Here is a 57671-nt window from a genome sequence, read left to right as displayed (position 1 = left end):
TTCGACGGTGTTGGACGCCGACTGAATCCCGAACGACGAGAGGACCACCGAGATGACGACCAGACCGAGGTAGAACACGACGAACCCGCCGACGGTCCAGCCGACGTCGCGGAGCGTCGGCACGCGCGCTCGAACGAAGTCGAGGCCGCGACCGGTTCGGCGGAGGTACCACAGTGCGAACCCGCCGAACGAGACGCCCTGACCCAGGACGACCGACAGGCCGAGCAACAGCGTCGGACGCTCGGTCAGCGGAACGCCCGCGACGACCAACAGGAGCGAGACGACCGAGACGACCACGATTGCCACGACGTAGCCGCCGAGCCCGAGCGCGGCCGCGCCGAGGACTACGCGGAGTTTCGAGTCCGAATCCGGAAGCATCGTCGACACTTCGGTCGCCCGGGGCGAACCGTTTTCGGTCCCGGAACGTCTCGGAGCGACTTCGGCGAGCGGCCGCGTGGCGCGGCGCTCGCTATCCGACGTCCGCCTCTCGCTCTACCGACACGAGTCCGTACGTCTCGTAGTACCTCTCGCCGTCCTTCTCGACGGTCAAGACGACCGACGTCAGATAGCCGAAGTCGACGTCGACGACCGTCCCGTCGACCGGTGTCGGCCGGACGAGTCGTCCGGAAACGGGAACCGCCTCGTCGCGGGTCACGCGGGACCACCCGACCGACGGTCCGTCGTGCGTTTCATGTGGGACACGAGACGTGTACGATTTATAACGAGTGGAGTTCGTTCAGTTGGACTTACGACACGCTGGCCGACCCTCGACCGCGTGAACCGTTTGAACGGTCGTAAATCACCCCCTCGAAACCGCCCGCTCCCGAGCAAGCATTCGGCGCTCGGACGAGCGTTCGGCATTCCGAACGAGTGTTCGGCGCTCGGACGAGCGTTCGGCATTCCGAACGAGTGTTCGGCGCTCGGAGAGCGTTCGGCCGGGCCGGCGCGGTCGACCGCGCCGGCCCGACTCGGCGGAAAGCTTTCTTGTGTTCGATTCCGACAGTTCGGGTATGCACAGGGCGTTGCGCGCGATAGCCGGCGGCGTGGCCGGGACCGCGGTGCTGTCGCTCGGACTGATACTGACCGACGTGGAGACGGGCTACCGAATCGGCATCTTCGGCGCCATCGCCGACTTCGTGGGAACGCCCCAGCGCCTCGCGCTGGGGTTCGCCCTCTTCGTACTCGCCGGCGTGTTCGCCTGGCCGCTCGTCTTCCTCGCGGTCGAACCCCGGATTCCGGGCGACCGCGACCCCGCGATGACCGGGATGGCGTTCGCGGTCCTGCTGTGGGTCGCGTTCGTCGTCGCCGGGTCGGCGGGCATCACGGGCCCGCTACTCATCCCCTACTACGCGTTCACGCTCGTCGCCCACCTCGCGTACGGCTACATCCTCGGCGCCGTCTACGACCAGTTGGCCGACGCCGACGTCGCCGCCGAACCGAATCCGAGCGCGAGGGTGTAGTCTCCGGTCGTACCCTCCTCAGTCGTCCTCGCCGGTCGTGCTCGTGGTCGGGCCCGTGCGCGAACGGCCCCGGACGCGCTCGCGTTCGCGTTCGAACCGCTCCTCGAACCACCGCCACTCCCGCGAATAGAAGCCGGTCTCCTTGAGGTTCCACGGGTCGGGGTCGGTGAGTTTCTCGCCCTCGCGGTAGGAGTGGACCATGTTCCACACCCACAGCAACTGGGCGGCCGCGATGCCGTAGGCGCCCACGGTGGCGGCCTGCTGGAGGAGCGCGAACTGTTCGGGGAAGGCGGCGACCCGGCGCGGCAGACCCTCCATCCCCAGCATGAGCATCAGAACGAACGTGGGGACGGTGAACGCGAACGTGAGCCAGAAGTGGGCCTTCGCCGCGCGCCGGTTGTACATCCGGCCGGTGATGAGCGGGTACCAGTAGTAGTTAGCCGCGAACATCGCGAACAGTATCATCCCGACGAGGATGAGGTGGAAGTGGCCGACGACGTAGTAGGTGTCGTGGAGCAGGATGTCGACGGGGATGGACGCGAGGAACACGCCGGTCACGCCGCCGACGATGAAGTTCGCGATGGCGCCGACGCAGAACAGCATCGGCGTCGTGAGCCGGATGCTGCCGTTGTACATCGTCGTGATCCAGTTGAACGTCTTGACCGCACTCGGCACCGCGATGGCGATGGAGACGGCCATGAAACTGGCGCGAATTCGCGGGTCGATGCCCGTGGTGAACATGTGGTGGGCCCAGACGCCGAAAGAGAGGACGCCGATGGCCAGCGTCGAGTAGACGACGAACTTGAACCCGAACAGCTTCCGGCCGGAGAACCGCGGCAGGATGAGGCTGATGAGTCCCATCGGGGGTAAGACGAGGATGTAGACCTCGGGGTGGCCGAAGAACCAGAAGAGGTGCTGCCAGAGCAGGGGGCCGCCGCCCTGGGTCGCGAAGAAGGTGGTGCCGAAGTTACGGTCGAGCAGGAGCATCACGAGCGCACTGCCGAGCAGGGGAAACGCGAACAGCACCAGCCCCGAGGTGGTCAGCATCGTCCACGAGAAGATGTCGAGTTCGGGCCACGATATCTCGCGTTCGGTGAAGATGGTGGCGATGAAGTTGATCGCGCCCATCGTCGTGCTGATGCCCGAGAGGTGGAGGCCGAGCAGCATCACGTCTATCTGGCGGTTCTGGAGTTCGGCGGTCATCGGGACGTACATCGTCCACCCCGTCTCGGGGGGTTGGAGGACCTCGATGCCCACCAGGTCGGAGATGAGGCCGAACCGAATCAGCAACAGCGCGGGCGGCAACAGCCAGAACGCGATGGCGTTGATGCGCGGAAACGCCATGTCGTCGGCGCCGACCAGCGGCGGCAGGAAGTAATTCCCGAGGCCGAAGAGGACGGGCGTGGCGAACAGGAACAGCATCGTCAGCCCGTGCATTGTGAACAGGGCGTTGTACATCCCGACGCTGACGACGTTGGCCTCAGGGGTGAGCAGTTCCGTCCGGAGCATGATGGCGTCGGTGGCGCCCCACAGGCCCGCGGTCGTCCCGAAGACGACGTAGAGGACGCCGATGTCCTTATGGTCGACGGTCGTGAGCCACCGCGTGAGGCCGGGCGGCTTGTTCCGCAGTTCGTCGGGGAGGCCGACGTACTGGTCGATGATACCGTCGACGGAGGGGAGTCGGCCGCCGAACCGCAGGACGCCGGCACCGAGCAGGCCAACGCAGAGGACCGCCGTGAGGACAGTTAACACGTACATGGCTGTTTGACGACGCGCTAGTCGAAGTTTCACCGTTCCCCCCGAAAACGCTTATCGCCGTTTCGGTCCATGTAATTACGTCATCGTAATTCGGTACGAATCGGCGCGCTACCTCATCGAAGTCGGGCGCGGACCGCCGCGTCCTGCGTCCTCGCGGCCCGGACGTAGCGCGGCGGTCCGACGTTCCCGCCGCGTTCGACCGCGAAGACCTCGAACGCGACGACGAGTCGCCCGGCCGAGACGGTCGCCCGGAGCAGCGGTCCCTCGCTCGTCACGGCGACGTACGGGGGGCCAGCGACGGGCGTCGCCGGCAGGGAGAATCCCGCCGCTTCGACCACGCCCGCGAGCACGTCGGGCAGGCGCGCGAGGACGCCCGCCGCGGTGAGCGCATCGCGGAGCGGCGGCGCGACGTCTCGCCGAGACGTCGCGGCGTCGCCGTCCCACTCGGCGGCGACGGCGTCGGCGCAGTTCAGTACCGCCTCGACGGTTTCGGCGTGGGCGTCGAGGACGTGTTCTCGGGCGAGCGCGGCGGGGTCGGACACGTCCGGGCGTTCGCGGGCGAAGACGAAATCGCTGGCGGAGTTCCGCTCGCCACTCTCGTCGTCGGGAGAGCGGTCGCTCGTAGGTTCACCGGGGCAATTCGTTCGCACCGAAGACGCGGTGAGGGAAGCCGAACGTAGCCTCGCGAGGACGCGCCCCTATTTGAAGACTGGGGAAAAGCCTACAAGTGAGGGGCCGATGGTTCGAAGTACGATGGCGCTCGAAATGATTCCACTGTTCGGACCCGTGCCCGGCGGGATGGAGATGATGGTTATACTCCTCATCGCCGTCCTGCTGTTCGGCGCGAACAAGATCCCGAAGCTCGCACGCTCGACCGGCGAGGCGATGGGCGAGTTCAAGAAAGGACGACAAGAGGTCGAAGAGGAGCTTAGCGAGATGACCGAGAGCGACGTGGCCGCGACCGACTCCAACGTCGACGCGAACGTCGACACCGACGCGTAACGCACGACGCCTCTTCTGCCGCTTTCGTCCCCGTTCACACCCGACGCCCGAGCGACCGCGTCGCGGTCGCTCGCGCGTAACCACTTCCGGTTGCCTCGACCCCCGCGTCGACCCCGAGGTTAAGGAGCTTCGGCACCGAGTGTCGAGTACATGAGTACCGACGAAGAACTCCAAGAAACCGACACCGAGGAGCGTTTCGCGTTCAAGAAGGAGGAGAGCGCGGCGCTGAAATCGGACAAGGGCCTCACCGAGGAAGTGGTGCGGCTCATCAGCGAGGACAAAGGCGAACCGGAATGGATGCTCCAGCGGCGCCTCCGCGCGCTCGAGCACTACCAGAACATGCCGCTGCCGACCGACTGGCCGGGCCAACCCGACCTCACCCAGTTGGACGTCGAGGAGATCGTCCCGTACATCCGGCCCGACGTCGACAAGCGCGAGGGCGCCGATAGCTGGGACGACCTCCCCGAGGAGATTCAGGACACCTTCGAGAAACTCGGCATCCCCGAGGCAGAGCGGAAAGCGCTGTCGGGCGTGGGCGCCCAGTACGAGTCCGAAGTCGTCTACCAGAACATGCAGGAGCAGTGGGAGGAGAAGGGCGTCGTGTTCTGTAACATGGACGAAGCGGTGCAGGAACACGAGGACCTGGTGAAAGAGCACTTCATGACCTCCTGCGTCCCGCCGAGCGACAACAAGTTCGCCGCGCTCCACGGTGCAGTGTGGTCCGGCGGCTCGTTCGTCTACGTCCCCGAGGACGTCACGGTCGAGATGCCCGTCCAGGCGTACTTCCGGATGAACTCGGAAGGGATGGGCCAGTTCGAACACACCCTCATCATCGCCGAGGAAGGTTCGGAGGTCCACTACATCGAGGGCTGTTCCGCGCCCAAGTACGGCAGCCACAACCTCCACAGCGGCGGTGTGGAAGTGTTCGTCAGGGAGGACGCTCACGTCCAGTACTCGACGGTGCAGAACTGGTCGAAGAACACGTTCAACCTCAACACCAAGCGCGCCTTGGTCGACTCGGGCGGCCGCATGGAGTGGGTTTCGGGCTCGATGGGCTCGAAGGCCACCATGCTGTATCCGTGTTCCATCCTCAAAGGTCGCGGCGCATCTGCGAACCACATCAGCATCGCGTTCGCGGGCGAGGGTCAAGACATCGACACCGGCGCAAAGGTCTACCACAACGCGCCCCGCACCAACTCCACCATCGAGTCCAAGAGCATCTCGAAGGACGGCGGCCGCACCAACTACCGCGGCCTCGTCCACATCGCCGAGGGCGCAGAACACTCTAGCACGAGCGTCGAGTGCGACGCGCTGATGTTCGACAACGAGTCGACGTCCGATACCATGCCGTACATGGAGATCGACGAGAGCCGCGTCGACGTCGCCCACGAGGCCACCGTCGGCAAGATCGGCGACGAGGACGTCTTCTACCTCCAGAGTCGCGGACTTGACGACGACGACGCCAAGCAGATGATCGTCTCCGGGTTCATCGAACCCATCACCGAAGAGCTACCCATCGAGTACGCCGTCGAACTCAACCGACTCATCGAACTCGAAATGGAAGGCAGTCTCGGATAGCCGAGCGTTCGAGACGCCGAACCTCGACGCGCGTCGGGGCCTTGACGCTCGCCGGGACGGCCGGCGATGCCGGCCGTCCCGGCGAGCACTCAGCCGGTCGGTTTCGTCGGAGTTCGCCGTTCGGGGGGTGAACCGCGTCCGCGACTTTTGTACTGCATTAATAGTAATGCGATAGCCGTTTACTCGGCAAAGAGCATACGGTACGTATGGCCGAGGACTCGGTCGCGGACGCGAACGCGACCCGCGACGAAACGAGTCTCAGAGTCGACGAAACCTTCTCGCTTTTGAGCGACCGTTACAGGCGCCACGTTCTCGCCTGCCTCGACGGTCAGCCGGAACCGGTCCCGCTCGAACGCCTCACCGACGAGGTGGCCGGCCGGGAGTTCCAACAGCCTCCGGACCAGGTGTCGATGCTGAAGCGGACCGAGATCGCGACCACGCTCCACCACAACCACCTGCCAAAACTCGAGGCGGCCGGGACGCTCACCTACGACTCCGAGGAGGGGAAGGTGACCGAAATCACCATCGAGGACCCGCTCCGTCGGTTCCTCGACCAGGTGCGTCGCGACGAGGGGTGACCGAAACCGCCGCGGGATTCGCGCCACCGCAACCGAAAAGTCGCCGACGCTCGTCTGCTAGTTCGTGACGCTCCAGACAGACGCCGCCGGAGACGGTTCGCCGTCGTTTCGACTCGCCCTGCTGGCGCTCCTGTTCGCTATCGGCTACGTCCTCGGGTCCCGACGCGCCAAACGGAGCCGCCGGGAGCGACCGGAACGCGAACCGACCAAGATAACCATCGACGACGGCGGGGAAGTCGACGAGTAGGCGCGAACGAGCGGCCGCCGACCCGCGCTCAGAACCCCGCGGCGGTGCCGTCCTTCCGGGGTTCGGTCGCGCCCGAGATGACGTCCTCGCGCTCGTCGAGTCGCGTCACCTGCGCGCCGCCGAACATCACCGGCGGGAGGACGCGGACGTCGTGGCCCATCCGGGCGAGCTTCGACTGTACCGCGCCGTCGACCCGGCCCTCGACGGCCAGCGTACCGTCTTCGCGGTAGCGCCAGCGCGGGTGGTCGAGCGCGGCCTGCAGCGGCATATCGTAGTCGACGAGATTCGATATCACCTGCACGTGACCCTGCGGTTGCATGTAGCCGCCCATCACGCCGAAGGCCGCCCAGTCGTCCTCGGCGAACTTCGCCACGGCGGGAATCAGGGTGTGGAACGGGCGCTTGCCGGGTTCGAGGCTGTTGGGGTGGTCGGGGTCGAGCGAGAACGACGCCCCGCGGTTCTGCAGGGCGATGCCGGTGTCGCCGGCGACCAGCCCCGACCCGAAGCCCGCGAATCGGGAGTTGATGTAGGAGACGACGTTGCCCTCGGCGTCGGCCGCGGTCAGCAGGACGGTGTCTGCGTCCTCGGCGTTGGCATCCGGCACGCCGAACGAGACGTCGGAGGCGGTCTCGCCGACTTCCGCGGCCCGCTCGCGCGCGTACTGCTTCGAGGACAGCGGCGGAATCTCCTCGTACTCGGGGTCGGTGATGTAGCGGTGCCCGTCGTGGAACGCCCGCTTGGTCGCCTCCGCGAAGTAGTGGATGCGCTCGGACGAGTCGAGCGGGTGGTCGCCCGCGCCGAGTTCCTCGGCGATGTTGAGCGCCTCCAGGGCGACCAGTCCCTGGTTGTTCGGCGGGAGTTCGTATATCTCCGCGCCGTTGTAGGTGGTCGAGACAGGGTCCACGAACTCGGGTTCGAAGTCGGCGAGGTCGTCGACGGTCATGAACCCGCCGTGGCGCTGGACCTCTCCGGCTATCTGCTCGGCGATGTCGCCCTCGTAGACGACGTCGGCGCCCTCCTCGGCGACGGTCCGCATCGTCTCGCCGAGTTGCGGCAGGCGCATCCGCTCGCCGACGCGGGGCGCGCGACCGTCCTTGAGGTAGGCCTCGCGGGCGTGCGCCTCGGAGAAGAGGTCCTCGGCGCCGGTCCAGTGGGAGGCGATGACCTCCGAGACGGGATACCCCTCCGTGGCGTACTCGATGGCGGGTGCGAGCGCGTCGGCGAGCGTCAGTCGGCCGAGTTCCCGCACCGTGGCCTCCCACCCGCGGGCGGTTCCGGGCACCGTCACGGCGTGCGGGCCGAGGAACGGCATCCCGGCGTCCTCGACGTCGTCGGTCGCGTACCCCCGCGACTCGGGGTAGTACGCCGAGACGTCGTCTGCCTCCCGGAGCGCCCGCCGGACGTTCTCGACGGTCGCGTCGGCGGGCGCGCCCCCGCAGGAACGCATCGCGCCGACCTCTCCGTCGGCGGTCCGGTAGAGCGCGAACACGTCGCCGCCCAAGCCCGTGCTCGTTGGTTCGACGACGTTGAGCGCCGCGGCGGTGGCAACGGCGGCGTCGAAGGCGTTGCCGCCCTCGCGCATGATTTGGACGCCCGCCTCGGCGGCGAGCGGTTGGCTCGTGGCGACCAGTCCGTTCGGGGCGTGGACGGTCGAGCGTCGGGAGGTGAATCTGTCGAGGTCCGGGTCGGTCATGGGTGGGGCTACCGTGGGAGGTGTTAAAAGGTACGGGAAAGGGGCAGGCCGCAGAAGGGGGTCACGCGCCGCCGAACGTCATCACGAGGCCGAACAGCATCATTCCGACGCTCACGAGGCGGGTCAGCGCGACGTTCCAGCCGGCCGGTTCGACTTCGGAGGACTTCCGGGTACTGCCGATGGCGTCCATCGCTTCTCCGAACTTGGCGATCTTGTAGGGCCAGACGGCGCCCGGGAGGCCGAAGAGGACGAGGAGGAGTCCGAAGGGTTCCATGCTGTCGAGATTCTAACCACTCCGATAAGTACTTTCTGGACGGAGCGGCGGGGCCGGTCCGACTCGGGCACCATCTCGTCGGGAAGTAACCCTAACTGCCGGAGAATCGCGGGATGCTCGGAATCGACGCGGCCGCGTCGAGTCGTCGAAATCCGGGCGAAAAGCTTCCGATCGGGGGTGACGGGCCGTGTCCGCCAGTTACTCGGCGGTCACGCGCCGCGGCGGAGGTTCGAGCGGTTCCGACGGGGGCGACCGGGGCGGTTCACTCGGGCTTCAGGCCGCCGTCCTCGACACGCATGACCGCTTCGCCGTCGGCGAGGTTCGGCGAGTCGACCAGTCGGACGATGCGCATGGTCCCCTTGGACTTCCGGAGGTACATCCGGAACGTCGAGGTGTGTCCAAGGATGTTACCGCCGATGGGCTTGGTCGGGTCGCCGAAGAACGCGTCGGGGTTCGACTGGACCTGGTTGGTCACCAGCACCGCGACGTTGTGGAGGCTCCCGACTCGCACCAGGTCGTGGAGGTGCTTGTTGAGCTTCTGCTGGCGCTCGGCGAGTTTCCCGCGGCCGACGTACTCGGCCCGGAAGTGGGCGGTGAGCGAGTCGACGCAGACCAGCCGAACCGGCCACTCCGAGTCGGCTTGCTCCTTGACGAGTTCGTCGGCCTTCTCCGCCAGCAGCATCTGGTGGTTGGAGTTGAACGCCTTCGCGACGTGGATGTTCTCCAAGACCGATTCCAGCAGTTCGTCCTCGTCTCGGACCTGGTGGAGGGCCATCGCGTCGTGCTTGACCTCCTCGGGGAGGCCGCGGACCATGTCGTCGATGCGCTCGGGCCGGAAGGTGTCCTCGCTGTCGACGAAGATGGCGCTTCCCTCCGCCCCGCCGTGTTCGCGGGGAAGCTGGACGTTGACCGCGAGCTGGTGGGTGACCTGGGACTTGCCGGCACCGAACTCGCCGTACACCTCGGTGATCGACTGGGTTTCGACGCCACCCCCCAGGAGGTCGTCGACCTCGGGGACGCCCCAGCTGAGTTTGCCGATTTCGCCGCGGCGCCGGAGGACCTCCGTGCCGGTCTCGAACTTCCCGACGTCGGCCTCCTTGCGGGCGGCCTGGACGATGTCGGCGGCGGTCGATTCGCCGACGTCGGCGGTGTTGGAGAGTTCGCCGGGGCTGGCGACCGCGAGCGAGGCGTACGAGTCGTAGCCGGCTTCTCTGAGTTTCTCTTCGGTGGCGGGTCCGACTCCTGGGAGCACGTCGAGTTTCTCTGTTGCTGCCATCGACCGTCCTTGGAGGTGCGAGGAGATAAGGGGGCGTATACTGGAGAGTGAAAGTGAAAGTAGGCGCGGAGACGGCGGTTCGTACCGCCGGTTCTGCCCGCAGTCAACGGACGCGCCGCCCGGCCGTCAGGGGAGCAGTAGCCGCCGAACGTCGGCGGTGTGGCGGACGTTCTCCGACGCGAGGAGGTACATCGCGTAGGCCTCCGCGGCGGGGTACTCCGAGTCGAACGTCGGCGAGAGCCCGAGCGGCCAGTCGCCGATGACTATCTCCTCGCGGGGTCGGGCCAGCAGTTCCCGGGTGAGGGGGTCGTTCGACCCGTCGAGGCGGGTCCGCAGTCGCCTCACCGCGGTTCGCTTGGTCCGCTCCGCGCGCGCTAGATTCACCGAATTGTCCGAGAAAGCCCGGTAGAGCGCGTCCATCGCCGACCGGAACCCGCGGGCGTGCTGGAGGGCTTTGGCGTGTTCGACCGCCGCGAGCGCGAGCAGGCCCCTGCGGAGGGTTCGGGTCGGCGGGGAGGCGTCGTCGGCCCCGGAGTAGCCGTTGTTGAACAGTTCGTTCGCCGCCCTGTCGCGCGCCCCCTCGCCGTCGGTGAGGTACCGTTCGACGACCGTCTCTCGGTCGGGGAGCAGGCCGTCGATGCGCTCGGCGAAGTCCCGCCACGTCCGGTCGAGGTGCGCTCGGAGGTCGGTCGTGTTCTCCGCGTCGGCGAGGTTCGACCGGTGGGCGTCGTAGACGGCCCTCGCGTCGCCGAGCCAGCGTCGGCCCTCTATCGCGCCGCGGATAGCTTCGACGGCCTCGCGGTGGTCGTACTCGGACTCGCCGACCGACTCGCCCGAGAAGTAGGTGCCGCCGTGGGCGCTCATCCGGGCGAAGTGGACCGCCCGCTCGGTCCGGTAGAGGTACGCCAGACCTCGGCGCGGGTCGGCGACGTCGTAGGACGTGGCGTCGACGAAGTCGTTCGCGTCGCGGAAGAGCGCCTCCGACCGCTCGCGGAGGGCGTCGGCCTCGTAGTCCTCCGAGATGGCCTTCGCGGCGGCGAGCGACCACGTCCCACGGTTGACGCCGTACCGGACTTCCTTCAGCGCCTCCGTGGTCGGTTCGGCGTCCTTCGTCGCCGAGAGCTTCTTCCTGGCGCCGTCGAGGGTGCTCTCGAGCGAGCGGTCGAACTCCTCGGTTTCGCCGGAGACGTCCGAGTCGTCGACGTTCGCCCACGCCGACTCCGCGCGGTCGACGACGTCGCGGAGGTGGTCGCGCGCCGACGCGAGCGCGTCGGGCGCGACCGCCAGCGAGGTGTCGACCGCCGGGACGTCGATTCGTTCGATACGGACGCCGAGAACCGAGTCCGGCAGGGCCGTCGCGGGGAGGAACCGGTAGCCGGAGTAACTCGCGGCGCCGACGCCGGCGAAGCCGCCGAGGAACCGTCTGCGGGGGAGTCTGGAGGGCACGGGGTGTCACGCGCCACTGCGAGTCCGACCGAGAAATATTTTGTGAATCGGTTGGCGAACTGAACGGACGAGGTTAGCGGGCGGCGGTTGGGCTGTCGGCGAGAGCGGAGAGGCGGCGGTTGGTGAAAGCAGAGCGGCGAGACGCGGGCGACGCCGCGGCGGAACCCGCCGACCGTCCACGTCTCGTTCTCGTGGCCGCCCACGCCTCGTACTCTCGGCCGTCTACGCCTCGGTCTCCCGGCCGTCGGTGCTGGCCGCCGACCGGTCGGCGGCCAGCGCCGACTCGAACGCCGCCGAGAAGCCCTCGGTGTCGGCCGGGAACACCGACAGCGGCTTTGCGCGTCCGGCCACCTTGATGCGGACCTTCCCGCGCTTGCGGTAGGTCCAGTAGAGGCTCGCGGTGCCGAACGCCGCGAACGCGACGCCGAGCGGGACGCTCCGCGGAATCGAGTAGAGGCCGTAACCCACGAGCAGTGCGCTCAGCACGGCGAGGAACCAGTCGAGGTCCTCGACCGTGACCTCCGCCACGTCGTCCAGCGCCACCGCGGTGACGGACCCCTCGGCGTCCACGAGCACGCGGTCGTCGGTCAGCGCGACCGTCCCGCCGGTTCGGAGCGCCAGTCGCTCCCGGATTCGTTCGTCGCCGTCCAGCGCGTCGGCCACGTCTGTCATCGTCACAGCGTTGGGAGGCCACCGTATAAAAGGGCGGTCGTTGTGAAACGAGCGGCCGGTCGAACGCGCGAAGCGCCCGAGCGCGCCGCTCAGTCGGCCCGCGGCGCGGGTTCTTCCGGTTCGGACCCGCCGAAGCGGTCCCAGAACGACTGGAAGTCGCTGTCGTCCTCGGACATCTCCTTCATGGCGACGAGACCGCGCTCCTCGCGGGTCCCGTCGATGGTGTTGTCGAGGAAGAACGCGACGATGCCGCCGACCGCCATCCCGGTTCCGCCGATGACGAACAGCGTCGTCGAGACGAGTTCGGAGCCGAGGATCGGCCCGAGGACGGCGACGTTGCTCATCCCCTGCTGGAACGCGTCGGCGCCGCCGACCGCGCCCATGTAGCCGGGGATGGCGAGGCCGGCGAACAGTGCGAAGCCCACGATGAACACGTTCCGGTTGCTGTCGAGGTCCACGAACTGCAGTTGCGAGAGGCCCACTGCGACGATCTGGCCGAACATCGCGAGGTAGAGTCCGCCGACGATGGGTTCGGGGATGGTCGCGAACAGTTGGCCGACGTAGCCGACGTACCCCGCGACGACCATCACGACGGCGCCGATCTGGACGACGTGACGGCTGGCGACGCCGGTGATGCCGATGGCGCCGACGTTCTCGGTGTAGGATGTCGAGCCGTTACCTGTGCCCATGATACCGGCGAAGGCGTTTCCGAGGCCCTCCATACCGATGCCGTGGTCGATGCGCTTCTTGCTCGGCGCGCCCCGCCCGGCCATCCGCGCGACCGAGTGGTAGTCGCCGAAGCTCTCGATTGCCGACGCTAGCATCCCGGCGACCATCCCGATGATGAACGAGAGCCGGAAGTCGGGCATCCCCCACTGGAAGGGGTAGATGGGCTGAATGAGCGACGCGCTGGCGACCGACGAGAGGTCGACGTAGCTGACCGACCCCGAGGCGTACACGCCGGCGACCGACAGGACGGCCGCGATAATCCACGCGGTGCTGATGCCGAGTAGTACCGGGAACAGCCGGAAGGCGCGGTTGTAGGTGTCGAGATACTGCGAGAAGGCGACGATGAGCACGAGCGTCAGCCCGACCAGCCACCAGTTCTGGCCGGTCCCCGGAGCCGAGAGGTTCGGGTCCGTAATCTGGGGCGCGCTGAACAGCGCCAGGCCGATGAGTGCGATGGTCGGCGCGATGACGATGGGGCTCATGTACCGCTTCAACGCACCCATCACGCCGAAGTAGCCGATGAGCACCTCGACGAGGCCGGCCACGATGACCGCGCCCATCAGGTGTTGTAACATCCCCTGCCAGCCGACGCCCTGCGTCGAGAGCACGCCGATGATGGCGAGCGCGGGCGCGAGCATCGAGAAGGTGCCACCCTGCACGATGGGGTAGCGGTTCCCGATGGTCGTCTGAGCGAGTGTTGCGATACCCGAGACGACGAAGAACGTCCCGATGAGCCGTCCGACCTGGCCGGGCGCGGCCTCGAACATCCCGAGTGCGCCCGCGAGCGCGAGCGGGATGGCGACCGTCGCGCCAATCATCGTCAGGTAGTGCTGGAACCCCAGCAGAACGGACTCGCCGAGCGGTGGCTTGTCGTCGATGCCGTACTCGACGAAGTCCGACTGCTCGGAGTCGGGGTCGAGCGTCGGCCCCTCCGGTGCGATGTCGCCCTCGACGGGGTCGTCGCCGGCCGTCATGGTCGGCCACCCGTCGCCGCCGTGCTCACGATGCGTGCCGCCCGTTCTATGGTAATATTTCTCATGACGTCTCACCTACCAGTCGACAAACAGCATCTATAAATCCACCGGTGATTATTACCGGTGATATTCGAAGACGGAAAGGGGATGGTCCGTTCGATCGGTGTTCGAATGGACGTGTAACTAAGGCGAGAGTCGTACCGGGTCCGGCCAGGAGCTAATGCGTGACGCGAGACGGTGACGGTGTCGACGCTCGCGTATGAGAACACCGACGAGATCACCGACGCCCGGAAGACCGCGAGGAAGGCCAACAGGAGCACGAAAGCAATCTACGCGACCCGGTGCACGTCGTCGAATTCGTGTACTCTGTGGCCGTAATCGCTTCTGCAACCGCCTTCGAAACCGCGACAGCCACAACTACAGCAACCGCACCAGCGACCGCTACTTGCACTCCATAACGCACCAGCGACCGCTACTTACACTCGACAAATGAGTACCGCACAGCAACCGCCACCGCAAACCACATTCCTCCCCAACCGATTCGCTCGTTCGCTCCGCTCACTCACTCATCCCTCGCGCGACGAAGGCGCGGTCCCAAACCGCGGGACCGCGCCAGCACGCGCCGTGGCGGCGGTTCTCCCTCGAAACCCCCGGACGGTCCGGCACCCCGAAAGACTCGAAGGCGGATACTCGCACGAGACGTTTGCCCCGACGCGGCGATTTAAGCGTCTCACCGCGAACTACCGAACATGAAAGCGGCAGTGCTGCGCGACTACGGCGACCTCGCAGTCGAGGACGTCCCCGAACCCGACCTCGCTGACCATGGCGTCGTGATCGAAACCGAAGCCTGCGGCGTCTGCCGGTCCGACTGGCACGCCTGGAAGGGCCACGGCGAGTGGGCCGACGACCAGGTGCCCGCGGGCCAGATTCTCGGCCACGAACCCGCCGGCCGAGTTGTCGCGGTCGGGTCGGCCGTCGACCGGTTCCGCGAGGGCGACCGGGTCGCGGTCCCGTTCAACCTCGGGCGCGGCGACTGCGAGTACTGCCGGAACGGCCACGGCAACGTCTGTACGGACGGCATCGCGCTCGGCTTCGAGGCCGACGCCCCCGGCGCGTTCGCCGAGCGCGTCCACATCCCCTACGCCGACTACAACGCGGTCGCGCTCCCCCGGGGCGTCTCGGCGACCGAGATGGCCGCGCTGGGCTGTCGGTTCTCGACGGCCTACCACGCGCTGGCCCACCGCGCCGACCTCACCTCCGGCGACTGGGTGGCGGTCCACGGCTGCGGCGGGGTCGGCCTGTCCGCGGTACATATCGCCGACGCGCTCGGCGCGAACGTCGTCGCGGTCGACATCACCGAGGAGAAACTGGCGAAAGCCCGCGAACTCGGCGCCGACGAGACGGTCAACGCCGCCGAACCCGGCGGCGTCCCCGACGCGATTCGCCTGCTGACCGGAACCGACGGCGAGGGCGCCCGGAGCGGAAGCCGAGCGCCGTCGACCGACTCGGGCGGCGCGCACGTCTCCGTCGACGCGCTCGGGACGGCCGAGACGTGCCGCAACTCCGTCGACTGCCTCCGACCGCGGGGCCAGCACGTCCAGTTGGGCCTGACGACCGACGAGGAGCGCGGGGAGGTGTCGCTCCCGACCGACGCGATGACCCGCTGGGAGATCACCTTCCACGGCTCGCGCGGGATGCCGCCGACCCGCTACGACGAACTCCTCCGGATGGTCGAGCGCGGCACCGTCTCGCCCGCCGACCTGGTGACCCGGGAGGTCGCGCTCGCCGACGTGCCCGACCGCCTCGCCGCGATGGACGACTACGGCACGGTCGGGGTCGAGGTCGTCACCGAGTTCTGAGGCCCGGCACGCCGGCCGCTACCGGGACCGCGACTGTGAATGCGACCCGACCGCGACTGCGCCGTCTCGGAGTAGAGCGGGTCGCGGAGTTGGACCGTCGGTCCGACTCCGCGGCCGGTAGTCGGTAGTAGTCGCCGGTTAGCCTCGATAAGCAGAGTATACCTTAGTGGCATTCTAGAATACTGCGTCGCATGGGGAGAGAGAACGACCGACGAACGTTCCTCCGAGGACTCGCGGCGACGGGGGCCGCGACGCTGGCCGGCGGTCCGGTCGCGGCCGGCGGGACCGCCCAAGGCACGAACACCGTCGAGATAGTGAGCGAGGGCGGCGGGGTGGCGGCCTACGAGTTCACGGTCAGCGGGTCGCTCCAACAGAAAGACAGCGGCGACGAGGTTTCGGGCAACCGGGCGCGCGGCCACGTCGGCCCCGACCGCGGCGCCGACGCCTTCTCGTACTCTGGCGAACTGACGAGTTTCGCGCTCGCAGGCCCCGCGCGCGTGCTGCGGAACGACTACCGGGTCCTCCCGTCGCTGTATCCGGCACCCGACAGCGACCTCACGGCCGAGGACGTGCCGTCGCGTTCCGGGACGAACGTCCTCCGAATCGAGAGCGAGGGCGGCGGCTTCGCCGCCTATGAGTTCGAGGTGACCGGGTCGGTCCGACAGCGCGACGGCGGCGACCGGGTGTCGAGCGACCGGGCCGCCGGTCACGTCGGCCCCGACCGGGGCGCCGACGAGTTCGAGTACACCGGCGACGTGACGGAGTTCGCGCTCGTCGGTCCCGCGACCGCCTCCCTCGACGGCGACCGACTGACCCCGGGCAACGCGCCGCGAGGAGTCGCCCGCGTGGGCCCGAAGCGGGAGTTCACCGCGAGGCCCGGCACGACGGTCCTGTTCGAGGCGCTCGCCCGCGGCTATCGCGGCGACTACCCCGACGCCGTCTGGTACGTCGACGGGAGCCGCGACTACGGCCCCGATGCGTTCTACGGGCAGTTGGGTTCGAACGGTCGCCGCACCCACACGCAGACGTTCGACTCGACGGGAACCCACCGCGTCCAGGCCGCGCTGTACGACGACGGTCGGGCCGACGAGGAGGGCGCAGACCCCATCGGAACCGTCGAGTGGACGGTCCGGGTGACCGCGGACGGGAACCGACCGCCGACGGTCGAGAAGGTCGAACCGACCGGCGACGCCGTCACCGGCTCGCGCGACTCGACCGAACCGGTCGAGTTCGTCGCGCGGGCCGAGGATCCCGACGGCGACCTCGACCGCATCGTCTGGTGGATCGGCCAGTGCGACGAGGTGATCGAGGTTTCGGAACTCGACGGGTCGAGCGACACCGCGCGACTCACCTACGCGCCGAATTTGGGATGTCCGCTGGTCGCCCGCGCCGTCGACGAGCGCGGCGCGATGGCACAGTCGGAGGCGTGGCTCTTCGAATCGGACGACGGCTGAAGCTCGCGCGGAACGCGAACCTGCAACGGAGTCGACCGAGACGCGCCGGTCGGCGCGTCTCGGCCGACCGCGTCTCACCCGACCGCGTCCTTCTCTGTCGTTTACGTTTACGTTATCGAAAACGGAGAGCTAGGAGCTGATTCCGTCCTGCGTCTTCGACCCCGCGTTCCCCGTCAGTCTCCGCCACGCACAGAACTATGGGCGACGACGGCGACACCGCGAGCATGGAGTACGTCCGACTCGGTTCGACCGGCACGAAGGTCAGCGAAATCTGTTTCGGCACGTGGCGCTTCGGCAAGGAATCCGACGGCACCGTCGAAACCGACCGCGACACCGCTCACGACCTGCTCGACGCCGCCTGGGACCGCGGCGTGAACTTCCTCGACACCGCGAACGTCTACGGCGACCCCAACGGCACCGCCGAGGAGTGGATCGGCGACTGGCTCTCCCAGCACGACCGGGAGGACTTCGTGCTCGCCTCGAAGGTGTACTTCGGCTTCGCCGACGGGCCGAACGACCGCGGCCTCTCGCGCAAGCACATCCGGGCCCAGATAGAGGGCACCCTGGAACGACTCGGCACGAGCTACCTCGACGTCTACTACATCCACCGTTGGGACGAGGAGGCGCCCATCGAGGAGACGCTGAAGACGCTGAACGACCTCGTCCGGGAGGGGAAGGTCAACTACCTCGCCGCGAGTTCGATGGCCGCCTGGCAGTTGACCAAGGCGCTCTGGACCAGCGACGTCGAGGGCCTCGAACGCTTCGAGGTCACCCAGCCCCGGTTCAACGCCGCGTACCGGGACCCGGTGGCCGACTACCTCGACGTCTGCGCCGACCAGGACCTCGCGGTCTGTCCGTACTCGCCGCTCGAAGGCGGCTTCCTCACCGGGAAGTACGACCGCGAGGGCGACAACCCCGCAGGGTCGCGGGGCGACCTCTACGAGTGGAGAGAGCGGTTCGACGACTCCCAGTGGGACGTGCTGGAGGCGATAGAAGCGGTCGCCGACGAGGAGGGCGCGACGCCCGCGCAGGTGTCGCTGCGGTGGCTGGCCGACCAGCGGGAGTTCCAGTGCATCCCCATCGTCGGCGCGCGCACGGTCGACCAACTGGAGGAGAACCTGGGCGCCACCGACGTGTCGCTGTCCGACGAGCAGTTCGAGCGTATCCGCGAGGCCTACGAGTAAACCGTGAGAGCGACGGGTGATTCCCGTCACGACCGGACGCCAGGTTTCCCGGCCGCCTTCGAAGAACCGGAAAGCGCGTTCGAGCGTGTAGTTCGTAGTTGTATCGAACCAGGAGAAATAATTTCTTCTTAAGGTTTTTTGTTAATCCGTAGCTATTCCGAACACTTTCCGCCTAATCTTGAACTTCTTTCGGGAATTGCACCCTCTGGTTAGTAACTGTGGCTCTGTAATTGTTATTATTATTATTCTAGTTGAGAACCAATCCGGATCCATTTTCCGGTTTGTTTGATATCTATCCCCAAGGCCACCAAAATGTTCGAAACTACGCCAATCGACAGAGGCATAACTATCGAGGGAGTATCCGTCCGAAGAACGCCGACATGATGGACGCAGCCGAGAGTCCGTGGAGTGCCACCAGTACCGACATCCATCGGACGATACGCCGATACCGAGAGGACGACATCGACGCCGCGCTCGCGACCGTCGTCGACGTCGAAGGGTCGGGCTATCGACGGCCGGGCGCGAAGATGGTCGTCGAGTCCGGCGGCGACAGCAGAGGGGCGGTCACCGCGGGGTGTCTGGAGGGGCCGCTCATCGAGGTCGCCAAATCCGTCATCGAGAGCGGCGCCCCGTCCACGACGACCTACGACCTGACCGACGACGAGGGCGCGTGGGGACTCGGTCTGGGCTGTAACGGGGTCATCGACGTGCTGGTCGAACCGGTCGACGCGAGCATCGACCCGGCGCTCGACGAACTCGCCGCGAAACGAAGCGCTACGGTGCTGACCGCGGTCACGTCGACCGACCCCAATGTCGAGGTCGGCGACCGGTGCGTCGTCACCGAGTCCGGGCGCGTCCACGAAGGAAGACCCTCGCTCCCGGCGGGCGTCGTCCGGCAGAGTCTGGGCCGCTCGGACGGCGAGGCCGAGAGTCGCCAGTCGGGGTACGCCTCCGTCGAGACGGACGAGGGAACGGTACGGGTGTTCGTCGACGGCGTGGAACCGACGCCGGACCTCCTGCTGTTCGGCGGGCAGGAGGACATCAATCCGGTCGCGTCGCTCGCCCGGCGGGCGGGGTTCCGCGTCCGCGTCGCGACCGCGCGGGGCGGTCACGCCGACGCCGACCGATTCCCGGCCGCCGACGAGGTGACCGTGGTCCGTCCCGCCGACCTCCGCGACCTGGTGGACGCGCCCGCGCACACGTACGCCGTCCTGATGTCGCACAACCTCCTCGACGACAGTCTCGCCCTCGACAGTCTCCTGGACGCGGGCGTTCCCTACGTCGGACTGATGGGTCCCAGAAAGCGGTTCCGCGAGGTTCGCAAGCGCCTCCGAGCCGACGGACGGGAACTCGACGAGGCGGCGCTCGACCGAATCGCGACCCCCGTCGGACTCGACATCGGCGGCGACGAGCCGATCGCCGTCGGTTTCAGCATCGTGAGCGAACTCATCGCCGTTCGTAACGGGCGCGACGGCGGCCGACTGGCGAACCGAGCGGGGCCGATTCACGAGCGGACCGACGCGTTCGACTGACCCGCCGGTCCGGTCGACTGGGTCGCCGGGGTCCGCCCGCAGGTCCGGTCAGACGTCGACTTCTGCGTGGACCTCCACGTCGAGGTCGTCGAGGACGAGTTCCCGGCGCAGAATCTTCCCGACGTTGCTCTTGACGATCTCGTCGACGAAGACATACTTTCGCGGCCGCTTGAAGTTCGCGAGGTCGTCGCTCTCCCGGCAGTGGCCGTCGAGGTAGTCGGCGAGCGCGGCGAAGTCGACCGCGTCGGTGGACTCGGTCGGCGTCACGAACGCCGTGACCACCTGGTTCCAGCGCTCGTCGTCGAGGCCGACGATGGCGACCTCCTCGACCTCCTCGCAGTCGTCGAGGGTGTTCTCGACCTCGACGGGATAGATGTTCTCGCCGCCGCTGATTATCATGTCGTCGACGCGCCCCGAGACGAAGAGGTCGCCGTCCTCGTCGCGGTAGCCCAGGTCGCCGGTGAAGTACCAGCCTTCGTTGAACGACTTCTCGTCGGCCTCGGGTCGGTCGAGGTAGCCGTCGAACGCCTCCGGAGAGGAGGCGTCGACGATGATCTCGCCGAGCTCGCCCTGTTGGACCGTCTCCGTCGGCGAGACGGTACCGTCGCGGTCTGGCTTGACGACCCGGACACGGGTGTTGATTCCGGCACGGCCGGCACACCCCGGCTTCTCGTCGATCCAGGAGCACGTGCTGTAGGTGTACACCTCCGTGCTCCCGTAGTGGTTGACGAAGACACTGGGTTCGAACGTCTCGCGGACGGTCCGCTGGACCGAGGCGGTCATCGGCGTCCCCGCGTAGCCGAGGCGTTCGACGCTAGAGAAGTCGGTGCGGTCGGCGACGTCGGACTTCACCAGGTCGTGGAACACGGTCGGCACCAGATAGAGACCGGTGACGTCCTCGGACTCGATGAGTTCGGCCGTCTGTCTCGGGGAGAACGACCGCTGGGCGACCCAGGTGCCGCTCAGGATGGTCGTCGTCGCCAGCGACCGAAGCCCCATCGTGTGGTAGATGGGCATGAGGCCGAGCGTCACTTCGCCCTCGGTCCACTGCGACTGAATCGCGTGGGCCGTCGACGCCGCGTAGGTGTTCGTGTGGCTTCGCGGAACGCCCTTGGGCCGTCCGGTGGTACCGCTGGTGTGGAGGATGACGCTGGTCGCGTCGGAGTCAGCGTCGGCGACGGCGAACTCATGGGAACCGTCGGCGAGAAAATCGTCGAAGCGCTCGGCGTACTCGGGAGCGTCCTCGTCGACGTACACCAGTCGGTCGGTCGTCTCGAAGTTCTCACGGGCCCTGTCGACCGCCCGGCGCGCGACCGACGAGTAGAACAGGAACTCCGGTTCAGTGTTCCCGACGAGGAACTCGATCTCGTCGGCGGCGGCGCGGATGTTGTACGGCGTGAACACCGCCCCGACCTTCTGGAGCGCCCAGTAGACGGTTCCGGCCTGAACTCGCGGTTGCATCACCACCCCGACCCGATCACCGGGTCTGACGCCGCGGTCGGCCAGCGCAGACGCGAGCCGATTCACCCGGTCGTTCCACTCTTCGTACGTGTATCTCACCCCCTCGTCTCGGTCCACGACCGCGGTTCGTTCCGGAAACCGTTCCACAGTTCGATGAAATACTCTGCCCATGTGCATAGCTAACTCGTCCTACCGTGTCGGTATAGCAAATGCTCGAACCATCTAAAAAGTTTGTGTTCGATAACTGCGACGACCGGCGTTCCGGGAATTGCGTTACATCCGTACGTTTGTAATATAGCGGGGAATGGAGGATTGGCAGATAAGGCAACAACGATGGACCAGTTCGCGTTCGGAGTGACACACCCGACGTTTATTCGAGAAAGAAGGGCGGTGACTACGACTCCGAGTCGGCCGAGTCGGCGTCCCGCAGGAGCGACCAAATCTTCTGGGGCCGGAGCGGGAGGCTCGTTATCTCGACCCCAGCGGGGTCGAGCGCGTCGTCGACGGCGTTGGCGATGACCGCGGGCGCCGCCTCGGTCCCAGCCTCGCCGGTGCCCTTCGAGCCGAGCGGCGTCTTCGGCGACGGCGTTTCGAGGTGGTCGGTGTCTATCTCCGGCACCTCCTTCGCGGTCGGAACCGCGTAGTCCATGAACGTGTCGGCCTGTAGCGTGCCGGTGTCGTCGTACTCGAGTTCCTCGTAGAGCGCGCCGGCGAACCCGTGGAAGATGCCGCCCTCGATCTGTCCCTCGACGATCTGGGGGTTGACGATGGTGCCGCTGTCGTGGACCGCGACGTAGTCGAGGACCTCTATCTCTCCGGTGACGGCGTCGACCTCCACCGCCACGAGCTGGATGCCGTAGCCGTAGGTCCCCGAGGAGTTGATGGTGTCGTCATCGCCGATGGGCTTCGAGTCGGCGACGCTGTAGGTGTGGTGCTCGTAGATTCCGGGTTGTTCGCCCTCCGGCAGGTGGTCGGGGTTCCAGTGGGCCGTCCCGGCGACACGCTTGACCGAAACCGAGTCGTCGTCCGGGGCGTGGACGCGGCCGTCCCGGAGTTCGAGGGTCGACGGGTCGACATCCAGGAGGTAGCCCGCGATGCGCTTCATCTTCCGGCCCACCTTCTCGCTGGTCTTCTGGACGGCACTGTGGCCGGCGGTTCCGAAGCGCGACGAGTACGACCCCGAGGAGATGCTCCAAGCTTTTTCGGTCGTGTCCATGCCGGCGATGACGTTCACGTCCTCCGGTTCGACGCCGAGTTCGTCGGCGACGATTTGGGACGCGGTCGTCTCGTGGCCCTGGCCGCTCGGCGCGGAGTCGAGTTCGACCACGAGGCTGGCGTCGGGTTGCATCTGGATGGTGACCGTGCTGGCGGCCCCCGACTTGAGGTGGGACTTCGAGCGGTCTTCGGGCGAGAGCGCCACCGAGACGTACCCCATGTTGGACGCGGAGGGGTCGACGATGCCCGCACAGCCGATGCCGACGTACCGGCCGTCCTCCCGGGCCTCCTCCCGGCGGTCAAGGTACGCCTCGTAGTCGAACAACTCCTTCGCGCGTTCGAGCGCCTCGGCGTAGCGTCCGCTGTCGTACTCGCCGCCGGTCGGCGTCTCGTAGGGGAACTCGTCGGCGTCGATGAAGTTCCGGGACCGGAACTCGGTCGGGTCCATGTCGACCGCCTCGGCCATCTGGTCGACGAGGCGTTCGAGGCCGAAGTAGTACTGGTGACAGCCGTAGCCGCGGTTCAGGCCGGCCGGACACTTGTTGGTCTGGACGGCGTAGAAGTCGCCGCCGAACGCGTCGAAGTCGTAGGTGTTGACGAAGTTCGCGAGCGGCCGGAACGTGTTGCCCGGTTCGGGCGCCCGGACGTACGCGCCGAAGTTGTCGTACAGTTCGACCCAGACGCCGAGGATGTCGCCGTCGTCGGTCACCGCCCCGCGCATCCGTTGGACCCGGTCGGTGTGACAGGCGCTCGCGCGGAGGTGCTCTCGCCGGCTCTCGATCCACTTGACGGGGACCTTCGCGAGTTCGGACGCGACGACGGTCGCCGCGATGTAGGGGTAGATGTGGGCCTTGATGCCGAAACTTCCGCCGCTGTCGGCCGGGACCTTGAACTGGAGGTCGCTCTCGGCCATCCCCAGCGCGCCGGCGACGACGGGGTGCATCGTGAACGGACCCTGGAAGTTCGACCAGACGGTCGCGGTGTCGCGCCCGCGGTCGTAGTCGGCGATGACGCCGTAGGTTTCCAGCGGGGCGCTCGTGTATCGGGGGAACTCGAACTCCGACTCGACGACGTGGTCGGCCTCCTCGAACGCCTCCTCGACCGGGCCGTACTTGAGCGTCCGCTCGTTCGCGAGGTTACCGTCCTCGTGGAGCTGCGGCGCGTCGCTCTGGAGGGCCTCCATCTCGTCCGTGACCGGGTCGAGTCGGCCGTACTCGACTTCGACGTCCTCCAGGGCGTCCTTGGCCGCGTACTTGCTGGTCGCCACCACCGCGGCGACGGGTTCGCCGTCGTACCGGACCTTGTCGACGGCCATCGGGTAGTACTCCGGCGGGTTCTGGACGCCGACGGCGAACGGATCCATCCGCTCGGCGACGTCTGCGCCGGTCAGGACGCACCGCACGTCGTCGCGGGCCTCCGCCGCCTCGGTGTCGATCGACTCGATCGTCCCGTGTGCGAGCGGCGAGCGCAGGAACGCGAGGTGGTGGAGGTTCCCGACGGGGTCGAAGTCGTCCATGAACTTCCCTTCGCCGCGGACGAGTCGGTCGTCCTCGCGGCGCCCGAACGTCTCGCCGACGTATCCGGCGTCCGACTCGTCGGCCTCCTCGGACTCCTGCGGAACCGACTCGCTCACTCGCCGTCACCTCCCGTCGGGTAGTCGCGGCGACAGGGACACCCACCGGCGGCGCCGTCGGTCGAGAATCCGCCATCGGTCGAAACCGCGCCGTCCTCGTTTCCGTCGCTCCCGCCGGCCCCGTCGTCTGCTCCGGCGAGTTCCGCGGCCGCCCACTCGACGCTCTCGACGATCGAGTTGTACCCGGTGCACCGACAGATGTTGCCCGAGAGGGCCGACCGAATCTCGTCGTCGTCGGGGTCCTCGTTCTCCTGCAGGAGCGCGTACGACGTCATCAGGAACCCGGGCGTACAGAAACCGCACTGGAGTCCGTGATTCCGCTTGAACCCCATCTGGAGCGGGTGGAGCGTCGCCCCGTCGCGGGTCTCCATCTCGTTACCCTCCGCCTCGGCGATGTCGGCGAGACCCTCGACGGTCGTGATCTCGTCTCCGTCAATCTGGGCGGCGTACAGCATGCACGACTTCTTGGGCGTCCCGTCGTGGAGGACGGTGCAGGCCCCGCACTTGCCGACGACGCACCCCTGGTGGGTCCCGGTGAGGCCGAGGTCCTCCCGGAGGAAGTGGACCAGAAGTTTCCGGTCCTCGGTTTCTTTGACGTACTCTTCGCCGTTTACGGTCACCGTCACGGTGGTCGTGGGTTCGGATTTGCTCATATGCTTTCGGTCGCGCGTTCGTACGCGGTTTCGAGTGCTCGTTCGGTGAACTCTCCAGCCATCGCCTCCTTGTAGTCGCCCTCCGGCCCCTCCTCGTCTGGGAGCACCGCCTCCCGGACGGCGGCGGCGGCCTCCGCGAGGACGTCGTCGTCCAGGTCGGTCCCCTCGACGAGCGACTCGGCCTCTTCCGGGCGGGTCAGCGGGCCGACACCGCCGACGCTCAGTCGAGCGTCGGTCACGTCACCCGCATCGTCGACCTCGACGATGGCCGCGACGCTGGCCAGCGCGTAGTCGCCGGAGCGCTCTGCGTGTTTCTTGTAGGTGCTGCCGATTCCCGCTGCGTCGGACGACGGCGTCAACTTGGGCAGGCGGGCCCGCGTGATGAGTTCGCCCTCCTCCATGTCGACGGTGAACATCCCGAGGTAGAACTCCTCAAACGGGACGGTCCGTTCGCCGTCGGGTCCGACGAGGGTGATTTCGGGGTCGAGAATCTGGAGGACGGGCAGGTAGTCGCCGGACGGGTCGGCCTCGGCGACCGTTCCCCCGAACGTGCCCTGGTTGCGGACCGGCCAGTCGGCGATCTGGCCGATGCACTCGCTGAAGAGATAGACGTGGTCTTTGACGGGTTGTGCCCGCTGTATCTGGGTGTGACTGGCGAGCGCCCCGACTTCCACTGCGTCGCCCGCGTCGTCGACGTACTGTAGCTCCTCGATTCCAGTGATGTCGACCAGATAGTCGGGGGACGCGAACCGCGTCTTCTGCAACGGTACGAGGCTCTGACCGCCCGCGAGCAACTCCGCGTCCTCGTACTCCTGAAGCGCGGCGACCGCGTCGTCGACGCTGTCGACCGGAACGTGTTCGAACTGGCTTGGATACATGCGAATCTCCGTACGGGTTCGGATGACTACACATCCACTTCCGCGTGTACGTTGATGTCCAACTCCTTCTTTTGTAACTCTTTCCTAAGAATCTTGCCAACGTTGCTCTTGGCGAGTTCGTCGATGAAGAAGTACTTGCGCGGGCGCTTGAAGTTCGCGAGACCCTCGCTCCGCCTACAGTGCTCGTCGAGTTCGGCGACCGCCGACTCGAAGTCCACGTCGCCCGACGCGGCGGTGACTGTGACGAACGCCGCGACCGTCTGGTTCCAGCGCTCGCTCGGGCGACCGACGACCGCCGCCTCCCGGACGAGGTCGTGGGATTCGAGGACGCTCTCGACCTCGACGGGGTAGATGTTCTCGCCGCCGCTGATTATCATGTCGTCGATGCGGCCGATGATGAAGAGGTCGCCGTCGGCGTCGCGGTAGCCCAAGTCGCCGGTGAAGAACCACCCGTCGACGAGCGTGCGGTCGTCGTCGGCCCCGAGATAGCCGTCGAACGCCTCCGGAGAGGAGGCGTCGACGATGATCTCGCCGACCTCGCCGGAGTCGACCCTGGCCTCGGGGTCGAGGTCGCCGAACTCGCTCGGTTCGACCACCCTGATGCGCGTGTTGATGGCCGCCCGCCCGATGCACCCCGGCTTTTCCAGTAGTCGCTCGCAGACCGCGTGGGAGTACACTTCCGTGCTCCCGTAGTGGTTCACGAACGACTCCGGTTCGAACTGGTCGGCGACCGCGCGGATGTCGGTCGTGCTCATGCTCGCGCCGGCGAACGCGACGTTCCGGACGCTCGATACGTCGGCGTCGGCTATCGAGGGTGACTCGACCAGGTCGTGGTAGACGGTCGGAACCAGGTAGAGACTGGTGACCCCCTCCGACCGGATGGCGTCACGGGTGGCGGCCGCCGAGAACTCCCGCTGGGTGACCCACTTGCCGCCCAGGACCAGGACGGCGGCAAGCGCGTGGATTCCCATGGTGTGGGCGAGCGACATCAACCCGAGCGTCGCCTCGCGCTGGGACCAGGAGGTCTGGATCGCGTGGGCGACGGCCGCGGCGTAGGTGTTGCGGTGACTCCGCGGGACGCCCTTCGGCCGACCCGTCGTGCCGCCGGTGTGGAGTATCAGGCTGGTCCGGTCGGGGTCGACGAACGACGGTTCGAACTCGGGGTCCCGGCGGTCGAGGTACGACTCGTACGACTCTGCGAACGACGGAGTTTCGTCGAGCGCGAGCAAGTCGGTCCCGTTCGGGAACTCCTCGCGGCCCGCCGCGACGCTGTCGGCGGTCGCCTCCGAGAAGACGAGCGCCGCCGGTTCGACGTTGTTCACGAGGAACGCGAGTTCGGTCGGCGAGGTGCGGAAGTTGTAGGGGACGAACACGGCACCGAGCAGTTGGGTCGCGCAGTAGAGCGTCGCCAGCTCAGCCCGGTTGCGCATCGCGGTCGCGATGCGGTCGCCCTCTCCGATTCCGCGCTCGGAGAGTGCGGCCGCCACCGCGAACGCCCGGTCGTACCACTCTCGGTAGGTGTATCGGACGTCGGCCGTCGGGTCCACGAGCGCGGTCGACTCGGGGTATCTGTCCGTGGCCCGTGCAAACACTTGTCCCATGTTCATCGGTGTTCACACGCAGAGAGTGGTCGAACCGTCTAAAAGAGTTTGGTGTGTCGGCCGGGTATCGGTCGCGTTCGGGCTATCTCCACTTCTGGAAGTACGTCGCGGTGCCGGACGCGACGAGGTCGCCCTCGTTGGTGACCTCGGCTTCCCCCACGGCTATCGTCCCGCCGCGCTTGACGAGGTTCGCCCGGGCGACGATGTCGCCCTCCGTCACCGGCGCGTGGTAGTTGACGTCCATGTCGATGGTCAGCGGTTCCATCTCGTCGAGGGGCGCCTCGGCGTCGCTGTGGATCGCACCCGCGACGGTCGCGTCCACGAGGGTCGCCATCACGCCGCCGTGGACGACGGTGTGGTTCGTTATCTTCTCGTCGTACGGGACGTGGAACTCCGCAGTCCCGTCCTCGACGACGGCGTTCTCGATGCCGATGTTCCGGAGGAACGGCATCGACTCGAAGTACTCTTCCATCTCGCGGTCTACTTCGGCTGACATCTGTTAACCTCGAACAGTATCAATCATCCCTGCCGCGGGTAAATAGGTACCGGTTCCGCGTACCAGATGCGGCGCGCCGTCGGCGCTTCGGCCGGGTAGCGGCCGTCAGTCGAGGTCGAAGATTCGCTTCGGGTTGTCCTTGACCATCGTCTCCACGTCGGCTTCCGGAACGCCGGCGTCCAGCATGTCGCCGATGAAACTCTCAAACTGTTCCATCGCGGGCGGGTTCGCGGTCGCACCGCCGTCGGTCGCCATGACGGCGTTCTCGGGGCCGACGGCGTCGACGGCCGCGACGAAGTCGTCGACGGTCGCGGCGTTGCCCATCATCTCGCTCGTGCATATGTAGTGGAACTCCAGCGTCGCCCCGAGGTCGGTTATCGTCCGCATCTGGTCGTGGGAGTAGTCTAGGAACTCGGCGTGGGGGTGCTGGACGAGGAACTCCTCGACGCCCCGACTCGTCGCCTCGTCGACGAGCGCGATGGCCTCCTCGGGGCTCAGGTGCGAGAGTCCGACGACGAGGCCGTGTTCGGCGATGCTGTCGAGGACCGCCAGCGTCTCGATCGTCAGTTCGCCGTCCTCGTCGAGGACCGAAATCCCGGCCTTCTCCTGCTCTTCGGTCTCGAACATCTGCACCGCGGCGTTTTCGAGGTGGTTCGCCGCCGTGATGCTCGGCATCCAGACGATGTCGGCGTCGAAGTTGGCGACGCCGTCGACGGCGTGGTGGTTGAGTCCGCCGACCCACTCGTTGAGCGTGATGCCGCCGAGGACGGTGAACCCGACCTCGTCGCGCACGTTCTGTGCGCGCGAAGCTGTTTCGAAGTGGTGATTCTTCGTCACGATGGCGCGCATGCCGTGCTCTTTCGCCGTGCGCGCGGCCGAAAAGTCGGTGTCGTGGCGGGGGAACGCACCCGGTGCCGTGTGCATGTGCGTGTCCACCGCACCCTGTACCAGCTGGTCGATCGACCCGGAGTCACTCGACGTCACGGGTGGTAGTGACCGTCCAGCCGGTATTATATCTACTGGTCGACCGAGCGCGATTCCTCGGTCGTCGCGCTTGACGAGCGCAGGAACTCCCAGTCGTCGGGTTCGAGGACGAGCGAGACGAACACGCCGCCGACGAGCGACCAGAACGGCGCTCCGATGTCGTAGAACGAGACGCCCGACATCCCGATGATGAGCGCGAAGAACACGCCGTATCGGTAGCGGTCGGACTCAACCCACGACTCCTCGAACGCGCTGATGAGCACGCTGATCATCGCGACGCCGGCCAGCAGCGATATCAGCACGCTCGGGATGGCGTTGACGATGGAGGTGGCCGCGGCCGCGATGAAGCCGAAGCCGCCGAAGAGGAGGCCGCCAACGACCGACGCGGCGTAGCGACCCTCCTTCGGGTAGCCCGACTCGTCGCTACTGGTGACCGCGGTCATCGGACCCGCGATGTTGGCGTTGTGGCCGCCCATGAGGCTAGCGAGCATACCGCCGAGACCACTGAATATCAGCATCGAGTTTATCGGCGGGTCGTACTCCTCTGCCTGGAGCACGCCGATGGCCTGCATGTTCTCAGCGCCGATGACCATGATGGTCAGCGGAAGCGCGATGGTGACTATGGATTCGACCGAGAACGCGGGCGCGACGAGAATCGGCGTGGCGATGCGCAACGTCACGTCCGACAGTGCCGTCGCTCCCTGCCAGAACGCCGCGACCCCACCGAGGAGGATGGCGCCGACGATGCCGGGCACGCTCGGTACCGCGCGGTAGAACGCCAGGTAACCCAGGAAGGCGATACCGGCGATGAGCGGCGCCTCCGCGATGGAGTTGACGATGTCGATGGTGAAGCCGATGAGGACGCCCGCGATCATTCCCATGATGATGGGACGCGGGAGGTACTCGACTACACTCCGGAACGTCCCCGAGATTCCGACCAGGAAGACGAGTAAGCCGGAGACGAAGTACGCCCCGGCCGCCTGAGCCAGGTTGAAGTCGGCGAGGACGAGGCCGACCATCACCGCGCCGGGAATCGTCCACGCCCCCATGATCGGTTGTTTGTAGTAGAGGGCCATCCCCAACGTGATGATTCCTCCGAGGACGTAGATGGCGAACAACCACGACGTCGCCTGCGCGTCCGAGAGGTTCCCCTTGGAAGCCGCCTGTAGGATGATGAGCGCCGGACCGGTACAGCCGAAGATGGCCGCCGTGAGGCCCGACCCCACCTTGTTCAAGTCGAGGTACTCGCCGAAGTCGGCGAGACCGCTTCTGAAGCCCGGTCCACTCTCTATTACATCTGCTAATGGCCCTCTCGCCATGGTCTGTCATACAAAACAATGTAATATAACGTTTGGGTATCGTTAACACAACTGAACCGGAGAAAGAAATCGATGAGGCGGATTACGCGGCGGCTTCCTGCTCCTCGACGTGCTCCTCGAGGTTGGAGAAGAAGGTGTCGAGGTCCTTGTTCACCTTCCGCTTGATGATCCGGGAACCGAGGGATGCGAGCTTTCCGGAGAAGTCGAAGTCGGTTTCGTAGACGAGGGTCGTCGCCCCGTCGTCCGCCTCCTCGAACTCGACGTGAGCCTGCCCGTCGACACGGCTGTTGATGGTGTTGTCCGTCCCCTCGATGTCGCAGTCGATCCAGTCGGGGCGGTCCTCGTCCGTGACCTCGACGGTCGCCGAGAGTTCGATCGAGATTCCAGCGAGGCCGCGTTCGAGCGTCCCTTCGTACACGTCACCGTCCTGTTCGAGACTCTGTGCGCCGGGAATCGTCTGTTCGAGCGTGTCGGGGTCGAGTATCGTGTCCCAGAGACGGTCCGGAGTCTGGTCGATGGTGCGTTCGCCAGTGACTTCCATGGTGATGTCGTTCACAGTTACAGCGAAGTGCTTTAAAAAAGTTTGGACGCCGACCGGCCTTCGTTACATACATACACCTGTATCACGAACGGGGGAGTAACCGAATGACCGAACCCACGAACGGACGTCTGGAGGCCGAACCCGACTGCACCTGCAAGGTCGGTTCGCTCGTCGACGCGTACGACCTGCGACGTGCGAACGCGGACCTCGTCGAGCGCTGGACCGGCGAGCGGCGGGAGGAGGAGAGCGTCCGCAGTCTCGCCGACCGGTTCAATCGCCGACTCCTCCGTGCGGCGATGCGCGCGGAGGGGATGGAACTCATCGAGGGGTGCGTCGAGAACTTCTACGCGCTCCTGACCGACGACGACACGCTCGAAGCCGAGCGGCTACGCGCGCGGTCGGTCCTAGACGAAAACGGGGTCGACGTCGAACGGGTGGAGGAGCAGTTCGTCTCCCACCAGACCGTGTATCGACACCTCCGCAACTGCCTCGGCGCCGAGAAGGGGACGCGAACCCTCTCGACCGACAAGGAGCGAAGTCGAGTGAACAAGATGCGGAGTCGGGCCGAAGCCGTCACGGTCGATTCGCTCTCTCGGCTACGCGACGGCGACGAGTTGGCGCTCGAGGAGTTCGAGGTGTTCGTGAACCTCCGGGTCACCTGCGAGTCGTGCGGCGCGCTTCATGACGTGACGGAACTGCTCGAACAGGGCGGTTGCGACTGCCAACTGACCGGATAGCCGGACCGACGCGTCGCCGCGTTCGACCGTCGACCGAGCGCCCGAGCCCGGAGCCCATGCTAGTCAGTATCACTACCCGGAAGGGAGTTAGAGTTTTAGAACTACGACATCAACACGAAACCATGAACCAGAGCACTGCGGTGGAAACGGAAGCCTCCGTTTCGGTACGGAACATCGGGGGGATCGACGAGACGGAGGTGGAACTCGTCCCGGGCGTCACCGTCCTCAAGGGACGGAACGCGACCAACAGGACCTCCTTTCTCCGGTCGATAAAGGCGGCGCTCGGCAGCGATGAGGACGTGCTGAAGGGCGACGCCGACCGGGGCCGGGTCGAACTCACCATCGGGGACGAAACCTACGTCCGAACGTTCGTCCGCGAGGACGGGACGGTCAGGGCCGGTGGTTCACCCTACCTGTCGGACGCGACTCCGGCGGAACTGTTCGCCTTCCTCCTCGAGGACAACGAGGCCCGCCGTGCGGTCGCCCGGGGCGACGACCTGCGAGACGTGATCATGCGTCCCGTCGACACGGCGGACGTCGAGAGGCAGATTCGGGAAGCGGAGCGGGAGAAGGACGAACTCGACGAGGAACTGGAGCGGTGCCGGTCGCGGGAACAGCGTCTCCCGGAACTCGAACGGGAACGGGCCTCCCTGCGGGAGTCCCTGTCGGCCAAGCGCGAGGAACTCGAGGCGCTGAGAGACGAGATCGAAACGCTCGACGCGGGCGTCGACGAGACGCGAGAACAGCGGGCCGAGGTCGAAGAGCGGTTGAGCGAACTCGGCGACGCCCGCAGCGACCTCGAAAAGACGCGGCGGCGACTCGACTCGGAGCGAGAACAGTTGGAGTCGTTGAAGGGAGAGCGCGAGGAACTCCGGGAAGAGCGAGAAGAACTTCCGACCTCGATTCAGGAGATCAGCGACCTCGGTCACCGAATCGGTGAGCTACGGGAGCGAAAGCGGACCCTCGACTCGCTACTCGACCAGCTTCAGAACATCATCAAGTTCAACCAGGAGGTGCTCGAAGGCAGCGATTCCGAGCTTCGGGAGGCGCTCGTCCCGGAGAACGACGAGCACGTAAGCGCACAGTTGCTCGCCGAGGACACGGAACTCGTCTGCTGGACGTGCGGGTCGCACGTCGAGCGCGGGGAGGTCGAACGGACGGTGGAGGACCTCCGCGAACTCCACCGCGAGAAGCTCTCCCAGCGCAAGGAGGCGTCCTCGCAGTTGGACGACCTTCGCGAGGAGAAACAGACGGTCGAGAAGCGTCAGCAACGCCGCGAGCAGATCGAACATCAACTCGAACGAATCGACGATCAGATCGAACAGCGCCGCGAGCGTATTGACGACCTCAGGAACCGTCGAGAGGAGTTGACCGACCGCGTCGCGACCCTGGAGGAAACCGTAGAGGAGTTGCGCCGGGACGACTCCGACGACCGAATCCTCGAACTGAGCAAGCGCGCGAGCCAACTGGAACTAGAGGCCGAACGGATCGAGTCCGACCTCGAGGAGACGGAGGCCGAAATCGAGTCGATAGAGTCCGACCTCGAGGAGATTCCCCGAATCGAAGCCGAGCGCGAACGGGTTCGCGAGCACCTCACCGAACTCCGGGAGCGTATCGGGAGGATAGAAGAGGAGGCCGTGACGGCGTTCAACGAGCACATGGACGAGTTGCTCGACATCCTCGAATACGGGAACCTCGAACGTATCTGGATCGAACGGCGCGACGAAACCGTCCAGAAGGGGAGGCGTCGCGTCGACGAAACCACGTTCGACCTGCACGTGGTCCGGACGACGCCGGAGGGACGGGCGTACGAGGATACGGTCGACCACCTGAGCGAATCCGAGCGCGAGGTGACGGGACTCGTGTTCGGACTCGCGGGGTATCTCGCCCACGAAGTGTACCGGACCGTCCCGTTCATGCTCCTCGACTCGCTCGAAGCCATCGACCCCGAACGCATCGCCGCGCTCGTCGACTACTTCGAGACGTACGCACCCCATCTCGTCGTGGCGCTCCTGCCCGAAGACGCCGAACCGCTCGACGACGCGTATCCGCGAATCACCGACATCTGAGACGGTCCGACGTTTTCCTACTTCGTCGCCGCCGGCGGTCCCCGAACTTCTTTAGCATTCTCGCCCGTCGATTCGAGCGGTGAGCGACGTCGAAGGACTCGACTTCCACGTCCACGTCGGACGGCCGGAGCAGTTCAACGAACAGATTCACGACCTGATGGAGCGATTCAACCCGGAAGTGTACGAGACGTTCGTCGACGAAGGCGAGATTCCCGAACGTGCAGTCGAAGCGGCGCTCGACGAGGCGGGATTGGAGTACGCGGTCGTCCTCGCACACGAGACGCCGCGCGTCGACATCGACGTGCCGAACGAGTACGTGCTCCGGTACGCCGACCGGAGCGAGCGACTGATTCCGTTCGCGTCGATCAACCCGAACACGCAGTTCCGGCCCGTCCGGCGGTTGCGGGAACTCGTCGACGCCGGCATGCGGGGACTGAAACTCTACCCCTCATACCAGTACTTCAGTCCGAACGAGAACCACGTCTATCCGCTGTACGCGGCGGCCGCCGACCTCGACGTTCCCGTGATGTTCCACGTCGGGTCGAGCGTCTTCGAGGGGTCGCGGACGAAGTACGCGACCCCGCTCCCGATCGAGGACGTGCTCGTTGACTTCCCCGACCTCACGGTCGTCATGGCCCACGGCGGTCGACCCGCGTGGTACGAGCAGGCCGAAGACCTGGTGCGCCGCCACGACAACCTCTATCTGGAACTGTCCGGCATCCCGCCGCATCGCCTCACTTCCAAGTACTTCCCCGAAATCGGACGGTTCGAGGATAGCGTCATCTTCGGTACCGATTACCCGACCACGCCGAGCACCGCCGAGAACCTCGACGCCATCGCGTCACAGGACGTGAGCGACGACTTCGTGGAGAAGATAACCGTCGACAACCCCCAGCGCATTCTCGGGCGCTGAGCGACGCCGACACGGTCGAGGCGTTCGGTCGATAGCTCGGGTTATCGAAGAGATTACAGACAGATTTCTTTGTATTTCCAGTGTTGGGCCGTCGCGGCGGAGCCCCGCCGAGACACGGGGGGCGGACGACGGAGAATTCCGGCCTCGTTTTTGGTGGCCCAAATACCGAAATAGACGCATAAGCGGGGATAATCCCTCGGATTTCGACGGGACCGAGAGGGGAAACTTGAAACAGTTCGTGTGACCGTTTCGGATGCAGGTGATTACACCCGCTGACAGCTATAGAGGCCCTCGTATGGCGAGTTCGTCGGATTTCGGCCGTGGAGCGGAGAGCGCGTCCGGCGTCTGTAATCGCGAAGGGGCGTCGTTCGAACGGGAGCGTTTCGGTTATTTGGATTCTAATTTTCAATGTCTATTACTTCTTGCTATCAAATTCCATACTTAAAATGTGCTGGCAAGGATAGACCCGAAAACGACGGCGCACCTCGCGGCGGGCATTCGTTCGGCACGCGGCCGGCCTGGGTGAAACGCTTATAACTACCCCCCTCGTTGATGGAATATGACCTACGATACCGTCGTCTTCGACAACGACGGTGTCCTCGTCGGCCGCACGAGCTTCGACGTCCTCCTGGAGGCGACCCGGGAGACGTTCGCGGAGTTCGACGTGACCGACCCGGACCCCGACCACGTTGAGAACATGACCGTGGGAGCGACCCCCGCGATGGTAGACGAAGTCTGCGGCGCGTACGACCTCGAACCCGATACGTTCTGGCGGCGACTCGACGCCACCGCGTCTCGGATCCAACAGGAGGAGGCTCGCGCCGGACGCAAGACCTTCTACGACGACGTCGACACGCTCGCCGACCTCGACGCCACGATGGGCATCGTCAGTTCCAACCAGCAGGAGACGGTCGACTTCCTGCTCGACCACTTCGACGTCTCGCACATGTTCGGGACGGCCTACGGCCGCGAGGCGACCATCGAGAGCCTCGACCGCCGCAAGCCTAACCCCCACTACCTCGACCGGGCGCTCGCCGACCTCGACGCCGAGTCGGCGCTGTTCGTCGGCGACAACGAGTCCGACGTCAGAGCCGCCGAGAACGCCGGCATCGACTCGGCGTTCATCCGGCGTCCCCACCGCGAGAACTGGGACCTGAACTGCTGGCCGACCTGGGACATCGACTGTCTGGACGACCTCCACGACATCTGTAGCGCCTGAGCGCCGTCAGCGCGACCGGGACCGACTGCGGTCGGTCCCGGTCACCCGTAGTCCAGACTCCGCCGCGGAACGTCCGAACATCGGCCGCGGAACGCCCGGCGATGCGACTCGGCGGCCGCCGAGTCGCATCGCCGATAGGCCACCGTATTTTCCGATACGGCCGGAACTTTACGTCTCTCCTCGGAAGTGACTACCGTGACCGACGCTCTCGACTCGCGCGACGCTCCCCAGACGACCATGACGCGGGGCCGGACGGTCGGGTTCGTCGCGGGACTGTTCCTGCTGTCGACCGCCGGCGGTGCGTACGAGATAGCGCCGGCGAGCGTGCTCCCGCTGGTCCGGAAGTCGCTCGATGTCGGGCCGGCCGCGGCGGGGTGGCTCGTGAGCGTGATGTACGCGACCGCGGTGGCCGCCAGCATCCCGGTCGGCGTCGCGCTCGACCGGACAGACGTCCGCCGGGCCGTCTCCGCGGCCGCGGCGGCGCTGCTGATCGCGGGCGGGTGGGGCTGGTACGCCGCCGTCACCGGGTCGTACTGGGGCCTGGTCGCCTCGCGGATTCTCGGAGGGTTCGCGTACGTCGTCTTCTGGAACGCCGGCGCGAACCTGGTCGGCCAGGCCGTCGGACCGGACGTCCGGGCGACGGCGGTCGGAGTATTCACCGCGAGCGCGCCGGTCGGCTTCGCGCTCGGCCAGTTCGGAAGCCCGCTCGTCGCGGCCCGGTTCGGGTGGCCGGCGACCCTGCCCGTCTTTGCGGCCATCGCGGCGGTCGGCGTCGCGGTCTTCCTGGCGGCGACGCAGGGCCGGGGCCTCGCCATCGAGGCCGACGCCCCCACGTGGTCGGGCGTCGTCCGACTGTTCACCGACCGCGACGCCTGGACGCTCTCGACGCTGAGTTTCCTCGCGTTCTCGCTCTACCTGTTCCTCAATAGCTGGCTTCCGAGCTACCTGAGCGACGAACTCGGCCTGTCGCTGGCGACCGGCGGCCTGCTAACAGCCGCACTCCCCGCAGTCGGCGTCCTGTCGCGGACCGGCGGCGGCGTCCTCTCCGATAGGCTGTTCGACGGTCGGCGCCGGCCCGTGGCGGTGCTGTCGTTCGTCGTCTCCGCCCCGGCCGTGGTGGGGTTCGTCTTCACCGGCGACCTCTGGGCCGTCGTCGCGCTCGTGGTCGTCGCGGGCTTCTCGGTCCAGTTGACGATGGGGCTGCTGTACACCTACGTCTCGGAGATCGTGCCCGCGTCGGTCCGGACGACGGCCGTCTCGATGCTGACGAGCGTCGGCCTGTTCGGCGCGTTCGTCGCGCCCATCGCGGCCGGCGCGGTCATCGACCGATTCGGCTACCGGGCCGCCTTTCTGGTCGGCGGAGCGGTCGCGCTCGTCGGGGTGGCGCTGGCCCGGCGTGCACCCGAAGTTCGGTAATCGCGTCTCTCTTCGGCAATCGCGTCTCCGGCGTCGCCGGTGACGGCCGCCGTCCCGACCGACCGTGGCGTCGATGCTGCCGGCCGAAAGTGAAACATTTTCAACGCGTAACGCTTTTCGTAGCGGTCGAAGAGTTACACGCATGCGCCGCCGCGCCCTCCTCGCCACCCTCGCCGGCGTCCCGACGGTCGCGCTCGCCGGTTGCACGAGTCCCGGTTCCGTCTCGTCCGGCGGGTCGTCGCTCGTCGGCACGTCGCCGACCGCCAGCCTCGAAATGACGCCGGTACGCGACGCCGACCTGCCGGCGAAGGTCCTCTACTCCGTCGACGCCGGCGGCGAGACGGCCGCGCTGTTCGAGCGAATCCTCGACGGCGGGGCCACGCTCGAACGGACACGACCCCCGTTTCCGGAGAATCGGCACCTCACCTACGACGGGACGGTCTACCGACTCTCCCACGAGGTGACCGGCCGGACGCCCGCCACCCGGTACTCGGTGAAAGTCGACGTGGTCCAGGGGTCGGTCGCCGACTCGGAGACGGTCCGATTCGCCGACCTCCCGGCGGTGGACCGCAGGGCGTTCGCCCGGCACGGACTTGCCGACGGCAGTACGGTCGGCGTCGGGACGACGTTCCTCTACACCGACGCCGAACGCGAGCGGTCGGCGCTCGTGCCCGACCCGGCGCACTCGGTCATCGTGTGGAAGGATGGGTCGGGAGCGAAGTGGGTCGTCGACGACGCCTACGAGACGACCGTGAACGCCTACCGGTACGCCGCCGAGCGAGTCGCGGCCGCGAGCGAGTACGGCCGCCGGATGCGCGAGCGGTTCGCGTTCGAACTGGCCGACCTTCTGGACGCCCAGCGGGACATCGTCGAGACGGCCGTCGAGGAAGGCCGGTACGTCGTCCCCGCCGACGAGACGCCGCCGACCGCGCTCGTCTCGCTCGCGGACCGGTTTCGGGACCGCGAGCAGGTGCGCGGCCTCGACGAGGACGGGGAAGGGGACCTGAGCGGGCCGTACCTCGTGCGGTACGCGGGCGAGACGTACTGGACGATTCTGCTGGTCGGCGACGGCGCGTTTCGGACGGCTGAAGGAACCGGAGAAACCGGTGGGACTGCGACGACCACTGGGACTGCGACGACCGCGACGAGCGAGTAGCGCGTCTCGAATCAGTTCGTCGCCCGACAAGCGACGGAGACGGTCGACTCGCCGCCTCCGTCGCCGGAACACCTATTGACTCTGGGACCCGACCCTCATAGTCGTACGGTGGGGGAAACCACATGGCAGACAAACCGCATCAGAATCTGGCCATCATCGGCCACGTAGACCACGGAAAGAGCACGCTGGTCGGACGACTCCTCTTCGAGACGGGGTCGATTCCCGAGCACGTCATCGAACAGCACAAGGCGGAAGCCGAGGAGAAGGGCAAGGGCGGCTTCGAGTTCGCCTACGTCATGGACAACCTCGCGGAGGAACGCGAGCGCGGGGTGACCATCGACATTGCCCACCAGGAGTTCCAGACCGACGAGTACTACTTCACCATCGTGGACACGCCCGGCCACCGCGACTTCGTGAAGAACATGATCACGGGCGCGTCCCAGGCCGACAACGCGGTTCTGGTCGTGGCGGCCGACGACGGCGTCGCGCCCCAGACCCAGGAGCACGTCTTCCTCGCCCGCACGCTCGGCATCAACGAACTCATCGTCGCGGTGAACAAGATGGACGCGGTCGACTACGAGGAGAACCGCTACCGCGAGGTGGTTTCGGAAGTCAAGGACCTGCTGAAACAGGTCCGGTTCGATACCGACGACGCCGAGTTCATCCCGATTTCGGCGCTCGAGGGGGACAACATCGTCGAGCGCAGCGACAACACGCCGTGGTACGACGGCGAACTCGTCCTCGAAGCGCTCAACGACCTCGAAGCGCCCGAACCGCCGACCGACGCGCCGCTCCGACTGCCCATCCAGGACGTCTACACCATCTCGGGCATCGGGACGGTGCCGGTCGGCCGGGTGGAGACGGGGATGCTGAACACCGGCGACAACGTCTCGTTCCAACCGAGCGACGTCGGCGGCGAGGTCAAGACCATCGAGATGCACCACGAGGAGGTGCCCGAGGCGGGACCGGGCGACAACGTCGGGTTCAACGTCCGGGGCGTCGGCAAGGACGACATCCACCGCGGCGACGTCTGCGGTCCGGCGGACGACCCGCCGAGCGTCGCCGAAACGTTCACTGCCCAGATCGTCGTGATGCAGCACCCGTCGGTCATCACCGACGGTTACACGCCGGTCTTCCACGCCCACACCGCCCAGGTCGCGTGCACGATGGAGTCCATCGACCAGAAGATAGACCCCGCGAGCGGCGAGGTCAAGGAGGAGAATCCCGACTTCATCCAGTCGGGCGACGCCGCCGTCGTCACGGTCCGACCCCAGAAGCCGCTCAGCATCGAACCGTCGAGCGAGATTCCCGAACTCGGGAGTTTCGCGGTGCGCGACATGGGCCAGACCATCGCGGCGGGCCGCGTCCTGGAGGTCAACGAGCGTCAGTGAACGCGAATCCGCGAGAGGTAAACTACCTCGAACCTGGCAACCGGTAACGAAACCGCAAGACATCGGTCCTTTTTACTGGGAGAGTCCCGACTTCGGGGGTATGGGTTTCGGTAGCTACGACGAGTCTGAACAGCAGGACCAGGAGAACGACATCGACGAGGACGGCGCAGTCAACGTCCACGAACACGACCACGAGGGCGAGGTTTCGGTGGAGTCCGACGCCTCCCCGGACGAACTCATCGACCGCCTGCAGGACATCAAGGACGACGACTGAGGCGAGTTCGCGCACCCCTCTGCCGCGGCGGAGGGGTGCGCGCGAAATCACGCCGATTATAACGACCTCTCCCGTATCCCGGCGCGTGAAGAACGTCACGGACAGAACGAGCAACCCCTTCGGGATGCGACCCCCGTGTCGCCACGACTGCGACGGCACGGTTCGCCGGGCGGTCCACGGATACGGCGACGCCAACGCCGACTTCCACCTTGTCGGCGACCACCCCGGAGTCCACGGCGGTCGGACGACCGGCGTGCCGTTCACCGGGAGCGTCGCGGGCGAGCGAATCCAGCCGATTCTGAACGAGGTCGGCCTGGTCGGCGACGCCTACAGCGACGAACCGGCGGTGGCGAACCTCTTTCTCTCGTACCTCCACTCGTGCTGTCTCCCGGAGGGTCGCGAACCGACCGCGGCGGAGTACGACGACCTCGAACGCTTCTTCGACGCCGAACTCAGGGCCATCGCGGCCCACGTCCTCCTGCCGGTCGGCGAACGGGCGACCCGCCACGTCCTCCGGGAGTACACCGCCCGAGAGGCGGTGCTCGACTCGCGGGGGATGGCCGCGCTCCACGCCGACCACGTCCCGGGACGGGGGTTCCTGGTCGTCCCGGTTCGCGAACCGACCGAGTGGGACGACGGCGACGGCGAGCGACTCGCCGAGTCGCTCGCCGACCTGCTGGCCTCCGACTACCGCCAGACCGCCGACCTGAGCCGATTCCTGGCGAGCGACGAGACGTACGAAGTGCGGTAGCGAACGCCGGCGGGCGGTAGTACCTTTTTCTCCTCCGGCGTCGAACCGGGCGGAGAAGGTGGGGAGATGAGCGTTCCAGGAATCGACACCATCGTCGAACGGTTACAGCACAGCGCGAACGTCAGAAACGTCTACGGCGACCCGATAGAGCGCGGCGACCGGACGGTGGTGCCGGTCGCGCGCGTCACCTACGGGTTCGGCGGCGGGTTCGGTCGCGGCCCCGACGAGGAGCGGTCGCGACGAACCCGGACGTCGGCCACCGAATCGGAGTCGGTCGGCGAGGGAGGAGGCATCGGGGGCGGCGCGAGCGCCACTCCGGTCGGCGCGCTCGAAATCACCGATGGCGAGACGCGGTTCGTCCGGTTCGACCGCGGGCGGACGTTCGGACTGCTCGCGGCCGCGTTCGCCGCGGGCGTGCTCGTCGGGCGCGGACGCCGGAAATAGTTAGACCGCGTCGGCGAAAACGACGTCGAGGGACCGGTCGTCGCCGATGCGAACCTCGATGCCGTCGAACCCATCGCCGGTCGTCGTCGCCTCGGTCTTCGGCGGGCCGCCGTCGAGTCGCGCCGTCACCTCGTAGCGTCGCTTCCCGAAATAGCCGGGGCCGGGGAGCGTCTTCTCGATGGTCGCGTCGCCGGGGTCTGTCGCGCCGTCGCACTCGGTCACCGCCGGAACGTCGACCGTGCGGGCGAGTCGCTCGGTTCCGTCGACGCGGACCGCGACCGCCACGGTGTGCGGGTCGGCGTGCCAGTTCGTCACGCGGACCGACTCCACGTCCTCGGGCGCTTCGTCGGTGCACCCCGCCAGTCCGAGCGCGAGGGGCAAGGCGGCCGCCCGCAGAACGGCGCGCCGGGAAAGGGAGGGTCGCATACCCGGTAGCTGTCAATCCCGCGACTAAGCTCTTTTCCCGGGCAAGTGGGCGACGTTCCGACCCGAACGTCGAGAGTCAGCCGCCCAGCGTGTCTCCGAGAAACGACAGCGTCTCGGACCACGCCGTCTCGCACGCCATGGCGTTCGCCACCTGGTCGCCGCCGTAGACGTTGTACCGGTCCCGCGCGGTCCCGGCCGTCGGAAGGTAGGGAAACCGGAGGTAGTGTCCCGCGCCGGGCTGGACGTCGTGTCGGTACTGGTGAGGGTACCCCGCCACGTCGAGGCGGGAGACGACACGCTCGGAGAGTCGCGTCGACGGCCACCGCCGGTCGTCGGTCACCGACACCAGGTAAATCGGCGCGTCGGCGTTCTCGACCGGGACGGTCGCGGCCGCCCGTTCGTCCTCGCTCGCGTTCGAGAGCGCCGGTTCGTAGTACGGGAGCGACGGGGCGGGCGGCGGTCCCGGGTCGGCGTCGGCCAGTTCGAGGAACGGGACCGGTTCGCCGCCGAGCGACCACGCCGAGGTGCCGGCCGGCGTCCGCCCGTAACCGAGTCCCTCCCAGGCGATTCCGCTCGGCACCCACCCCGCGACGGCGCCGACCCCATCGAAGTGACTCGCCGCGAGCAGCGCCAGCGGTCCGCCCCGAGAGAACCCGAACAGACCGACGTCGGGGCCGGCGACGCGCTCGCGGTTCCGGAGCCACTCCATCGCCGTCGCGACGTACTCGACCGGCACCTCGACGAGCGTGTTCGGAATCGGTTCGGGGTCGCCGAAGTACCGGAGCGCCAGGGTCGCGAACCCGCGAGACGCCAGCAGTCGCCCGGTCGCCAGGTGCGGTTCGCCGCCCGCGCCGTGGAGGTGGACGACGCCGGGGACGGGGTCGTCGCCCGGCGGCGAGAAGAACTCCCCGACCAAACCGTCGCTCTCGACCGTTTGTCGGCGGATGTCGGGGTCGAACAGTCGTCGCGTCGTCGTCGCTTCGGCCACCGTCTCGCCGTCCACCTCGGCGGTGAGTGCGACGTCGTAGCCTCGCTCGGGCGGGGCGAACACCGTCGCCGGCGCGAGCGGTTCGCCCGGGGGTGCGTCGGCCGGTCGCTTCGACCAGAACAGCCCCATCGGGTCGGCGCCCTCGTAGCTTCCCTCGACCGGCGCCCGTTCGGAGACGGCCACCGTTCCCGTGTCGTCGGCCTCGAACCGAGCGCGGGCCTCCCACTTAGTGCCGTCTCGCGCGTTCGCGCCGGCCCGGACGACCACCGAGGCTCGCGGTTCGAGGCCGTTCACCTCGACGGAGATCGGTTCGTCGATCAACGCCGACCGCGGAACCGCGAACGACGGGTCACCGTCGGCCCCACTACATCCCGCTATCGAGAGAGCCCCTGCGCCGGCGATTAGGCTCAGGACGTCGCGTCTGGCAAAGCCGCGGTGCGAGGCCATACAGGGGCTAACACGTCAGGCATCAAAACTTTCGTGCCGCATCGTCGAGGCGCGTATTTTCCGTCGCGCGCGACGAGCGACCGCATGTCACCCGCACCCCCGAACATCCGAACCCCGAATCGTCAACCGTACTCCGGTCGACCGCCCGGGACGATAACGTCGAGGACGCCCTTCAGGACGCCGACGAGCAGGTCCACGACCAGCGGAACTAGCGGCATGACTATCAGCATCCCGACGACGGAGCCGACGGCCGCGGCGGCGATGACCTTCCACGAGGGGCGACCACCCGAAGTGCTCATGGCGTCGAACGACGACGCCGAGGCTCTTGAAAGTGCGCCAGAACGACCGAGAGAGGAGCTCAGTCGTCGCCGTACTCCGCGCCGCAGTTCCCGCAGGCCATGCGACTGGAGGGCAGGCCTCGCTGCGGGGTGACGATGCCGCAGTCGCCGCAGATACCGTACAGTCGCTTCTCGGGGTCGATGCCCGAGACGAACTCCATCCGCACCCACGCGTCGGGGTTCGCCTCGTCGTAGATTTCGACGCCGTCGTCGGTTCGCTTCCAGTTGATGCGGTCGTCGTCGCGCTCCCGTTGCTCGATTCGTTCGCTCATCCGACGTTCGAACAGCGCACGCTATCTATCATAAAAGTTCCGTAGGAATTTTTACTACGCGAGTTAGAAATCTTCGGCGCCGCGGGGCGGTAGGGGTCGACGCAGTGACCCGGGGAGAGGGAGAGGAAGGAAAACGACTTACCCCGGACGGGCGGAGTACGACCGTGAAACGGATTCAACTGGGGAACACCGTCTTCGAGGGCCAGAACGACGCCTACCTCCTCGGCGTCGAACCGGGCGCGACGACGACGCTGGTCGACACGGGCGTGGCCACGCCCGACGTGCGCGAGCAGTTGCGCGACGGACTGGCGGAACACGGCGTCGAGTTCTCGGACCTCGACGCCATCTTCCTCACCCACTGGCACCACGACCACGCCGGCCTGGCGGGGGAACTCCAACGCGAGAGCGGCGCGACCGTCTACGCCCACGAGGCCGACGCGCCGGTGATCGAGGACCCGTCGGCGAGCCACGAGGCCCAGGCCGACGAGCTGGGGCTGTTCGACGACTGGGGGATGCCGAAGGACGCGCGGGACGAACTTACGGCGTTTCTCGAACTCCACGAGGAGATTCGGGGCGAGTCGCCGACCGTCGAAACGGTCGGCGACGGCGACCGCTTCGACCTCGGGGACGTCGAACTCGAAGTGGTCCACCTGCCGGGCCACGCCGCCGGACTCGCGGGCTACGCCTTCGACGGCGAGTCGGGCCGCGAACTGTTCGCCGGCGACGCGCTGCTGCCCAAGTACACGCCGAACGTCGGCGGCGCCGACCCTCGCGTCGAGGACCCGCTGGGAACCTACCTCGCGTCGCTCGACCGGCTCGTCGAAGCGGAGTACGCGCGTGCGTGGCCCGGCCACCGCGACCCCATCGACGACCCCGCGGGTCGCGCCCGCGAGATTCGCACCCACCACCGCGAGCGCACCGAGAACGTGCTCGCGGTTCTGCGCGAGCGCGGCATCGCCGACGCCTGGACGGTCAGCGCCGACCTGTTCGGCGACCTCTCGGAGATTCACATCCTCCACGGACCGGGCGAGGCGTGGGCCCACCTCGACCACCTCGAACGCCACGGCGTCGTCGAGAACACCGACGAAGGGTACGAACTCGTCGAGGAGCGGCCCGACCTCGACTCGCTGTTCTCGGACGGGACCGAGGCGCGGTCGGAGATGAACGAGCGATGACCCGCGTCACCGTCTGGAACGAGTTCCGCCACGAGCAGGAGGACGAGGAGGTCCGGGAGGTCTACCCCGACGGCATCCACGCGGTCGTCGCCGACGCGCTCGCGGAGCGCGGGTTCGAGGTCGAAACCGCCACGCTGGACGAACCCGAGCACGGCCTGACCGACGACGTGCTGGCCGAAACCGACGTGCTGACCTGGTGGGGTCACGACGCCCACGAGGAGGTCGAGGACGAGGTCGTCGAGCGGGTCCGCGAACGCGTCCTGGACGGGATGGGACTGGTCGTGCTCCACTCGGGGCACTTCTCGAAGCTCTTCAAGCGGCTGATGGGCACGAGCTGCGACCTCAAGTACCGGGAGGCGGGCGAAACAGAACGAATCTGGATGATAGAACCCAGCCACCCCATCGCGGCGGGACTGCCCGAGTCGTTCGAGATTCCCGAGACGGAGATGTACGGCGAGCGCTTCGACGTGCCCGCCCCCGAGACGCTCGTGTTCACGAGTTGGTTCGAGGGCGGCGAGGTGTTCAGGAGCGGTTGTTGCTACCGGCGGGGCGCGGGCAAGATATTCTACTTCCGGCCCGGCCACGAGACGTACCCTGTCTATCGCCAGCCCGAGGTGCGGCGGATACTCGGCAACGCCGTCGAGTGGGCCGCGGAAACCGACGGACCGACGCCTTCGTTCGGTAAGTCCGAGGACTGACCGGATTCGAGGTAATTTTCCCCCGAGAGCCTCTAGAATCGGATGCGTTAAATGAACGAAACCATTTATTAGGATTCCGCCAAAGCGGGAACACGAAGGATGCTCAACGCGCCGCCCCGCGTGCTTCACGTCGAGGACAACGACTTCTTCGCGAAGGTGACGGCCGGAGTCCTCGACGACGAGTACGGCATTCGAGTCCGGACGGTCGACGGCGCGGAGGCGGCGCTCGAACGACTCGAACGCGAAACGTTCGACTGCATCGTCAGCGACTACGAGATGCCCGGGATGGACGGCCTCGAACTGCTCGACGCGGTTCGAGAGTCGTTTCCCGAGATACCGTTCATCCTGCTTACGGGCGGCGGAAGCGAGCGAATCGCGAGCAAGGCCATCTCGGCGGGCGTCACCGACTACCTCCGGAAGGGCGTGGGCAAAGAGCAGTTCACCGTCCTCGCCAACCGCATCGAGAACGCCATCGCGCGACGCCGGGCCGAGCGACTGGCGAACCGCCTCATCGACGTCAACGACCACATCTGGGACGCGAGCCAGGCGGTCCTCCGCGCGACGTCGCGCGAGGACATCGCCGAGACGCTCTGCGAGCAACTCACGACCGCCTCGCCGTACCTGCTGTCGTGGGTGGGGAAGTACGACGAGGAGACGGACGCCGTCCGACCGCAGGCCGCCGCGGGGATAGACGTCGGACGCCTCGAACCGGTCCCGCTCGCCGGCGACGGTGACGACGGGCGCGTGAACGCTTCGATTCGGGAGGCGGTGGCGAGCGCCGAGATTCGGGTCCAGCGACCGGTCGAGCCGACCCCGGCGCCGAAACGCGCGTCCGACCTCGACGCCGACTACTGCGCGGTGGCGGTGATTCCGCTCGTGTACGAGGACCGTCCGTACGGCGTTCTCGTCGTCTGGTCCGACGATAGACGCGCGTTCGGCGAAACCGAGCGACAGATCCTCTCGAAGTTCGGGGAGGCCGTCGCCTACGCCGTCGATTCGGTTCGTACCCGCAAGGAACTGGTCCGCCGGGAGCAGCGACTCCAGGTGTTCAATCGTATCCTCCGGCACAACCTCCGCAACGACCTCAACGTCGTGCTCGGCCACGCCGAGAACATCGGCGACGAGCACCCCGACGCCGAGCGCGAGGCGGACATCATCCGGCGGAAGGCGAGCGAACTCATCGAGATCAGCGAGAAGGCCCGCGAGGTCGGCAAGACCCTCGACGCCGACGACCGGACCAGACGCCAGGTCGACCTCGCGACCTGCGTCGAGCGGACCTGCGCCGAGTTCCGCCAGACGTACCCGGACGCCGACGTGACCGCCGACCTCCCCGACGCGGTGACGGTCTACGCCGACAAGACCCTTGAGGCGGCCATCGGCGAGGTCCTGGAGAACGCCATCGAGCACAACGACCGCGAACGTCCGACGGTGACGTTGTCGGTTTCGGCGGCCGGCGGGAACGACGAGTGGGTGGAGTTGACCGTCGCCGACGACGGCCCCGGCATCCCCGAGGAGGAGCGGACGGTGCTGGTCGAGGGCGAGGAAACCGCGCTCCACCACGGGAGCGGGCTAGGACTCTGGCTCGCGAACTGGATAGTCGGGAAGTTCGGCGGGGAACTGCGGTTCGCGACCGCCGAGACGGGAGTCGAGGCGGAGGCCGCGACCGACGAAGCCGACCGCGACGCTGCCGAAACCGACGAAACCACCGCCTCCGGCGGCGTCGTCACGCTCCGACTCCAACGCGCCGACGCCGATTCGTGAAACCCGGCGTTCTCTTCTTCGATTTCGAGCGTCGGTCGTCGAAACGGGGCCATCGTTTTCGTGGCCAAACGTGGAATCGCCCGGTTTTGTTCACCGACAAATATATGTTGATGAAAGATCAGACTATCACGATATGAGTACCCAGTCCACCGGCCTGATCGAGCGGCTTCAACAACCGGAGTACACCGGAGAGAACCGATGTACGCCGTGCACCATCGTCAACGTGGCCATCGCGGTCGTCGGGAGCGCCGCGGTGTCGGTCGTCGCCACGCCGCTGGTCGGACTGCCGGTGCTGGGGGCGTGCCTGCTGGCCATCTATCTCCGCGGCTATCTCGTCCCGGGAACCCCGTCGCTCACGAAGAAGTACTTCCCGGACTGGCTCCTCGCGAAGTTCGACAAGCACGAAATCGAGACGCCGGAGGTCGGCGCGGAGGAGCGCGAACCCGAGGAGGTGCTGGCGGAGGCGGGCGCGGTCGAACCGTGCGCGGAGATGGACGACCTCTGCCTCGACGAGTCGTTCCGCGCCGAGTGGGACGACCACATCGAGGCGATACGGGAGGGCGAAACCGAGAAGAGCGACCTGAGCGCCGTCCTCGACGTCGACGAGGAGAAACTCTCGTTCGAGGAGCACGACGAGGCGCTTGTCGCGCGGTACGACGGCGGCCGACTCGGCCAGTGGGAGTCCCGCGCCGCGCTGGTGGCCGACCTCGCCGCGGCGAAGGTGCTCGAAGAACGATACCCCGACTGGGACGCCCTGACGGTGACGAACCAGAGTCGCGTGCTGAGCGGCCTGCGAATCTTCCTCGACGACTGCCCCGACTGCGGCGGCGAGATCGAGATGGACCAGGAAACCGTCGAGTCCTGCTGTCGGACGATGGACGTCGTGGCGGTCAGTTGCGGCGACTGCGGGTCCAGACTGCTGGAAGTCGAACACGGGAACTGACGCCGCGTCTCCTTCGGGTGTCGGGCACCCACCGCCGACGGTGTACCGCCTGCCGATACTGTCGTTCTCCTCGTCGATGTTCCCTCTTTCCGTCAACGTAATCGACGCACCTGATTCGCCTAACCCACCGAACTCGACTCGATGCTTGGCGTCGCGGGCGGGTCCGACGCCGTCCTCCGACCGAACCCCGCGATTTCCGCTGTTTACCGCCGGCGGTGGCTGGAGACGTCGCTCGCGACTCGTCCACTGTCGAGGGGAGAAACCAGCGAGAATCGAGAAGGCGGTTACACCACCGTTTCCGCTGTTCCCCACTCCGCCGTTTCCGCTGTTTAACCCCACGTACGGACTTCTCGGCCGCCCGAGTCCCTATTAGAGCGAATCGGTCCGAGTGTCAGCTGGCGGTCTTCCGCCGAGCGAAAGGCCGCCAGTCCACTCCATCGTTTCCGCTGTTTATCGCCGGACTCCATGGTTTCCGCTGTTTCGGATTCGACCGAGCCGTCGACCGCGATCGACGAGCGTACTCGACCGCGTCAGACACCACCGTTTCCGCTGTCTCGGCTCGACGGAGCGGTGGAAACCCGCGGCGAAACGAGTCGAGGTAGCAAGAGAACGAAAAATAGCGAGTAGAGGCCATAGAGACATTCTATCCAGCGTCAGCGTCGGGTCCGACCCCGGAATTTCCGCTGTCCTCCCGAGGAGTCCGTCCCCTGACGACAGCGGAAATCGCGGGGTTCGACGAACGGAGTGACACGTAATTGGTTTCGGGCGACGAGGCGAAGCGAGACGAGGGAAGCTGGTCGTCGGACAGGTAGAGAGGAGAGGAGAGGAGAGGAGAGGAGAGGAGAGGAGAGGAGAGGAGAGGAGAGGAGAAGGGATTAGTTCTCGACTTCGTCGAAGGTCGACTGGTAGTAGGGTCGGATGCTCTCGTGGACGCCCGCGAACTCGATTGTTTCTTCGAGCGCACTGACGACCAGTTGGAGGTCCTGTTTGAGGGCGTGTTCGCGGTACTTCCCGCCCGACATCCCCTCGTTCTTCTCGGTCGAGGAGATGACCCCGAGCATCGCGAGGTCGGCGAGATGGTCGCGCATCCGGCGACTGGTGAGCGGTTCGGTGCCGACGTGGTTGCACAGTTGCTCGTAGCGCGGGCGGATGTCGCGCGAGCGCGCGGGGGTGTTCTCCTCGGCTTCCAGGGAGGTCAGCGCGTAGAGGATGAGTCGGGCGTGTTCGGTCAGGTCGGCGACCCCCTCCATGATGCGGTCGCGTTCGAGTTTCTCGCGGGCTTCCTGGACGTGGTGGTTGATGACCTGTTCGACCGCCTCCTTCCGGGCGAGATCGCCCGCTTCGAGCAGGAGGTCGAGCGCCTGGCGGGCGTCACCGGCGTCCTGGGCGCCGTAGGCGGCACAGAGCGGAATCACGTCCTCGGCGAGCGCCCCCTCGTGGAAGGCGACCTGCTCGCGCTGGCTGAGGACCTTCTGGAGTTCGGTGGCGTCGTACGGCGGGAACGAGACTTCCTTCTCGCACAGCGACGAGCGAACCTTCGCCGACAGCGAGTCGCGGAACGAGAGGTCGTTGGAGATACCGATGAGGCCGATCTTGGCGTCTTCGAGGTAGCCGTTGCTCCGGGCGCGCGGAATCTGGTAGAGGATGGAGTTGTCGTTGATGTGGTCGACCTCGTCCAGCACGACGATGATGGTGCCGCCGAGCTGGTCGAGTTCCTCCCAGAGGAAACTGTAGACCTGCGCCTGCGGGTAGCCGGTGTTGCTGATCTGAGACGAGGGGTCCCGAAGCGTGTTGACCAGGCGGACGGCCACTTGGTAACTCGAGTTGAGGCCGTCGCAGTTGATCTCGATGACGTCGAGCGAGATATCGTCGTACTTCGCGGCGTCGTCCTGCAGTCGATTCAGGAGGAACCGGGTCGCGGCCGTCTTCCCCACGCCGCTCTTGCCGTACAGGAAGATGTTCGAGGGCGCCTCGCCGTTGATTATCGGCTGGAGCGCGGCGTGGTACTCCTCGAGTTCGTCGTCCCGCCCGACGAGATTGTTCGGGGTGTACTCCTCCAAGAGCGCGTCCCGGTTTTTATAGAGGGAGTTGTCCCGGTCGAAACTGAACGATGACATGCCCCCTGATTGAACGGAAGGGGTTATAAAGACTGGCGTCGACTGGCCCGTCCGCTGTTTCTTCTGTCCCAAACGTACTTATGGATTCGGTGGAAGAGCGCGGTGCGTCGTTTCCGCTGTCTCGACTCACTTAAAGACACACCCACCCCATCGTTTCCGGAGTCTTTCGTAGGGGAGGGAGGGGTGGCGGTGTGAAACTCTTTTGAAACGGAAAGCTTTATGTGGTAAGGTGAAAAACCAAATCCGTAGTGCAAATAGACTACTTCGACTATATAGGCGAGGTAGTCCGTGTAAGTTGGAGATAGATAGTATCACCGAAGACACTAATCCGAGTCCATATACTCCAAAGAGCATTCGTGGTTCGCTGAATCTACGATTCACCATTCCCTTGATTCACCGTACACCGGCTCGCTATCGGATTATTTCGGTCCTCTTCGCCACTTCGACCCCGCCGTTTCCTCTGTTTTCCCCAACCGTTCGACGATCGACACCTCTCCCTGCGGTTCGTCACCACCGTCTTCCCTCTCGTCTTCAGGACAGCGGAAACGATGGGGTGGGTGTCCAATTACGTCCCAGTCCCACCTCCTCACTTCGACCACCTCCCTCTCGTCTTCAGGACAGCGGAAACAGTGGGGTGGGTGTCCGTCAACTCTCCGTCTCTCACCGTCAACACTGGGATAGACCGTCGGTAACGGACAGCGGAAACAGTGGTGTCGGCTCTTTCCACCGTCTCGCCGTTGGTGTCGCCCCATCGCTGGTGTCGCCCCACCGCTGGTGAAAATCTCTGGACATCGTCCATTCCCGCTTGCGCTCCTCTTCCTCTGTCTATCCTTCCGTCACTACCGTTTGCTTTCGCCTCCGTCTCCGAATCTTATACCACTTCTCAGCCTTGTTCCGCCCGTTACTGTACGAAAACATCGGAAACAACGGGGTCGTTTCGAAAACGCCGAATCCACAGAAACGACTCGGTGCTTCGACGGATCTATCCACAGTCCAATCGACGCTTCGACCGGTGATCCACTCTGTGACCCCGTAGAGACACTCCCCGAAAACTCGCCCGACGCTCCGTTATGGACAGCGGAAACGATGGGGTGGACGAACGACTCACATCATCGACTCACCGCACCGTCCTTACCGCATCGCCCTCACCGCACCGGAACGTGTCCGCCGGTGCCCGGACGCGGGCGCTCGGCGAGGGTGACTCGCTCGGTCAGTCGCTCGCCGTCCCGAATCAGATCGACCGAGACCGACTCGTCGGGCGACGTCTCGGTGATGAGATACCGCGTCAGTTCCTCGTGGGAGCGAACCGGTCGGCCATCGACGCCGACGATGACGTCGCCGCCGACCGGCACGTCGCGCCCTCGAACGACGCGACTACCGCGACAGCCTCTCAGCCCCCCACTAGCTGGACCGAGGCGGACGTCCACGACCAGAACGCCGGCCGGTTCGTCGAGCCGGTTCGCCTCCGCGACCGTCGGCGACACGTCGACGGTCCGGACGTTGAGGTAGGAGTGGCGGTACGCCCCGTCCGCGATGAGTTCGGGAACGACGCGGTTCACGATGTCGGGCGAGACGGCGAAGCCGATGTTCTCGCCCTGCTTGGCGCGGTTGACGCCGACGACTTCGCCGCGAGTCGTCACGAGCGGCCCGCCGCTGTTGCCGGGGTTGATGGCGGCGTCGGTCTGAATCGCGTCGGGGATGGTGAAGCCCGCTCCCGAGGGCGTCGCGCGGTTCGTTCCGCTGACGATACCCTTCGTGATGGTCCCGTCGAGGCCCATCGGATTGCCGAGCGCCGCGACCCGACGCCCCGGAGCGGGGTTCGACGCCGCTATCGGCAACGGGTCGGCGTACGCCGGGAGTTCCTCGACGCGCACCACCGCGAGGTCGGTGTAGGGGTCGACGCCGACGACCTCCCCCGTGCGCCAGTCGCCCTCGCTAAAGCGCACGTCGACGCGTCTGCCGACTGCGCTCGCTCGTTCGCGGGACTGCCCGCGACGCCGCGGCGGCGAGACGACGTGCTGGTTCGTGACGAGGTGCCCCTCGTCGTCGTAGACGAATCCCGACCCCGCCCCCGACCGTCGCGGTCCCTCGGGCGGGTGCCCGGGGTTCCCGCCGCCGGGACCGTCGCGGTCGGACCGACGGAAGTCGGTTTCGGCGGTCACGTAAACCGAGACGACCGACGGAATCGCCTCCTCGTACAGCCGTTCGTACGTCCGATCCTCCGCGAATCGGGTCTTCGGCTCTGCTCCGCTTTCGGGTTGGGCTTCGCTTTCGGTTCCGTTCTCGGCCTCGATCTCGTTTTCCGCTTCGACTTCGCTCTTCGCCTCGCCCTCGTTATCTGCTCTACTTTGGCTTTCCACTACGTCCTCGCTTCCCACTTCGACTCCGCTCTTCTCTTCGTCGGGTGTTCTCTTTTCGCTCATTTTCCCCACCAGTCACCGGTCGGACCCGGAGTCTCCGAAACGGGATCGAAGCGACCTGCCGCGGCCGCCTCGACCTTCGAAGGCCGATTTCGAAATCCGAATCACGGCCCATGACCGGATTCACCTGAAGTTAGGACCGATGGTATATAAGGGTGTGGCAGAATGTCGCACGACCGTGAGTTCGCTGGCGGGTTCGCCGACCGACGGAAACGACGCCGGGGGACTGTCGCCTGGCTCTTGCGAATCGACCGACCTCAGTCCAGAAGCATCGCCTCGGGCGACCGGCGGGGGGACGGTTCGGCGATGGTCTTCCCGTAGCCGAGTCTGAAGAGGTGCTGAGGCGGCCACTCCCGTCCGTCGTCGGCCGCACCGAGGAGGTCCGACAGCTCCCGCCGGAGCGCCGGCTCTTCGAGCGGCGCGCTCATCGGGTGCGTCTGGAGGCCGAGGACCGTCGCCAGCAGACTCGCCCGCTCGAAGACCTGCCCCGCCCGCACCCACGCGGTGCGGCGGTCGCCGACGGTTCGAATCACCACGAGCACGGGCGAGTCGCGCACCAGGGCGGCGTCGCTCCGGCCCTGCTGACGGCCGACGTTCAGGTATCGGAGCAGCACCTTCCCGACTTTGGCCTCCGGGAACGAGTCGCCGAACGCGCCCCGGCCGACCCAGCGGGCGAGTTCGCGCCGGTAGGCCGGGTCGGCGAACTGACGGCGGGTCGCCCGCTCGACGAGGTCGGCGACGGCCCCTTTGTCGGCGGGGTCGGTCACGAACTGCACCGCGATGTCCTCCTCGACGCAGAGCTCTCGGAGCGCCCGCAAATCCTCGCGAGGAATCGTCCGCTCCTGGTAGCGACCGCTGTTCGTCCGGCGGCGGGGAATTGCGTCGAACAGCCGGGAGTCGCGGGGCGACGATTCGTTGGGCGATGCCGACTCGTGGGCCGACGCCGACTCGCGAGCCGAGGTCGATTCGTCGGTGTCGTCCGACCTATCGCGCTCGCTCAGCGTGACGGTCGCGGCGTGGTTCGACTCGCTTCCCGGGAAGTACTCGACATCGTGGCCCATGCCGAAGTGCTCGGCCGCCACGAGGAGGTTCTCCAGGGCCGCGCCGACGCTGAGGAACAGTTCGCGCTTGTCGGGGTCGGCGACGGTCAGCCAGCGGTCGCGGTCGGCGTACACCTCGACCCGGTCGTCCGAGACGGTGAACAGCCACGGCTGGGTGTTGTGGCTCGACGGCGCGAGCACCGCGTACCGGAGGAGGTGTCGCGCCTTCTCCTCCATCGACCCCTCGACGGGGAACGCGGCCTCGGGGACGTTCCAGGCTCGCTCGCTTCCGACCCACTTGCGCCGCCACGACCACCGGGACCGCTCGGAACCCTTCGACGGCGGTCCGGGCGCGCGCGAGCGACCGGGTCGCTCGCGCGCGCCCGTGGGTTCGGTCGGTACTGGGTCGCGGTCGGCGTCTCGGGGTTCCCCGCCGCTCTTCTCTCGCCCTCTGTCGTTCGGCATCGGCTCTGTCTCCCCCATGGTTCCGGCGTCCATCACGGGGGCCTGTTACTTAGTTTTCGCCCGGTACGCTGGAGTGGCGTGAGCAGAACGGCGGGAGAGCGAAGCGACGACGTTACGATGACCGCCTCGAAAGCCCCCGCCCGCTCGCGGTCGTTCTGCGGGATATTCGACGCTCGCCATCGGCGAGCGTCGAATAGTGGCCCGTCGGAAGCGACCACGTCCTTCGGACGCGAGCGGCCGGCCCCTTTCAGTCCACCGTCGGACCTCCGGTCCGACGAGCTCTCGTTCGCTTCCCTCACGAAAACCACCCTGTCGGTTGGTCGGGCGGGCGCTTCCGGTGGTCTGTGTCGCCGAGCGCCTCCGGCGGTTCGGCCGGTAATCGGCGCGCAGTAAATCGGTCACCCGGTTTCCCGACCCGACAGACGGAGGAGTTCGTTCTCAGAACACCACCGGCCACACCGTCGCCGCGAGTGCCAGCATCACCGCGGTCGTCACGAAGACGAACACCAGGTCGAGCGTCGTCCCAGCCCGGAGCATCTGGCCCCTCGTCACCCCGCCGCTCCCGTAGACGATGGCGTTGGGCGGCGTGGCCACCGGGAGCGCGAACCCGTAGCTGGCGGCCACCGCGCTCGCAATCGGCAGGACCAGCGCGGCCGCAACGCCGCCCTCGACGCCGCCGACCGCCGGAAAGCCCCGGCCGACCTCGATGAGGACCGGCGCGAGCAGCGCCGCGGTCCCGGTGTTCGAGGCGATCTCGCTCAGCAGGACGGTCAGCGCGACCACCGCGGCGACTACGACCACGATGGAGGCGTCGCCCACCAGCGCCAGCACCTGCGTCGCCAGCCAGTCGGTCGCGCCCGTATCGCTCAGGGCGTCGGCGAGCGCGAGGCCGCCGCCGAACAGGACGAGGGTGTTCCAGTCGATGCTCCCGAGGTCCTCCCGTTCGACGCCGCCGACGAGGTAGAGCGCCGGAATCGCGGCCAGACCGACGAGTGCGAAGTAGAGCAGTCCCTGGTGGCCGCCGGGGCCGAACAGCCACGGTCCCACCCCGCCGAAGACGGTCGCGTGCCAGCGCACCGAGAGCAGGTCCTCGAAGAGGAAGCCGAGGCTCCCGAACACCCACAGCGCGGCCGTGGCGGCGAAGACGACCGCGACTCGGCGGCCGGTCCGGTCCGGCGGACCGTCGGCGGCGACCGTCAGTCGGGCGTGCTCGCGGGCCACCGACACGTCCACGTCCTCGGGCGGATAGACGCGGACGAGCACGTACCACGCCAGCGGGAGCGTGACGGCGACGACCGGGAGGCCGACTGCCAGCCACTCGGCGAAGCCGACGTCGAAACCCGCCTGGTTCAACCGCGAGATGACGATGGCGTTGGGCGGCGTGCCGACCGGCGTGCCGATGCCGCCGATGCTCCCGGCGTAGGCGACCCCGAGCAGCGCCGCGACGCGGAAGTTCCCGACCGACCGCTCGGTGGCGACGTCGACCTGCCGGACGAGGCTGACCGCGACCGGGGCCATCAGCGCCGCCGTGGCGGTGTTCGAAACCACCATCGACAGTCCCGCGGTGACGACCATCACGCCCGCGACGATCCGTCGGGGCGTCGTTCCGATTCGGCCGAGCAACTGCAGGGCGAGTCGGCGGTCGAGGTCGTGCTTCTGGAGCGCGGCCGCGAGGACGAACGCCGCCAGAAACAGGAAGACGACGGGGTCGGCGAACCCTGACAGCGACTCGGCCAGCGTCGGGTAGACCCCCAGCACCGTCAGCCAGACCGGCACCGTCAGCGCCGTGATCGAAAGGGGGAGCGCCCCCGTGACCCACAGGATGCCCGCGAACGCCGCGGTCGCGAGTGCTCGCTGGGCGTCGGGTGACGGTTCTCCCGGCGTCGGAACTGCGGCGATGACGAGCGTGACGAACACGGCGGCGACGACCACCGCGGTGTCGCGTCGCCTGCTCGCAGTCATCGGTACCGACGCTCCCTCAGTTCCGGACGGCGGTCCTCCTCTCGCTGGCAACGTCCCAGCATCTCGTTGTCGAGACGACTATCGGTCGGCCGACGCTAATGTCTTGTTGTGCGCGACACCGGTCGTCTCGGACGACCGGCGTCGATTCGAATCGTCGGACCGCCGTCGCGTCGACCCATCGTCCCGAGTCCGCCGCGCTCGTACGAACTGTTTTCACCACCTCCGTCGTACGACCGTCGATGGCGTCGAACGTGGACTCGCTCGTCCGACTGCTGGTGGTTGCGTTCGTCCTGCTACTGCTCGCGCCGCTGCTGATGATGCTGTTCCTGATGCCCGTGATGGGTGTCGGGTGGTGGATGTTCGGGCCGATGGGACCGAACGGGTCGCCGAACGGATTCGGCGGCGTCGGCCCGGTTTGGGTGCTCGGCTTCTGGGTCGCGGGGCTGGCGCTGGCGGTCGGCATCGGCTACCTCGGCTACCGGGCCGTCAGCGAGTCGAGGACCGACCCCGCGATTCGGGAACTCCGGGAGGCCTACGCCCGCGGCGACCTCTCTCAGGAGGAGTACGAGGAGCGCCGAGAGGCGCTCCGAAGGTGATCGAACTCCTCGAAAATCGCCGGCGAGGCGGGGCGTCGGACGCCGCGCATCGCCCGCCGACGGCGACCGACTCACCGCCGGGCGACGACGAACAGCGTCTCGGGGCGCTCGTCGGCCCGAACGACCTCGAAGTCGGCGGCTTCGAGCATGTCGACCGCCTCGTCGCGGTCGTAGCGCTCCGCGACCGGCGGGCCGCTCTCGCCGTCTCCGTTCGCGCTCCAGTCGGCGATTGCGAAGCGCGCGCCCTCCTTCAGCACTCGGGCGACCTCCGCGAGCGACCCCTCGTCCGCGAACTCGTGGAAGGTCATCGTCGAGAACGCGCCGTCGAGTTCTCCGTCGGCGAACGGGAGGTCCGCGACGTCGGCGGTCACGAGTTCGACGTTCGTCGGCACGCCCTTCTCCCGATACAGGTCGTGCATCCCCGACTGGACGTCTACCGCCCGGACCTCCCCGGCGAAGGGAGCCACGTCGTCGGTGTAGAAGCCGGTCCCGCTCCCGAGGTCCGCGAGAGCATCCGCCGGGTCGGGGTCGAGCGCCGCGACCAGTTCCTCGCGTGAGCAGTACCGGTAGCGCGATTCGTCTTCGAGTTTGTCGGCCCGGTCGACGTCGAAGGTGTGAAAGCCCATCGTCCGAACGTGGTCGCCGGACCGGCTTAACGACTGTGGGACCACCGCACAATCGTCTTGATTCGGGCGGGTCGGTGTACCGACCCGCCCGAACTTGCCGTTGCGAAACTTCTGCTACGACCGCGGCGAGTCGTCGAAAAGTCAGGGAACATGTGAAAAGCGCACGAGAAATAGCGAAAAACGGAGATGTCGTCGCTCAGGCGTGTCGCTCGACGAGCTTCGTCAGGTGACCCTCGTCCTGGACGCCGACGAGCTGTTCGACCTGCTCGCCGTCGGCGAACAAGAGCAGCGTCGGGACGCCGCGGACTCCGTATTGGCTCGCCAGCCCCTGGTGGTCGTCGACATCCACCTTCGCCACCGCGGCGTCGGTCTTGCGCGCGACGGCGTCCACGACTGGTTCGAGCATGGTGCACGGCCCGCACCAGTCGGCGTGGAAGTCGACTAGCGTTACGCCGTAGTCGGTGGTCACTTCCGAGAAGTGCTCGACGCTCTCGACGTGAATCGGTTCGCCGGGTCCGACGGCGCTCTTG

53 protein-coding genes (2 of these 53 only partly in view) are annotated in these 57671 nt (G+C 66.8%); 24 read left to right on the top strand and 29 right to left on the bottom strand.

Annotation, left to right across the window (positions count from 1 at the left end; genetic code table 11):
* Both NGM07_RS22235 and NGM07_RS22230 read right to left on the bottom strand, forming a co-directional pair.
* A protein-coding gene (locus tag NGM07_RS22235; RefSeq protein ID WP_253520570.1) for a CPBP family intramembrane glutamic endopeptidase crosses the window boundary here: on the bottom strand, positions 1 to 378 show its 5' portion. The gene continues 369 nt to the left of window position 1, outside the view; 378 of the gene's 747 nt are visible here — the first part of the coding sequence; it begins with the start codon at positions 376 to 378; the stop codon falls past the left edge of the window.
* Between the two features lie 91 nt (positions 379 to 469).
* The gene (locus NGM07_RS22230) at positions 470 to 655 is read right to left on the bottom strand and encodes a hypothetical protein (RefSeq protein WP_253520569.1); all 186 of its coding nucleotides are present in this window, start codon (positions 653 to 655) and stop codon (positions 470 to 472) included.
* A gap of 355 nt (positions 656 to 1010) precedes the next feature.
* Between NGM07_RS22230 and NGM07_RS22225 the strand changes: the two genes are divergently transcribed.
* Entirely contained in the window at positions 1011 to 1460 is a 450-nt protein-coding gene (locus tag NGM07_RS22225) for a DUF6789 family protein (RefSeq protein ID WP_253520567.1), read from the top strand.
* Between the two features lie 18 nt (positions 1461 to 1478).
* On the opposite strand, the gene NGM07_RS22220 is transcribed toward NGM07_RS22225, so the two are convergent.
* Together NGM07_RS22220 and NGM07_RS22215 are read right to left on the bottom strand one after the other, a co-directional pair.
* Positions 1479 to 3218: a cbb3-type cytochrome c oxidase subunit I gene (locus NGM07_RS22220; RefSeq protein WP_253520565.1), complete on the bottom strand. Its 1740-nt coding sequence runs from the start codon at positions 3216 to 3218 to the stop codon at positions 1479 to 1481.
* Positions 3219 to 3331: 113 nt separating this feature from the next.
* Positions 3332 to 3760 (bottom strand): DUF7988 family protein, encoded by a 429-nt coding sequence (locus NGM07_RS22215; RefSeq protein ID WP_253520563.1) that lies wholly within the window; start codon positions 3758 to 3760, stop codon positions 3332 to 3334.
* Positions 3761 to 3971: 211 nt separating this feature from the next.
* On the opposite strand from NGM07_RS22215, the gene NGM07_RS22210 reads away from it, so the two are divergent.
* The 4 genes from NGM07_RS22210 to NGM07_RS22195 all read left to right on the top strand — a co-directional run bounded on the left by NGM07_RS22210 (position 3972) and on the right by NGM07_RS22195 (position 6623).
* Positions 3972 to 4220, top strand: coding sequence for a Sec-independent protein translocase subunit TatA/TatB (locus tag NGM07_RS22210; protein WP_253520561.1), 249 nt, complete (start codon positions 3972 to 3974; stop codon positions 4218 to 4220).
* A gap of 150 nt (positions 4221 to 4370) precedes the next feature.
* A complete protein-coding gene (gene sufB, locus NGM07_RS22205; protein WP_253520559.1) occupies positions 4371 to 5798 on the top strand; it encodes a Fe-S cluster assembly protein SufB in 1428 nt (475 codons plus the stop codon).
* A gap of 206 nt (positions 5799 to 6004) precedes the next feature.
* Entirely contained in the window at positions 6005 to 6376 is a 372-nt protein-coding gene (locus tag NGM07_RS22200; RefSeq protein WP_253520557.1) for a DUF7344 domain-containing protein, read from the top strand.
* 64 nt (positions 6377 to 6440) lie between these two features.
* Positions 6441 to 6623 carry a hypothetical protein gene (locus NGM07_RS22195; protein WP_253520555.1) on the top strand — a complete coding sequence of 61 codons (183 nt, stop codon included), beginning with the start codon at positions 6441 to 6443 and terminating at the stop codon, positions 6621 to 6623.
* Positions 6624 to 6651: 28 nt separating this feature from the next.
* Here NGM07_RS22195 and ggt read toward each other — a convergent pair whose 3' ends face one another.
* The 6 genes from ggt to NGM07_RS22165 all read right to left on the bottom strand — a co-directional run bounded on the left by ggt (position 6652) and on the right by NGM07_RS22165 (position 13687).
* Positions 6652 to 8316 (bottom strand): gamma-glutamyltransferase, encoded by a 1665-nt coding sequence (gene ggt / locus NGM07_RS22190; protein ID WP_253520553.1) that lies wholly within the window; start codon positions 8314 to 8316, stop codon positions 6652 to 6654.
* 61 nt (positions 8317 to 8377) lie between these two features.
* Entirely contained in the window at positions 8378 to 8590 is a 213-nt protein-coding gene (locus NGM07_RS22185; RefSeq protein WP_253520551.1) for a DUF6199 family natural product biosynthesis protein, read from the bottom strand.
* Positions 8591 to 8852: 262 nt separating this feature from the next.
* Entirely contained in the window at positions 8853 to 9866 is a 1014-nt protein-coding gene (radA, locus tag NGM07_RS22180; protein ID WP_253520549.1) for a DNA repair and recombination protein RadA, read from the bottom strand.
* Between the two features lie 126 nt (positions 9867 to 9992).
* Complete coding sequence (locus NGM07_RS22175; protein WP_253520547.1) at positions 9993 to 11312, bottom strand: hypothetical protein; 1320 nt, start codon at positions 11310 to 11312, stop codon at positions 9993 to 9995.
* Positions 11313 to 11534: 222 nt separating this feature from the next.
* A complete protein-coding gene (locus NGM07_RS22170) occupies positions 11535 to 11984 on the bottom strand; it encodes a hypothetical protein (protein WP_253520545.1) in 450 nt (149 codons plus the stop codon).
* An 89-nt stretch (positions 11985 to 12073) separates the two neighbouring features.
* Entirely contained in the window at positions 12074 to 13687 is a 1614-nt protein-coding gene (locus tag NGM07_RS22165; RefSeq protein ID WP_253520543.1) for a uracil-xanthine permease family protein, read from the bottom strand.
* 749 nt (positions 13688 to 14436) lie between these two features.
* On the opposite strand from NGM07_RS22165, the gene NGM07_RS22160 reads away from it, so the two are divergent.
* The 4 genes from NGM07_RS22160 (at position 14437) to NGM07_RS22145 (ending at position 19716) form a co-directional block, all read left to right on the top strand.
* On the top strand, positions 14437 to 15546 hold the full coding sequence (locus tag NGM07_RS22160; protein ID WP_253520542.1) for a zinc-dependent alcohol dehydrogenase family protein: 1110 nt from the start codon (positions 14437 to 14439) through the stop codon (positions 15544 to 15546).
* A 191-nt stretch (positions 15547 to 15737) separates the two neighbouring features.
* Complete coding sequence (locus NGM07_RS22155) at positions 15738 to 17000, top strand: twin-arginine translocation signal domain-containing protein (protein ID WP_253520540.1); 1263 nt, start codon at positions 15738 to 15740, stop codon at positions 16998 to 17000.
* A 224-nt stretch (positions 17001 to 17224) separates the two neighbouring features.
* Positions 17225 to 18184 (top strand): aldo/keto reductase, encoded by a 960-nt coding sequence (locus NGM07_RS22150; protein ID WP_253521207.1) that lies wholly within the window; start codon positions 17225 to 17227, stop codon positions 18182 to 18184.
* Positions 18185 to 18564: 380 nt separating this feature from the next.
* The gene (locus NGM07_RS22145) at positions 18565 to 19716 is read left to right on the top strand and encodes an XdhC family protein (protein WP_368410334.1); all 1152 of its coding nucleotides are present in this window, start codon (positions 18565 to 18567) and stop codon (positions 19714 to 19716) included.
* 48 nt (positions 19717 to 19764) lie between these two features.
* Here the strand turns inward: NGM07_RS22145 and NGM07_RS22140 are convergent, their stop codons facing one another.
* The 9 genes from NGM07_RS22140 to NGM07_RS22100 form a co-directional block, all read right to left on the bottom strand.
* Entirely contained in the window at positions 19765 to 21348 is a 1584-nt protein-coding gene (locus tag NGM07_RS22140) for a class I adenylate-forming enzyme family protein (protein WP_438267719.1), read from the bottom strand.
* Between the two features lie 223 nt (positions 21349 to 21571).
* Complete coding sequence (locus NGM07_RS22135; protein WP_253520536.1) at positions 21572 to 24025, bottom strand: xanthine dehydrogenase family protein molybdopterin-binding subunit; 2454 nt, start codon at positions 24023 to 24025, stop codon at positions 21572 to 21574.
* Positions 24022 to 24678 (bottom strand): (2Fe-2S)-binding protein, encoded by a 657-nt coding sequence (locus NGM07_RS22130; RefSeq protein ID WP_253520534.1) that lies wholly within the window; start codon positions 24676 to 24678, stop codon positions 24022 to 24024. Before NGM07_RS22130 ends, NGM07_RS22135 begins: the two co-directional genes overlap by 4 nt.
* Positions 24675 to 25556 carry an FAD binding domain-containing protein gene (locus NGM07_RS22125; RefSeq protein ID WP_253520533.1) on the bottom strand — a complete coding sequence of 294 codons (882 nt, stop codon included), beginning with the start codon at positions 25554 to 25556 and terminating at the stop codon, positions 24675 to 24677. Before NGM07_RS22125 ends, NGM07_RS22130 begins: the two co-directional genes overlap by 4 nt.
* Before the next feature lie 26 nt (positions 25557 to 25582).
* On the bottom strand, positions 25583 to 27163 hold the full coding sequence (locus NGM07_RS22120) for a class I adenylate-forming enzyme family protein (RefSeq protein WP_253520531.1): 1581 nt from the start codon (positions 27161 to 27163) through the stop codon (positions 25583 to 25585).
* A gap of 76 nt (positions 27164 to 27239) precedes the next feature.
* Positions 27240 to 27653, bottom strand: a complete 414-nt coding sequence (locus NGM07_RS22115) for a PaaI family thioesterase (protein ID WP_253520529.1) — start codon at positions 27651 to 27653, stop codon at positions 27240 to 27242.
* Between the two features lie 105 nt (positions 27654 to 27758).
* Positions 27759 to 28589: a DUF6282 family protein gene (locus tag NGM07_RS22110; RefSeq protein WP_438267724.1), complete on the bottom strand. Its 831-nt coding sequence runs from the start codon at positions 28587 to 28589 to the stop codon at positions 27759 to 27761.
* An 80-nt stretch (positions 28590 to 28669) separates the two neighbouring features.
* A complete protein-coding gene (locus NGM07_RS22105; protein ID WP_253520525.1) occupies positions 28670 to 29956 on the bottom strand; it encodes a benzoate/H(+) symporter BenE family transporter in 1287 nt (428 codons plus the stop codon).
* An 82-nt stretch (positions 29957 to 30038) separates the two neighbouring features.
* The gene (locus NGM07_RS22100) at positions 30039 to 30497 is read right to left on the bottom strand and encodes an SRPBCC family protein (RefSeq protein WP_253520523.1); all 459 of its coding nucleotides are present in this window, start codon (positions 30495 to 30497) and stop codon (positions 30039 to 30041) included.
* Positions 30498 to 30601: 104 nt separating this feature from the next.
* Between NGM07_RS22100 and rdfA the strand changes: the two genes are divergently transcribed.
* The 10 genes from rdfA (at position 30602) to NGM07_RS22050 (ending at position 40867) form a co-directional block, all read left to right on the top strand.
* Positions 30602 to 31234, top strand: a complete 633-nt coding sequence (rdfA, locus tag NGM07_RS22095) for a rod-determining factor RdfA (protein WP_253520521.1) — start codon at positions 30602 to 30604, stop codon at positions 31232 to 31234.
* 122 nt (positions 31235 to 31356) lie between these two features.
* The gene (locus NGM07_RS22090; RefSeq protein WP_253520519.1) at positions 31357 to 33303 is read left to right on the top strand and encodes an archaea-specific SMC-related protein; all 1947 of its coding nucleotides are present in this window, start codon (positions 31357 to 31359) and stop codon (positions 33301 to 33303) included.
* Positions 33304 to 33382: 79 nt separating this feature from the next.
* A complete protein-coding gene (locus tag NGM07_RS22085; protein ID WP_253520518.1) occupies positions 33383 to 34216 on the top strand; it encodes an amidohydrolase family protein in 834 nt (277 codons plus the stop codon).
* A 559-nt stretch (positions 34217 to 34775) separates the two neighbouring features.
* Positions 34776 to 35435, top strand: coding sequence for an HAD family hydrolase (locus NGM07_RS22080; RefSeq protein WP_253520516.1), 660 nt, complete (start codon positions 34776 to 34778; stop codon positions 35433 to 35435).
* A gap of 237 nt (positions 35436 to 35672) precedes the next feature.
* Complete coding sequence (locus tag NGM07_RS22075; RefSeq protein WP_253521203.1) at positions 35673 to 36851, top strand: MFS transporter; 1179 nt, start codon at positions 35673 to 35675, stop codon at positions 36849 to 36851.
* A 142-nt stretch (positions 36852 to 36993) separates the two neighbouring features.
* The gene (locus NGM07_RS22070) at positions 36994 to 38007 is read left to right on the top strand and encodes a hypothetical protein (RefSeq protein ID WP_253520514.1); all 1014 of its coding nucleotides are present in this window, start codon (positions 36994 to 36996) and stop codon (positions 38005 to 38007) included.
* A gap of 122 nt (positions 38008 to 38129) precedes the next feature.
* Positions 38130 to 39398 (top strand): translation elongation factor EF-1 subunit alpha, encoded by a 1269-nt coding sequence (gene tuf, locus NGM07_RS22065; RefSeq protein WP_253520512.1) that lies wholly within the window; start codon positions 38130 to 38132, stop codon positions 39396 to 39398.
* Between the two features lie 100 nt (positions 39399 to 39498).
* A complete protein-coding gene (locus NGM07_RS22060; RefSeq protein WP_253520510.1) occupies positions 39499 to 39672 on the top strand; it encodes a DUF5786 family protein in 174 nt (57 codons plus the stop codon).
* Positions 39673 to 39757: 85 nt separating this feature from the next.
* Positions 39758 to 40423, top strand: a complete 666-nt coding sequence (locus NGM07_RS22055) for a uracil-DNA glycosylase family protein (RefSeq protein ID WP_253520508.1) — start codon at positions 39758 to 39760, stop codon at positions 40421 to 40423.
* 66 nt (positions 40424 to 40489) lie between these two features.
* Positions 40490 to 40867, top strand: coding sequence for a GerW family sporulation protein (locus tag NGM07_RS22050; RefSeq protein WP_253520506.1), 378 nt, complete (start codon positions 40490 to 40492; stop codon positions 40865 to 40867).
* Here the strand turns inward: NGM07_RS22050 and NGM07_RS22045 are convergent, their stop codons facing one another.
* From NGM07_RS22045 to NGM07_RS22030, 4 genes are all read right to left on the bottom strand, one after another.
* A complete protein-coding gene (locus tag NGM07_RS22045) occupies positions 40868 to 41293 on the bottom strand; it encodes a hypothetical protein (RefSeq protein ID WP_253520504.1) in 426 nt (141 codons plus the stop codon).
* Between the two features lie 76 nt (positions 41294 to 41369).
* Entirely contained in the window at positions 41370 to 42728 is a 1359-nt protein-coding gene (locus NGM07_RS22040) for an acyl-CoA thioesterase/bile acid-CoA:amino acid N-acyltransferase family protein (protein ID WP_253520502.1), read from the bottom strand.
* Positions 42729 to 42850: 122 nt separating this feature from the next.
* Positions 42851 to 43027 carry a hypothetical protein gene (locus NGM07_RS22035; RefSeq protein ID WP_253520500.1) on the bottom strand — a complete coding sequence of 59 codons (177 nt, stop codon included), beginning with the start codon at positions 43025 to 43027 and terminating at the stop codon, positions 42851 to 42853.
* Positions 43028 to 43086: 59 nt separating this feature from the next.
* Entirely contained in the window at positions 43087 to 43338 is a 252-nt protein-coding gene (locus NGM07_RS22030; RefSeq protein WP_253520499.1) for a hypothetical protein, read from the bottom strand.
* Positions 43339 to 43502: 164 nt separating this feature from the next.
* On the opposite strand from NGM07_RS22030, the gene NGM07_RS22025 reads away from it, so the two are divergent.
* The 4 genes from NGM07_RS22025 to NGM07_RS22010 all read left to right on the top strand — a co-directional run bounded on the left by NGM07_RS22025 (position 43503) and on the right by NGM07_RS22010 (position 47915).
* Positions 43503 to 44513, top strand: a complete 1011-nt coding sequence (locus NGM07_RS22025; RefSeq protein WP_253520497.1) for an MBL fold metallo-hydrolase — start codon at positions 43503 to 43505, stop codon at positions 44511 to 44513.
* Positions 44510 to 45211 (top strand): ThuA domain-containing protein, encoded by a 702-nt coding sequence (locus NGM07_RS22020; RefSeq protein WP_253520495.1) that lies wholly within the window; start codon positions 44510 to 44512, stop codon positions 45209 to 45211. The genes NGM07_RS22025 and NGM07_RS22020 overlap by 4 nt, the downstream gene beginning before the upstream one ends.
* A 99-nt stretch (positions 45212 to 45310) precedes the next feature.
* Positions 45311 to 46972, top strand: a complete 1662-nt coding sequence (locus tag NGM07_RS22015; RefSeq protein WP_253520494.1) for a response regulator — start codon at positions 45311 to 45313, stop codon at positions 46970 to 46972.
* A gap of 133 nt (positions 46973 to 47105) precedes the next feature.
* Positions 47106 to 47915 carry a DUF8054 domain-containing protein gene (locus NGM07_RS22010; protein WP_253520492.1) on the top strand — a complete coding sequence of 270 codons (810 nt, stop codon included), beginning with the start codon at positions 47106 to 47108 and terminating at the stop codon, positions 47913 to 47915.
* 875 nt (positions 47916 to 48790) lie between these two features.
* Here the strand turns inward: NGM07_RS22010 and NGM07_RS22005 are convergent.
* From NGM07_RS22005 to NGM07_RS21990, 4 genes are all read right to left on the bottom strand, one after another.
* Positions 48791 to 50032, bottom strand: a complete 1242-nt coding sequence (locus tag NGM07_RS22005; protein WP_253520491.1) for an orc1/cdc6 family replication initiation protein — start codon at positions 50030 to 50032, stop codon at positions 48791 to 48793.
* A gap of 1145 nt (positions 50033 to 51177) precedes the next feature.
* Entirely contained in the window at positions 51178 to 52233 is a 1056-nt protein-coding gene (locus NGM07_RS22000; RefSeq protein ID WP_253521201.1) for a S1C family serine protease, read from the bottom strand.
* A gap of 476 nt (positions 52234 to 52709) precedes the next feature.
* Positions 52710 to 53975, bottom strand: a complete 1266-nt coding sequence (locus tag NGM07_RS21995; RefSeq protein ID WP_253520489.1) for a nitroreductase family protein — start codon at positions 53973 to 53975, stop codon at positions 52710 to 52712.
* A 420-nt stretch (positions 53976 to 54395) separates the two neighbouring features.
* A complete protein-coding gene (locus NGM07_RS21990; protein WP_253520487.1) occupies positions 54396 to 55919 on the bottom strand; it encodes an SLC13 family permease in 1524 nt (507 codons plus the stop codon).
* A gap of 239 nt (positions 55920 to 56158) precedes the next feature.
* Between NGM07_RS21990 and NGM07_RS21985 the strand changes: the two genes are divergently transcribed.
* Positions 56159 to 56515: an SHOCT domain-containing protein gene (locus NGM07_RS21985; RefSeq protein ID WP_253520485.1), complete on the top strand. Its 357-nt coding sequence runs from the start codon at positions 56159 to 56161 to the stop codon at positions 56513 to 56515.
* Positions 56516 to 56586: 71 nt separating this feature from the next.
* On the opposite strand, the gene NGM07_RS21980 is transcribed toward NGM07_RS21985, so the two are convergent.
* Together NGM07_RS21980 and trxA are read right to left on the bottom strand one after the other, a co-directional pair.
* Positions 56587 to 57141: a class I SAM-dependent methyltransferase gene (locus NGM07_RS21980; protein ID WP_253520483.1), complete on the bottom strand. Its 555-nt coding sequence runs from the start codon at positions 57139 to 57141 to the stop codon at positions 56587 to 56589.
* Between the two features lie 196 nt (positions 57142 to 57337).
* Positions 57338 to 57671, bottom strand: the 3' portion of a protein-coding gene (gene trxA, locus NGM07_RS21975; protein ID WP_253520481.1) for a thioredoxin. Its footprint extends 101 nt past the window's final position; 334 of the gene's 435 nt are visible here — the last part of the coding sequence; its start codon lies off the right edge, out of view — the gene reads right to left on this strand; its stop codon occupies positions 57338 to 57340.

The organism is Halorussus vallis (assembly GCF_024138165.1).
GTDB lineage: Archaea > Halobacteriota > Halobacteria > Halobacteriales > Haladaptataceae > Halorussus > Halorussus vallis.
This window is presented reverse-complemented; position numbering and strand designations above follow the sequence as displayed.

Coding starts and splice junctions, on each gene's coding strand:
- NGM07_RS22020 (WP_253520495.1), top strand. CDS start 44,510: ATGACCCGCGTCACCGTCTGGAACGAGTTCCGCCACGAGCAGGAGGAC.
- ggt (WP_253520553.1), bottom strand. CDS start 8,316: ATGACCGACCCGGACCTCGACAGATTCACCTCCCGACGCTCGACCGTC.
- NGM07_RS21985 (WP_253520485.1), top strand. CDS start 56,159: ATGGCGTCGAACGTGGACTCGCTCGTCCGACTGCTGGTGGTTGCGTTC.
- NGM07_RS22120 (WP_253520531.1), bottom strand. CDS start 27,163: ATGAACATGGGACAAGTGTTTGCACGGGCCACGGACAGATACCCCGAG.
- NGM07_RS22075 (WP_253521203.1), top strand. CDS start 35,673: ATGACGCGGGGCCGGACGGTCGGGTTCGTCGCGGGACTGTTCCTGCTG.
- sufB (WP_253520559.1), top strand. CDS start 4,371: ATGAGTACCGACGAAGAACTCCAAGAAACCGACACCGAGGAGCGTTTC.
- NGM07_RS22030 (WP_253520499.1), bottom strand. CDS start 43,338: ATGAGCGAACGAATCGAGCAACGGGAGCGCGACGACGACCGCATCAAC.
- NGM07_RS22090 (WP_253520519.1), top strand. CDS start 31,357: ATGAACCAGAGCACTGCGGTGGAAACGGAAGCCTCCGTTTCGGTACGG.
- NGM07_RS22125 (WP_253520533.1), bottom strand. CDS start 25,556: ATGTATCCAAGCCAGTTCGAACACGTTCCGGTCGACAGCGTCGACGAC.
- NGM07_RS22145 (WP_368410334.1), top strand. CDS start 18,565: ATGATGGACGCAGCCGAGAGTCCGTGGAGTGCCACCAGTACCGACATC.
- NGM07_RS22170 (WP_253520545.1), bottom strand. CDS start 11,984: ATGACAGACGTGGCCGACGCGCTGGACGGCGACGAACGAATCCGGGAG.
- NGM07_RS22210 (WP_253520561.1), top strand. CDS start 3,972: ATGGCGCTCGAAATGATTCCACTGTTCGGACCCGTGCCCGGCGGGATG.
- NGM07_RS22115 (WP_253520529.1), bottom strand. CDS start 27,653: ATGTCAGCCGAAGTAGACCGCGAGATGGAAGAGTACTTCGAGTCGATG.
- NGM07_RS22040 (WP_253520502.1), bottom strand. CDS start 42,728: ATGGCCTCGCACCGCGGCTTTGCCAGACGCGACGTCCTGAGCCTAATC.
- NGM07_RS22220 (WP_253520565.1), bottom strand. CDS start 3,218: ATGTACGTGTTAACTGTCCTCACGGCGGTCCTCTGCGTTGGCCTGCTC.
- NGM07_RS22070 (WP_253520514.1), top strand. CDS start 36,994: ATGCGCCGCCGCGCCCTCCTCGCCACCCTCGCCGGCGTCCCGACGGTC.
- rdfA (WP_253520521.1), top strand. CDS start 30,602: ATGACCGAACCCACGAACGGACGTCTGGAGGCCGAACCCGACTGCACC.
- NGM07_RS22165 (WP_253520543.1), bottom strand. CDS start 13,687: ATGACGGCCGGCGACGACCCCGTCGAGGGCGACATCGCACCGGAGGGG.
- NGM07_RS21995 (WP_253520489.1), bottom strand. CDS start 53,975: ATGGGGGAGACAGAGCCGATGCCGAACGACAGAGGGCGAGAGAAGAGC.
- NGM07_RS22045 (WP_253520504.1), bottom strand. CDS start 41,293: ATGCGACCCTCCCTTTCCCGGCGCGCCGTTCTGCGGGCGGCCGCCTTG.
- NGM07_RS22200 (WP_253520557.1), top strand. CDS start 6,005: ATGGCCGAGGACTCGGTCGCGGACGCGAACGCGACCCGCGACGAAACG.
- NGM07_RS22130 (WP_253520534.1), bottom strand. CDS start 24,678: ATGAGCAAATCCGAACCCACGACCACCGTGACGGTGACCGTAAACGGC.
- NGM07_RS22010 (WP_253520492.1), top strand. CDS start 47,106: ATGAGTACCCAGTCCACCGGCCTGATCGAGCGGCTTCAACAACCGGAG.
- NGM07_RS22015 (WP_253520494.1), top strand. CDS start 45,311: ATGCTCAACGCGCCGCCCCGCGTGCTTCACGTCGAGGACAACGACTTC.
- radA (WP_253520549.1), bottom strand. CDS start 9,866: ATGGCAGCAACAGAGAAACTCGACGTGCTCCCAGGAGTCGGACCCGCC.
- NGM07_RS22060 (WP_253520510.1), top strand. CDS start 39,499: ATGGGTTTCGGTAGCTACGACGAGTCTGAACAGCAGGACCAGGAGAAC.
- NGM07_RS22100 (WP_253520523.1), bottom strand. CDS start 30,497: ATGGAAGTCACTGGCGAACGCACCATCGACCAGACTCCGGACCGTCTC.
- NGM07_RS22080 (WP_253520516.1), top strand. CDS start 34,776: ATGACCTACGATACCGTCGTCTTCGACAACGACGGTGTCCTCGTCGGC.
- NGM07_RS21980 (WP_253520483.1), bottom strand. CDS start 57,141: ATGGGCTTTCACACCTTCGACGTCGACCGGGCCGACAAACTCGAAGAC.
- NGM07_RS22005 (WP_253520491.1), bottom strand. CDS start 50,032: ATGTCATCGTTCAGTTTCGACCGGGACAACTCCCTCTATAAAAACCGG.
- tuf (WP_253520512.1), top strand. CDS start 38,130: ATGGCAGACAAACCGCATCAGAATCTGGCCATCATCGGCCACGTAGAC.
- NGM07_RS22225 (WP_253520567.1), top strand. CDS start 1,011: ATGCACAGGGCGTTGCGCGCGATAGCCGGCGGCGTGGCCGGGACCGCG.
- NGM07_RS22150 (WP_253521207.1), top strand. CDS start 17,225: ATGGAGTACGTCCGACTCGGTTCGACCGGCACGAAGGTCAGCGAAATC.
- NGM07_RS22155 (WP_253520540.1), top strand. CDS start 15,738: ATGGGGAGAGAGAACGACCGACGAACGTTCCTCCGAGGACTCGCGGCG.
- NGM07_RS22105 (WP_253520525.1), bottom strand. CDS start 29,956: ATGGCGAGAGGGCCATTAGCAGATGTAATAGAGAGTGGACCGGGCTTC.
- NGM07_RS21990 (WP_253520487.1), bottom strand. CDS start 55,919: ATGACTGCGAGCAGGCGACGCGACACCGCGGTGGTCGTCGCCGCCGTG.
- NGM07_RS22050 (WP_253520506.1), top strand. CDS start 40,490: ATGAGCGTTCCAGGAATCGACACCATCGTCGAACGGTTACAGCACAGC.
- NGM07_RS22185 (WP_253520551.1), bottom strand. CDS start 8,590: ATGGAACCCTTCGGACTCCTCCTCGTCCTCTTCGGCCTCCCGGGCGCC.
- NGM07_RS22035 (WP_253520500.1), bottom strand. CDS start 43,027: ATGAGCACTTCGGGTGGTCGCCCCTCGTGGAAGGTCATCGCCGCCGCG.
- NGM07_RS22140 (WP_438267719.1), bottom strand. CDS start 21,348: ATGGGCAGAGTATTTCATCGAACTGTGGAACGGTTTCCGGAACGAACC.
- NGM07_RS22160 (WP_253520542.1), top strand. CDS start 14,437: ATGAAAGCGGCAGTGCTGCGCGACTACGGCGACCTCGCAGTCGAGGAC.